Source organism: Nocardioides thalensis (assembly GCF_013410655.1).
Taxonomy (GTDB): domain Bacteria; phylum Actinomycetota; class Actinomycetes; order Propionibacteriales; family Nocardioidaceae; genus Nocardioides; species Nocardioides thalensis.
Genome location: NZ_JACCFP010000001.1, coordinates 507500 through 561977, shown reverse-complemented (window position 1 = coordinate 561977; position 54478 = coordinate 507500). Strand labels below are relative to the sequence as shown.

Genomic DNA, 54478 nt, shown 5'->3' with positions numbered 1-54478 from the left:
GCTCGAGACCGCGCTGTCGCGGATGAACAGCCAGTCGGCCTGGCTCACCAGCCAGCTCCAGTCCCTCTCGTCCGGTTCGGAGGAGTAGCGATGTACCCGACCAACGCGCGCGCCGCCTACATGGGCAACTCGGTGGGCACCGCCAGCCCCGCCCGCCTCCTCGTCATGCTCGTCGAGCGCCTGGTGCTCGACGTCGAGCGCGGCCTCCGCGCCCAGCGCGAGGAGGACTGGCAGGCGGCCCACCACCACCTGACCCACGCGCAGGACATCGTGATCGAGCTGGAGACGAGCCTCGACGTCGACGCGATGCCCGGCGGCCACGAGCTGGCCGGCCTCTACGACTTCCTGCGCCGCCGCCTGGTGACCGCGAACGTACGCCGCAACGCCGGCGTCACGCAGCAGGCCCTGGTCATCGCGCGCCACCTCTGCGACACCTGGCGGCAGGCCGCCATGGCCGCCGCGCGCTGACCGGCGCTGACCCGCGTCTGGCCCACCCGGGCCATCCCGACCAACCGTTCGCACGATCCGGCCGCCCGGCCACTTCGAGAAGCATGGAGCCATGACGGACGCCCCCACCTGGGAACAGGCCCTCGACGCCCTCGAGCACCACATCCGCGACGCGGAGGCGCTGCTCAACGGCGACACCGAGGAGCTGGACATCAGCGAGTGGACCAAGCCGCACGGCCTCGGGCCGATGCCCGCGCACCTGGTGGACCGGGCGATGGCGCTGCGCGCCCGCCAGGCGACCCTGATGGCCGTGATCCCCGTCGTGCTCGCCGAGAACCGCAAGCAGCGGCAGATGGCCGCCCGGATGGACACGGCTCCGGACCGGCGCCGGGCCGACGCGGTCTACGTCGACGTCTCCGCCTGAGCTGCCGACTCGGCTCGTCTTCACGCCTGGAAGACGCCGAGTCGGCGCATCTTCACGCTCCTCCGACACCGAGTCGGCGCGTGATCACCAGCCGACTCGGCACTTCCAACGCGTGAAGACCAGCCGACTCGGCGATCAGGACAGGGCGCGGGTGATCCGGGCGGGGAGCTCCTCGAGCGGCAGCACGTCCTGCGCCAGGCCGGCCATCGACACCGCGCCGGGCATGCCCCACACGACGGACGTGGCCTCGTCCTGGGCGAGCACGGTCGCACCGGCGGCCGAGAGGACGCGGGCGCCCTCCAACCCGTCCTGGCCCATGCCGGTCAGCACGGTCACCAGCGCGCGGCCGCCGTACACCTCCGCCGCGGAGCGGAACAGCACGTCGACGGCGGGCCGGCAGAAGTTCTCCTGGGGTCCCTGGTCGAGCGCGACCCGGACCTGGCCCGCCGACGAGCGCAGCCGCAGGTGGAAGTCGCCGGGAGCGATGAGCACCTCGCCCGCCCGCACCGCGTCGCCGTCCGCCGCTTCGCGCACGGTCAGCGCCGCATCGCGGTCGAGCCGTTCGGCGAGCATCGTCGTGAAGAGCGCGGGCATGTGCTGCACCACGAGCACGGGCACGCCCAGCGTCGCCGGCAGCCTCGGCAGCAGCCGCGCGAGCGCGTCGGGCCCGCCGGTCGAGCACCCGATCAGCAGCACGTCGGGCCTGCCCGCGGACGCGCGGGCGGGCGCGACGGTGACCGGCGGGCGCCGTACGGCGTCGCGGCCCCCGGCCGGCGCGAGCTTGCGCATGCCCACCAGGGCACGAATCCGAGGCACCAGCTGGTCGCGGATCGCCGCGATGCCGTCAGCGATCCGGCCGGTGTTGGACGGCTTGGTCACGTAGTCGGACGCGCCCCGCGACAGCGCATCGAGTGTCGCGGCAGCGCCGCGCTCGGTCAGCGTCGAGAACATGATGACCGGCAGCCGCGGGTGCGTGGCCCGGATCTCCGTCAGGGCACCCAGCCCGTCGAGCCGCGGCATCTCGATGTCCATCGTCACCACGTCGGGCGCCAGCGCCGCGACCTGCTCGACGGCCTCGACCCCGTCCTTGGCCACCCCGACGACCTCCAGGTCGCTCGCCTCAGCAAGCGCCGTCGTCACCAGCCGCCGCACGAGCGCGGAGTCATCCACCACGAGAACACGGATGCGCGTCGTCATACGCCCCCCATCGGCTCCCCCACCCCTCTCCTGAGAGGCCTCGGTTTCGAGGCTCGTCGCTAGCGCTCCTCCCACCTCAACCAGCGGCACGAGCGACAGGGGCCGGTGGCGCGGCACGAGCGGGCGGCCGGCTGGGACGGGCCGCCCTCCCGGCGATTTCGCGACGACGCGCCGACGCCCCGACCCCCGCGGCGCCGTACCGAAGAGCGTCGCGCGCGGCGGAGCGAGCAAGCCGGGAGGGCGGGCCGGCGCAGCCGGACGCCCCCAACCCCAGCAGGGTCCATCGACTCCTCAGGAGCGACATCCCCCATCCGAATACACGGACATGACCGCCGCCCCCGGAACCTACGAGTCGGTCTCCGCGCTCGTCCGGCGCGAGACCTCGATGGTGTACGACGCCGGCAAGGAGTACCTGGTGGAGGCCCGCCTCCGCCCGCTCGCCTCCGCCGTCGGCTGCACCGTCGACGAGTACGTCGCCCGCCTGCCGGTCGACCCGGCCGAGCGACGCAAGGCGGTCGACGCGCTCACCATCAACGAGACGAGCTGGTTCCGCGACCACGCGCCCTACCAGGCGTTCACCGAGTCGATGCTCCCCGCGCTGCTCGAGGAGCGAGCGATCACCCGGCGGCTGCGCATCTGGAGCGCCGCCTGCTCGAGCGGCCAGGAGGCCTACTCGATCGCGATGCTCCTCGACCAGCACCTGCCCGCCGGCTGGAGCTACGAGATCGTCGCCAGCGACGTGTCGACGGCGATGCTCGAGCGGGTCACCGCCGGCCGCTACAGCGCGGTCGAGGTCAACCGCGGCCTGCCCGCCACCCACCTGGTCCGCTACTTCGAGCGGGCGGGCAACGAGTGGCAGGTCGTGCCGCAGCTCCGCGAGCGGGTCTCCACCCGCCACCTCAACCTCGCTGCGCCGTTCCTCGGGCTCGGGACCTTCGACGTGGTGCTGCTGCGCAACGTCCTCATCTACTTCGACCACGCGACGAAGTACGACATCCTCCGCCGGATGCGGCCGACCGTCGGCACCAACGGCTACCTGCTGCTCGGGTCGTCGGAGACCACGCTCGACGCCCCGCCCGAGGTCGCGGACCTCTGGACCCGCGAGGCCATCGGCCGGGTCCAGGTGCTGCGCCCCGCCCCACCCACGAACGGAACAAGGAGCCTGACGTGAAGGCCTTGATCATCGACGACTCGCGCGCGATGCGGAGCATCCTGCGCCGGATCGTGACCTCGCTCGACTTCGACACCGTCGAGGCAGGCCACGGCCAGGAGGCGCTCGACACCATGCGCTCCGGCGACGTACCCGACGTCTGCCTCGTGGACTGGAACATGCCGGTGATGGACGGCTACACGTTCATCACCGAGGTCCGCGCCAACCCGGACTGGCGCAACGTGACGCTGATGATGGTCACCACCGAGAGCGAGCAGCGCCAGATCGTCAAGGCGCTCGCCGCGGGCGCGCACGAGTACGTCATCAAGCCGTTCACGCCCGACGCCATCGCCGAGAAGCTCGAGCTGCTCGGCCTCACCTCCGGCGGTGCCGCATGAACCTCGACCTCCGCACCGTGACCGGCGACTTCGGCCTGCCCGTCGACACCGGCGACGTGGTCGCCCCGGCAGCCGACGACGTCTACGAGCTCACCGCCGAGGTGTGGTCGAGCCTGCTCGGCAACGCGATCCCGCTGCTGTCGCGCCCGGTGCCGCCGGGCACCCCGTTCGACCCGGCCGGCGCCTGGTCGGCGTCGGTGTCGGTCAGCGGCGGCTGGCACGGCATGGTCACCGTCGAGCTCACCGAGTACGCCGCCCGCACGCTCACGCGGGCGATGCTGGCGCTGCCCGACGAGACCCCCGACGACGAGCTGGGCGACGCCGACGTCGCCGACGCGGTCGGCGAGCTGGTCAACATGGTCGGCGGCAACGTCAAGAGCCTGATGCCCGGTCCGAGCACGCTGTCCCTCCCCGCCGTCGCGGCGGGCCGGGCGGCCTTCCCGTCCGAGGTCCACGAGGTGGCCCGGGTCGACGTCACGTGGGCGGGCGAGCCCGTCCGCGTCGGCGTCCACGTCCCCACTGGAGAGAGCAACCGATGAAGATCCTGATCGCCGACGACAGCCGCGTGATGCGCCAGATCGTCGTCCGCACCCTGCGCCAGGCCGGCCACGGCGGCCACGACATCGTCGAGGCCGAGAACGGCAAGCAGGCCCTCGAGCTGGTGCAGTCCGAGCAGCCCGACCTCGTCCTCTCGGACTGGAACATGCCCGAGATGACCGGCATCGACTGCCTCTCCGCGCTCCGCGCGTCCGGCTCGACGGTGAAGTTCGGCTTCGTCACCTCGGAGGGCTCCGACGAGATGCGCGAGCGCGCCGCCGCCGCGGGCGCCGCGTTCCTCATCGCCAAGCCGTTCACGCCGGAGGCGTTCGACGACGCGCTCCGGTCGGTGATCTGACATGGCGATCCACCTCCCGCAGCCCAAGCAGCTCAAGGACCTGCTCACCGACCTGCTCGGGCGCGACGTGACGCTCTCGCCCAGCACGCCGTACGCCCCGGGCCTCGACGAGGCCACCTCCATCGCCCTGTACGTCGACGACCACCTCAACATCGTGGCCGTCATCGCCTGCGACCTGCCGTTCTCCGCCCACGCCGGCGCCGCCATCGGCCTCGTCCCGCCCGGCGGCGCCGAGGCGGCGATCGACGACGGCAAGCTGACCGACACCCTCGCCGAGAACCTCTACGAGGTGCTCAACATCGGCGCCTCGGTCTTCAACGTCGAGGGCGCCGACCACGTCAAGCTGCACGCCCTCCACCCCGCCGGCATGCCCACCGACCCCATGCTCCGCCTCCGCGTCCTCACCCTCGGCCGCCGCGAGGACCTCGCCGTCGACATCGCCGGCTACGGCGCCGGCCGCCTCAGCGTCGTCCTCACCTGACCCGACCCCCACCACAACACCACACGACGCCGCGGGCGGCGCCGCGGGATCGTCCGGATTCCGCAGCGCCGTCCGGGCGATTTCGCGACGACGCGCCGACGCCCCGACCACCGCGGCGAGGAAGCACAGAGCGTCGCAGCGCGGCGGAGCGAGCAAGCCCGGAGGGTGCTGCGGAATCAGGACGATCCCGCGGACCAGGATGGCCCGCGGACCGCAAGCGAAAACACCTCAGCTCCTCCCGCCCCCACCCGATCTACACCCCGAGCACGGATCGCTCACCCACCTGCCACGGATCGGCACCGCCTCGCCCCATCGACCCCGATGGGCGACCCGCACAGGGGGAACCGCACCCGTGTCCTACGCCGTGTCCGGCCTCATGGCCGACTCAGTCGGATTCGTGCTCCGCACCGCGATCAACGGATTGTCCCTGCGTCAGCAGGTGATCGCCGACAACATCGCGAACGTCGACACCCCGCACTTCCGGGCGCGCGCCGTGGACTTCGAGTCCGCGCTCTCCGCCGCCATCGACCGCGGGTCGGTCACCTCCGCCGGGCAGCTCACGCCCGCCGTCGAGGCGACCGAGACCCCCGTCGGTGCCAACGACAACAACGTCGACCTCCGCAAGGAGTCGATCGCGTCGATCCAGACGCAGTTCCAGTACCAGATCGTCGGCCGGGCGTTCAGCGACCGCCACAGCCTGATGACGACCGCGACGGCGAGCTTCTGATGAGCGCGTTCGAGACGCTCCGCATCGCCAACACCAGCCTGGGCGCCCACCAGGTGTGGCTCGACGCGATCGCCGGCAACATCGCCAACGTCAACACGGTCACGTCCACCGACGACGACGCGTTCCAGGCGACGTACGTCATCTTCGGCGCGCGGGAGGACGGCGGCGTCGACGTCGACGGCTTCGCGGGCTCCGACCCCGAGGGCCGCCTCGTGCACGATCCGGGCCACCCGCTCGCCGACGAGGACGGCTACGTCCGCGCGCCCGAGCTCGACATGTCCTCGCAGATGGGCCAGCTCGTCATGGCGCAGCGTGGGTTCCAGGCCTCGGTGCAGATGACCAAGACCGCGCAGGACACCTACACCGCCGCGCTCCAGATCGGCTCCAAGTGATGAGCGTGACGCCGGTCGAGTTCCCGTCCTTCCCGATGCCCGGGATGCCCACCGTCGGCGGTGTCGGCGAGGTCGCCGCGCCGTCGCTGAGCGAGTCCGTCGCCCCCGCGACCGCCGCCGACCCGGCCGCGGGCGCCGAGTTCGGCTCGATGGTCCTCGACGGCCTGGACCGGCTCGAGGGCCTGACCGACCGCGCCGACGGCCTGGCCGTCGAGGCGGCCACCGGGAAGCTCGACAACATCCACGACTACACGATCGCCGCCAGCGAGGCGTCGGTCGCCACCCAGCTCACCGTGGCGCTGCGCAACAAGGCCGTCGAGGCCTTCAACGAGATCATGCGGATGCAGGTCTGAGGGGCCTGACACATGCGAGACAAGATCACCTCCACGCTGGCGCGCGCCCGCGACACGTTCTCCACCTTCACCACCGGCCAGAAGGCCGTGGCCATCGTCGGTACGGCGGCCCTGCTCATCGCAGCGGTGATGGTGTTCCGCTGGGCCTCCACCCCCAGCTATGCGCCGCTCTACTCCGACCTGTCGGGCGCTGACGCCAGCGCCGTCATCGAGGAGCTCGAGGCGCAGGGCATCCCCTACGAGATCGCCGGCGGCGGCGGCACCGTGATGGTGCCGCGTTCCGAGGTCTACGAGACCCGGATCGCGCTGTCGGGCCAGGGCCTGCCGGCCAGCTCGGACGGCGGCTACTCGATCCTCGACGAGCAGGGTCTTTCCACCTCCGAGTTCAAGGAGACGACCGACTTCAAGCGCGCGATGGAGGGCGAGCTCGCCACCGCCATCGAGACGATCGAGGGCGTCGAGACCGCGGTCGTGACCCTGGCGATCCCGGAGAAGGAGGTCTTCGCCGACGAGCAGGAGCCCGCGAAGGCGTCGGTGCTGATCGACGCCGCCCACGGCACCACGCTCGGCGACGAGCAGGTCCAGGCGATCGTGCACCACGTGTCGTACGGCGTCGACGGCCTCGACGCCAAGAACGTCACCGTCAGCGACACCACCGGCGCGGTGCTGACGCAGCCGGGCGACGAGTCCGGCTCCGGCATCAGCGGCGAGCGCAGCGAGCAGGTGCAGGAGTTCCAGGACGCGATGCAGGCCGACATCCAGGCCGTGCTCGACCGCGTGCTCGGCCCGGGCAACTCGACCTCGACCGTCACCGCCGACCTCGACTTCGACAAGGCCGTCATCGAGAGCCGCGAGTACACCGTCAACGAGGACGTCCCGCCGCTGTCGGAGTCCAACTCCTCGGAGACCTACAACGGCCCCGCCGGCTCGGGCGCCAACCCCGGCGGCACCGTCGGCCCGGACGGCCAGATGGACCCCGGCGCCGGCACGACGGGCGAGGGGGCGTACGAGAACACCACCGAGACCCGCGACAACCCGGTCAACGAGACCGTCGAGCACCGCGAGACCGCGCCCGGCAGCGTCAACAGCATCCACGCGGGCGTCGTGCTCGACGAGACCGCCGCCGCCGCGATCGACCCCGACCAGGTCGAGGACTGGCTGCGCGCCGCCGTCGGCTTCGACCGGGAGCGCGGTGACACCTACGACGTCACCGTGATGCCGTTCGACAGGTCGGCCGAGGAGGCCGCCGCAGCCGAGATCGCCGCGGCGAAGGCCGAGGACGCGGCCGCCGCCGAGAAGCGGATGTGGCGCAACGTCGCGATCGGCGCGGGCATCGCACTGATGGTGCTGCTCGCCTGGTTCCAGTCCCGGCGCCGGGCGCGCGCCCGGCAGGAGGCGACGACGTACATCGTCGAGCAGCTCCGCGCCGACCAGGCGGCCCGCACGCCGATCGAGGCCCCGGCCCCGGCCGTCGCCGCCCTCGAGGCGGTCGAGGAGGCCGAGGACGACAAGGTCCGTGACGACCTCCTCGCCCTCGTGGAGAAGCAGCCCGAGGACGTCGCGGCGCTGCTGCGCGGCTGGCTGGTGGACCCGAAGTGAGCATCATGTCCCCCGGCGCCAGCGCGCTGGCCCAGCTCGGCGTCCGCAAGGCCGCCGTGCTCCTGATCCAGCTCGGCAAGGACAAGGCCGCCCAGGTGATGGCGCACCTCAGCGACGCCGAGGTCGAGAACATCTCCGCCGAGATCGCCAAGCTCGATGCCGTCACGTCCGCGGAGACGTCGTCGGTGCTCGAGGAGTTCCACGACCTGATGACCGCCCACGCCCACGTGACGCAGGGCGGCTTCGGGTTCGCGCAGGACATCCTCGAGCAGTCGCTCGGCGCCGAGCGCGCGAAGGAGATCATGGACCGGCTGCACGCGGCCGCGGTCCAGATGCCGTTCCAGTTCCTGCACCGCGCCGACCCGGCGCAGCTGCGCGGGTTCATCTCCGACGAGCACCCCCAGGTCATCGCGCTGGTGCTCGCGCACATGGCGCCGGACAAGGCGTCCCTCCTGCTCAGCGGCCTGCCGGCCCACCAGCAGGCGGTCGTCGCGCACCGGATCGCGGTCATGGACCGCACCTCGCCCGAGATCGTGCGCACGGTCGAGGCGATCCTCGAGCGGAAGCTGTCGTCGATGCTGCAGCCCGCCGAGGTCTCGCGCGTCGGCGGCGTCGACCCGCTCGTCAACATCATCAACCGGTCCGACCGGCCGACCGAGCGCCAGATCGTCGAGGGCCTCGAGGGCCTGGACCCGTCGCTCGCCGACGAGGTCAAGAGCCGGATGTTCATGTTCGAGGACATCGTCGGGCTCGACGACCGCTCCGTGCAGCAGGTGCTGCGCCAGGTCGACACCGCCGAGCTGGCCCTCGCGCTCAAGGGCGTGTCGGAGGCCGTGCGCTCGAAGATCACCACCAACCTGTCCGAGCGCGCCGCCGAGAACCTCATCGAGGAGGTCGAGCTGCTCGGTGCCGTCCGCCTCGCGCAGGTCGAGGAGGCGCAGCAGAGCATCATCCGCACGATCCGCCAGCTCGAGGAGCAGGGCGTGATCACCGTCCGACGGGGCAACGACGATGAGTTCGTCACCTGAGGCTGGGCTGGCCGCGCTGCCCGAGCTGCGCGTCGGCCGCTGGACCCGTCTGGGGGGCGGGTCCGTCCTCGGCGACGCCGTCACCGAGGGCATGCTCGACGGCCTCGCCGAGCGCACCCGGGCCGCAGCGCGCGCCCAGGGCTACGCGGTCGGCTGGGCCGAGGGACGCCGGGAGGCCGCCCGCCAGGCCGACGAGAAGGCGCAGGCGCTCGCCGACCAGCACGCCGCCGAAGAGGCCCGGCGCGACGCCGAGCACCGGGCCGCCGTGCAGGCGCTCGGGCAGGCCGCGGCCGGCGTACGAACACTGCTCGGAGAGCTGACCGCCGCCGTCGAGGAGCAGGCGACCGACCTGGCCTGGGCGCTCACCGAGGCGATCGTGGGGCTCGAGGTCGAGTCGCTGTCTGCCGCCGACGTGGTGCGCCGCGTGCTGCGGGTGCTGCCGGCCGCGCCCGTCGGGACCGTGCGCCTCCACCCCGCGGTCGCCGCTTCCGCCGACGCCGCCGAGCTCCGCGACCTCGGCCTCCAGGTCGCCGCCGACCCCTCGCTGGGCCCGGCCGACGCCCTCGTCGACGCCGACGGCGCCGTCACCGACCTCCGCATCTCCACCGCCCTCGACCGGGTCCGGGAGGTGCTGGCGTGAAGCCGAATCCGCCCTCATGGTCAGCCGAGTTGTGCCTCATGGCTCGGCCTGGGAACCATCGCGCCCAACTCGACGCGCCATCGCGGCGGATTCGGCGAGGTGGGGCATGAGCGCGTTGACCGCATCGGTGCGGGAGCGGGCGATGCTGGCCGCACAGCCGCTGCACCACGGGACCGTCACCGAGCTGGTGGGGCTGCACCTCGTCGTGCGGGGACTGCCCGCTGCCGCCGGTGACCTCGTGGAGGTCGTGGGTACGACGGGCCTGCTGCTCGCCGAGGTGGTGGCGCTGCGTCCGGGGGCGATGGTGTGCCTGCCGCTGGGCGGGACCGCCGGCGTCCGCGTCGGTGACCTAGTGCGCCACACCGGCGGCCCGCTGCGGATCCGGGTCGGCGACGCGCTGCTCGGCCGGGTGCTCGACGGGCTCGGCCGCCCGATGGACGACGGCGCGACGATCGACCACCTGCCGTCCGTGGACGTCGAGCTCGCCTCGCCGCCCGCGCTGTCACGGCCGCGGATCACCCAGCCACTCGGCCTCGGCGTCCGGGCCCTCGACGCACTCGTGCCGGCCGGGCGCGGCCAGCGGCTCGGCATCATGGCCGGCTCCGGCGTCGGCAAGTCCTCGCTGCTGTCGATGATCGCTCGCGGCTCCGACGCCGAGGTCACGGTCATCGCGCTCGTCGGCGAGCGCGGCCGCGAGGTGCGCGAGTTCATCGACGTCGACCTCGGCCCGGACGGGCTCGCCCGGTCCGTCGTGGTCGTCGCGACGTCCGACGCTCCCGCGATGGAGCGGCTGCGCGCGGCGTTCACCGCGACCCGGATCGCAGAGCACTTCCGCGACCAGGGCAAGGACGTCGTGCTGATGATGGACTCGCTCACGCGCGTCGCCATGGCGCAGCGCGAGATCGGCCTCTCCGCGGGCGAGCCGCCCGCCACCCGCGGCTACCCGCCCAGCGTCTTCGGCCTGATGCCGCGGCTGCTCGAGCGTGCGGGCACCTCCGCCGCCGGCTCGATCACCGGCCTCTACACCGTCCTCGTCGAGGGCGACGACCTCCAGGACCCGATCGGCGACACCGCCCGCTCGATCCTCGACGGGCACGTCGTGCTCTCGCGCGAGCTCGCGACCGCGGGCCACTTCCCCGCCATCGACGTGCTCGAGTCGATCTCCCGCGTGACCTCCGCGGTGACCAGCCGCGACCAGCAGGACACGGCCATCCGGCTGCGGCGGATGCTCGCGGCGCACCGCTCGGTGAAGGAGCTCGTCGAGATCGGCGCGTACGTCGCCGGGGCCGACGCCGACGCCGACGCAGCCCTGGCGCGACTCCCGCGGATCGAGCGGTTCCTGCGGCAGCGCATGGACGACCTCACGCCCGTCGACGAGACATGGCGGCGGCTCGAGGAGCTGGTGACGTCGTGAAGCGCGTGCACCCCGACGACCGGGGCCTCGCCGCGGTGGCGCGGGTGCGGGGCGTCCGCGAGCAGGACAGCCGGATCGGACTGCGGATCGCGGCCGCCGACGCCGCGGCCAAGGACGCCGAGTCGGCCCGCCTGCACACGCAGCTCGCGACCGCCGAGGTGCCCGCGCTCGCGACACCGGGACAGCTGGTCGCCCGCCGCACCTCGCTCGCGCTGCTGGGCGGGGACACGCAGGTCGCCCGCGAGCGCGCCGGCGCCGCCGCGCGCATCACCGCCGAGGCGCGCGCCCACTGGACCGCCGACCGGGCCCGCGAGGCCGCGGTCGAGCACCTGCTCGAACAGCGCGCCGAGCGGCGCCGTACCGAACGAGCCCGGAGGGCCGCGGCCGAGGCCGACGACCTCGCCGCGCAGGCCTGGCTGCGGCGCCGTACCGAGGGTCTCGTGACGGTCGCGGGGCGACCTCCTCGACCACCACAGAGCAAGGAAGACGAGTCATGAGCATCGAGCAGGTCACCGCGCGGATCACCGAGATCCAGACGCACCTGGCGCGGTTCGGCACCGTTCGGGCGACCACCGGGACCGGGTTCGCCGCGCAGCTGACCGAGGCCGCGGCGCCCAAGGACGCCAACGGCGTCACCGGCGCCGACGTGGTCAAGGAGGCGAAGGAGTACCTCGGCCTCCCCTATGTGTGGGGCGGCACCAGCAAGGAGACCGGCGTCGACTGCTCCGGGCTCGTGCAGTCGGTCTACAAGACGCTCGGCTACGACCTGCCGCGGGTCTCCGCCGACCAGGCGCGGGCGGGCACCGAGGTCAAGAGCATGGCCGAGGCGCAGCCCGGCGACCTGATCGCGTGGGACAACTCGAGCCGCAACGTCGGTGCCGACCACATCGCGATCTACATCGGCGACGGCAAGATGATCGAGGCGCCGCGCACCGGCCTGGACGTCCGGATCATCGACGTGCCGGAGGAGCCCGACTACATCCGCCGGATCATCGAGCCGGCCGCGGGCGGCGCGGCTCCGACGAGCAGCGTGCCCGGCGCGGACGCGCGGGTGCCGGCGTCGACGCCGTTCTCCGACCTGATCAACGGCGCGGCCGCGCGGACCGGCGTGCCCGGCGAGCTGATCGCCGCCGTGGCCCAGCAGGAGTCGGGCTTCAACCCGAAGGCCGTGAGCAGCGCCGGCGCGCAGGGTCTGATGCAGCTCATGCCCGGCACCGCCGACGGCCTCGGCGTCGCGAACCCGTTCGACCCCGCGCAGGCGATCGACGGCGGCGCGCGCCTGCTCCGCGACCTGCTGGACCGCTTCGGCAAGACCGACCTGGCGCTCGCGGCGTACAACGCCGGCCCGGGCGCCGTGCTCCGGTACGACGGCATCCCGCCCTACCCCGAGACGCAGAACTACGTCCGCAGCGTCATGGCGATCCTGGGAGCGGCCTGATGAGCGTCCTGCCCTTCGCCCCCGGCATGATGCCGGGGATGACGCCGGGGCCCACCGGGCCCACGGGCGCCGCCGGTACCCCCGCCGGCGGAACCGCCGCCTCCAGCGAGGGCGTCGTCGCCGAGCCCGGTGCCACCACCGTCGATCCCCCCGCCTTCCCCGACCCCGGCGCGGAGTTCGCCGCCGCCCTGACCGCTGCCCTCGCCGGCTCGACCCCGTCTACGACCCCTGCGCCCGCGGCCGCTGCCCCCGCGCCCGACGAACCGGCAGGGTTCGGGGTGCGAACGGGCACACTTCGGGGTGCGAGCTGGCAGCCATCGGTGCTCGAGCCGGCAGCGCGGGCCACGGCGACGGGCGCCGCGCCGGCGACGAAGGATGCGGGCGGCGTACCCCTGTCCGGCCCGGTCGGTACGACGACTCCGGCGACCGCGGCGGCTGCCGCACCCGCGCCCCTGCCCGGGGACGAGCCCGTGGCGGGTGTGCCGTCGGGGGCGACCTACCCAGCCTCGACCCCGCCGCGCGGCGCCGCCGTGCCGGGTGACGCAGCCCGCGCGGACGACCCTGCGACAGCGCTCGCGTCGACGGGCCGCACCGAGGCATCCGCGCCGGAATCCGGCCGGGACCCCGAACCTCGCCAGGTCGAACCCCCAACGCTGCCGGTTCGCACCCCGAACCCTGCCAGTTCGGCGATCACGATCAGCCCGAGCGGCGGGGCGGCGAAGGCCGCGCAGGACCCGGTCGTCCAGCACGTGCTGCCGGCGGTGATGCAGCTGGCGACCAAGGGCAACGGGACGCACCGGATCTCGGTGACGCTCCAGCCCGAGCACCTCGGCGAGGTGCGGGTGACGATGGTGGTGCGCGACGGCGAGGTGCGCGTCAGCCTCGCGGCCGACAGCCAGTCCGTGGCCAAGGACGTGCTGCTCCAGGGGGCACCGGAGCTGCGGCGGCTGCTCGAGGCCACTGGCGCGACCGACACCCGGGTGGTCGTCCGCGACCTCCCGTCCACGTCCAGCTCTCCGCCGACCTCCGCCTCGCCGTCGGGCTCCACGAACACCTCCACCGACCGTGGCTTCGGCGAACAGGCCCCGGGCGACCCGGACCGCCGCCAGCCCGGCGACCAGCGTCACGACGGCCGCGGCGCCGTACCCACCCCCTCCGTCCAGCGCGCGGCCGCAACCACCAGCACCGCCCACCCCGCCACCCCGACCCCCGGTCGCCTCGACCGGACCGTCTGAGAAGGAGCGACCATGTCCGTCACCCCGACCGAGGGAGTCGCGCCCGGCATGATGGCGCCGTTCGCGGCGTCCGCCGGCAGCGGGTCCAACGCGCTCGGCGACCAGCAGATGTTCCTCGAGCTGATGGTCGCCCAGCTGCGCTACCAGGATCCGATGAACCCGGCCGACTCCGGCGAGTTCCTCGCCCAGTCCGCGCAGTTCACCGCGCTGGAAAAGATGCAGGACGTCGCCGACCAGACGGCGATGCTGCTCACCACCCAGCTGTCGTTCGGCGCGAGCTCGCTGATCGGCAAGACCGTGAAGTGGATGGACGCCGACGGCGTCGAGCAGTCCGGCGTCGTGCAGGGCACCACGTTCCTCCCCGAGGGCCCGGTCCTCAGCGTCGACGGCGAGGAGGTCCCGCTCATCAATGTCGTCAGCGTCGGCGACGCCCCGACGATCCAGCCCGACCCGCCGTCCGAGGACGTCGACGGTCCCCCGACCGGCACGCCCAACGACTGACCCACCGCACCATCGCAGCCCACCGCACCCACAGCGCACCACCAACCCGAAAGGCACGACCATGCTTCGTTCACTCTTCGCCGGCATCAGCGGCCTGCGCGTCAACCAGACCATGCTCGACGTCACCGGCAACAACATCGCCAACGCCAACACCACCGGCTTCAAGTCCAGCAGCGCCGTCTTCTCCGACACCCTCAGCCAGATGCTCACCGCGGCCTCGGGCGAGAACGCCGAGCGTGGCGGCACCAACCCGATCCAGGTCGGCCTCGGCGTCCAGCTCGCCGCGACGATGACCAACCTCAACCAGGGCTCCGCCCAGACCACCGGCCGGGCGACCGACCTGATGATCCAGGGCGACGGGTTCTTCGTGGTCCAGGACGGCGAGGAGGAACTTTACACCCGCGCCGGCGCGTTCACGTTCGACGAGACCGGCACCCTCGTCACGCCCAGCGGCATGCGGGTCCAGGACGTCAACGGCAACGACATCACCATCGACATGGACAACCTGCAGTCCTACAGCATCGGCAAGGACGGCGTGATCCGCGGCGTCGACGTCAACGGCGACCCCTGGACCGGCCCGACCCTCGCGATCGCCGACTTCCCCAACCCGATGGGCCTCGAGCGCGCCGGCGACACCGCGTTCCGCGTCTCGGCGAACTCGGGCGACCCCGTCATCGGGTCCGCCGGCACCGGCGGCAACGGCACGATCATGTCCGGTGCCCTGGAGATGTCGAACGTCGACCTCGCGGCCGAGTTCACCAACCTGATCCTCGCCCAGCGCGGCTTCCAGGCGAGCTCCCGCGTGATCACCACGTCCGACCAGGTCCTCGAGGACCTCGTCAACATCAAGCGCTGACCGGCGCCTAAGGAGCGGCGCTCGGGCGCCGATAGGACGTGCGGTTGGCCACGGACGGCCGACCCGATTTCTCGCAGAGGTACGGCGGCGCCGTACTCCTGCCGCACACGGAGGTGCCGCGATGATCAGCCTGACCCGTCTCTCGGGATCGGTGTTCCTGCTGAACGCCGACCTGGTCGAGCGCGTCGACGAGACGCCGGACACCGTCGTCACGCTGGTCGACGGCACCAAGTACGTCGTGACCGAGTCGCTCCCGGAGATCCGCGACCGGGTCGTCAGCTACCGCGCCGAGATCGTCGCGCGCAGCAGCGTCTACGAGGCCGACGCCCGAGCCGGCGACCGCGGCCACCACCGGCCCGCGAGCGCGCCCGTCCGTCTCGCCGCCGTGCGCGGCACCGGACCCGACCAGGCAGAGCCCGGTCCCAGCCAGTCCCAGGGGGACGAGTCATGAAGGATCCCGCAGCCGCGATCGGCGTCGGCCTCGGCATCGTCGTCATCTGCGTCGCCAACATCCTCGAGGGCGGCAGCCCCACCAGCCTGCTGCTCGTCCCGCCGATGCTGCTGGTCTTCGGCACGACGATCCTCGTCTCGATCGCCGGCGGCACCATGACCGACGCCAAGCAGATCGTCCCGAGCCTGAAGCGCGCCTTCACCGGCCACGTGCCGCCCGCCGACGACCTGGTCCCACAGGTGGTGAAGCTCGCCGACAAGGCCCGCAAGGAGGGGCTGCTCTCGCTCGAGGACAGCCTCAAGGACATCCCCGACCCGTTCCTCGTCAAGGGCGTCACCATGGCGATCGACGGCACCGACCCCGACGACGTGCGCGACATCCTCGAGGCCGAGCTCTACGCGAAGAAGCGTCACGACAAGCACTCCGCCAAGTTCTTCGCCGACGCCGGCGCCTACGCGCCCACCATCGGGATCATCGGCACCGTCATGGGCCTGGTCCACGTGCTCGAGCAGCTCGCCGAGCCCGAGAAGCTCGGCCACCTGATCGCCGCGGCGTTCGTCGCGACGCTGTGGGGCGTGCTGTCGGCCAACGTGATCTTCCTGCCGATCGGCAACCGGCTCAAGCGCCTCAGCGAGCTGGAGTGCGGCCGGATGGAGGTCGCCATCGAGGGCATCGCCGCGATCCAGTCCGGCGCCAACCCGCGCCTGGTCGCGGAGAAGCTCCGCTCGCTGCTCCCGAGCGTCCCGACCGCCGAGAGCGAGGCGGCCTGATGTCCCACGCCAGCAGCAAGCGGCGCCACGAGGAGCACGAGGAGCACGAGAACCACGAGCGGTGGCTGGTGACCTACGCCGACATGGTCACTCTGCTGATGGTGCTGTTCATCGTCATGTTCGCGATGTCGACGGTCGACGACCAGAAGTACAAGGCGCTCAAGTCCGGCCTCTCCGACGGGTTCGGCCAGGCGGTCCCCATCCGCGGCGGCGCCGACCCCACGGTCGCCGAGAACGGCTCCACCGCGCAGGGCCAGACCGCGCCGTACGAGCTGCTCGTGCAGGAGCTCCCCGCCGGCGAGCAGGGTCGCGCCCGCGAGGTGCTCGAGACGGCCGACCGGCTCCGCACGCAGCGTCAGTACGACGAGGCGCGCGTCGAGGTCGAGCGCCTGCTCCGGATCTGGCACCAGGTCGACTCCGCCCTCCAGGAGCGGGGCCTGCGGGACGACGTGCGGGTCGACGTCGACGAGCGTGGCCTGGTGCTGAGCCTGGTGTCGGAGCACGTGATCTTCCGCCCCGACGTCGCCGTGCTGACCGAGCGCGGGCAGCGGGTCGTCGACACGATCGCACCGGTGCTGGCCGAGCTCACCGAGCCGATCGAGATCGACGGGCACACCAACCAGGAGCCGGTGAAGCCCCGGTACTTCCCGACCGACTGGGAGCTCTCCACGGCCCGCGCGATCCACGTGCTGCGCCGGCTCGACGAGCACGGCGGGCTGCCGGCCCGACGGCTGCGGGCCACCGGGTTCGGGCACACCCGCCCGCTGGTCGACCCGGACGAGCCCGGCTCGCAGCGCATCAACAAGCGCGTCGACATCGTCGTGCTGAGCAGCGCGTCCGCCGAGACCCGAGCCCGCTTCCGCGAGATCTACGAGGAGCTGACATGACCGCCACCCTGACCCCGCCCGACACCGCGGCGCCGGAGGAAGCCGAGAAGAAGGGCAAGAAGAAGCTCGTCGTCGTGCTGGTGCTCGTGGTCGCCATCGCCCTGGGCGCCGCGTGGTTCTTCCTGATCCGGCCCAGCGGCGACGCCGAGCCCAAGCCGGGCGAGGTCGCCCCGCTCGAGCCGATCCAGGTCAACCTCGCGGACGGCCACTACCTGCGCCTCGGCATCGCCCTCCAGCTCGTCGAGGGCGCGCACGAGGTCGACGGCAGCAAGGCGCTGGACGCCGCGATCGAGGTGTTCAGCGGCAAGGAGGTCGGCGAGGTGAACCGGCCCGCCGAGCGCGAGCACCTGCGCCACGACCTCGAGGAGCTGCTGCACGAGCGCTACCACGACGAGGTGCTCGACGTTTACTTCACGGAGTTCGTCACGCAGTAGGTCTCGTGACGGCCGTGGACGGCCTCCTCGACCACCGGGTCGAGCAACCCTCCAGAGACGTCTAGTCATTCCGGGCCATCCCGGACTGACCGGACGGTGCGACGCACACCCCTCAGGTCCCGGGACCCACCGACGATGAGTCCCTCGTGACCACGATCCCGCCTGCTCCCGGCGTTCGGCCGCGGCGGCGTACCCGCACGGCGGAGCCGACGCCGTACGACTTCCGGCGTCCGATCCAGCTCTCGCGCGAGCACCAGCGCACGCTCCAGCTCGGCTTCGACGGATTCGCGCGTACGGCGACGACCGTCTTCACCAGCTCGCTGCGCACCGTGTGCTCGTTCACCCTGGTCGACATCCAGCAGCGCAGCTACGGCGAGTACGTCGACAGCCTCGGCCCGTCGACGTTCATGACGCTCTTCTCCGCCGAGCCGATGCCCGGTCTCGGCGTGCTGGAGGTCCCGCTGGTCGCGACGATGTCGTGCGTCGACCACATGCTGGGTGGTCCCGGGTCCGACGAGCAGCCCGACCGGCCGCTCACCGAGATCGAGGACGGCGTGATCCGCGGCCTCGTCGAGCGGCTGCTCGGCGAGATGCGCTACGCGCTCGGACCGGTCGTCGACCTCGAGCCGACGGTGACCGGCGTCGAGTACAGCCCGCAGTTCGCCCAGGTCGCCAGCGCCGCCGACGTCATGGTCGTCGTCACCTTCGAGCTGCGGATCGGCGAGCGGGCGCACCAGGTCACCGTGTGCCTGCCGTTCACCGGCCTGCTCCCCCACCTGACCAACGCGACCGGCGCGGGCTCGGTCTCCGACCGCGAGCGCGTGCAGCGGGCGCAGTCGGCCGAGCTGCTCCAGGAGCAGTTCGCCCGCGTCCCCGTCTCGGTCGCGGTGCGCTTCCGGCCGATCACGCTCGACCCGGCGGCCATCTCCGGCCTGACCACCGGCTCCGTGCTGCGCCTGAGCCACCCCGCCTCGGCCCCGCTCGACGTGGCCGTCGCCGGCAACACCTTCGCCCATGCCACCCCCGGCACCCGCGGCCAGAGCCTGGCCGCACTCATCGTGGACACCCCCAAGGAGCACTCATGACCACCGGCGACACTGCTGACACCGCGGGCCCCGCCACGGCGCAGGACACCGCCGTCGCCGCGGCCGAGGCGGCAGCCGCCGCGCTGCCCGCCGTCACGCCGCTCACCGTCGGGCCGGCCCAGCCGGGCTCGGCGCACGTCGCCGACGCGTTCGCCGGCGGCGCCGTCGCCGCGCTCGACGGGGTGCCCGGCGCAATCGTCGTGCTGATCGGCGAGGAGCTCGTCGGAGCGCTCGCCGGCAGCCCGCTCGGCGAGCTCGACCTCTCCGCGGCCGTGCAGCCCGCGCTGGACGCGGCCGCCCGCGCCCTCGGCGCGCACGCCCGCACCGCCACGACCCTCGACCTCACCGCCGACGGCGGGCTCGCCGCCGCCGTCGGCGGTGACTTCACGACCGTGCCGCTCATCGGCGCCGGCATCGCGGCCGCCGTGCTCGTGCCGCAGGCGACGCTCGCCGGGGCCAAGGAGCCCCTCCGCGACGAGCCGGCGCCGGCCGCCGAGCCCGAGCCGGCCGGTCTCACGGACCAGCCGTTCGTGCCCGCGTTCGGCGCTGCCCCCGGCAGCCTTCCGCCGCAGCGCGGGCTGGAGATGCTGCACGGGGTCGACATGGAGGTGACGGTCGAGCTGGGTCGCACCCGGATGACCGTGCGCGACCTGCTCGCCCTGACGCCGGGCGCGGTGCTCGAGCTCGACCGCGCCGCCGGCAGCCCCGCCGACCTGCTCGTCAACGGTCGCCTGGTCGCCCGCGGGGAGGTCGTCGTCGTCGACGAGGACTTCGGCCTGCGGGTCACCGAGATCGTCGACGCCGCCGCGACGGCCTGAGGAGCGGGATCATGGGCGAGTCCTCCGGCATGGCCGAGCTCGGCATCCGGCTGGTCGGCTCGCTCGCCGTCGTCGTCGGGCTGCTGATCCTGATCGCGCGGCTGGTCAACCGGCGCTTCAAGCCTGCCGACGGCGCACCGGTACGGGTCGTGCACCGCCAGCCGCTCACCCGCGGCAGCGGCGTGGCCGTGGTCGCCGTCGGCACGCGCGTCCTGGTGCTCGGCACCACCGAGCAGCAGGTCACGCTGCTCGCCGAGGTGGAGCCGGACGAGATCGGCCTCGACGAGGAGTACGAGCATGACGAGGAGGTCTCGATACGGCCTCGCCTAGCGGCTCGGCCTACTCGACCAGCCTCGGCCGACGGAAGGCTCGCGGGCTCCCTTCTCTCCGCGGACACCTGGCGCCAGACGCTGGCGGCGTTCAGTGGGTCTCGTGACGGTCGCGGGGCGACCTCCTCGACCACCGGAGAGCCGGGCAGGGCGACCTCCTCGACCACCGGAGAGCCGGACATGGCGACCTCCTCGACCACCGGAGAGCCGGACATGGCGAGCTCCTCGACCACCGGAGAGCCGGGCAGGGTGACCTCCTCGACCACCGAGGACGAGGAGCAGCGGGCCTCATGACCCCGGCTTCCACGAGCAGGATGCGACGCATCGTCGTCCTCCTGCTGGCTCTCGGTGCCGCGATCGCGGCGATGGTGGTCGCGCCCGGCGCGGCGTACGCCGACCCGGTCGGCCCCGACGGCCCCAAGGGGCCGCGCGGCCAGGGCGGCGGCAGCGTCGAGATCGACCTCGGCGGGCTGACGGACAAGCCGTCCAACAGCCTGGTCACGATCCTCGCGCTGACGCTGATCAGCCTGCTCCCGGCGATCCTGCTGACCTGCACGAGCTTCACGAAGGTGCTGGTCGTTCTGGGCCTGACCCGCAACGCGCTCGGCCTCCAGCAGACGCCCAACAACCAGGTGCTCGCCGGCCTCGCGCTGTTCCTGAGCCTCTTCATCATGGGACCGGTGCTGTCGGAGATCAACGACGCCGGCGTGCAGCCCTATCTCGACGGCGAGAAGTCCACGTCGCAGGCGTTCACCGACGGCCTGGACCCGTTGCGCGACTTCATGCTCGACAACACCGGCGACTCCGAGCTGGAGCTGCTGACCAACGTCGCCGACCGCGACCTTCCCGACTCCCGGGAGGACGTGCCGACCACGACCCTGATCCCGGCCTTCGTGCTCTCGGAGCTCAAGGACGCCTTCATCATCGGGTTCATCGTCTTCATCCCGTTCCTGGTGATCGACATCGTCGTCAGCGGCGCCCTGATGAGCCTCGGCATGATGATGATGCCGCCGGTGATGGTGTCGCTCCCGTTCAAGCTGTTGCTCTTCGTGATGGTCGACGGCTGGGCCCTGCTCATCGAGTCGCTCGTCGCGTCGTACGGCGGAGGGAGCGGCTAGTGCACGCCCTCGTGACCGACACCAACATCATCGAGATCGCCCTCCAGACGATGCTCGTGGCGCTCAAGCTCTCGGCGCCGATCCTCGTCACCGCGCTCGTCATCGGCTTCGCGATCTCGCTGTTCCAGTCGATGACGCAGATCCAGGAGTTCACGCTCTCGTTCGTGCCGAAGCTCGTCGGGGTCGGCGTCGCCCTGCTCTTCAGCGGCAACTGGATGCTGCACACGCTGATGAGCTTCACCCGCGACCTGTTCGACCAGATCCCGACGCTCCTCGGCTAGACCATGACCCTGTCCGTCGACGGCGCCTCCTACCTCGCGCTGCTCCTCGCCTCGGTGCGGGTGATCGCGTGGCTGGCCGTGGTGCCACCGTTCGCCTCCCGCGGCATCCCGGCGATGGCGAAGGTCGTGCTCGCGCTCGGCCTGTCGATGGCGATGGCGCCGACGCTGGCCGAGCAGCCGCTGCCGGACGACGCGATCGCGCTCGGGGTGTCGGTGCTCGCGCAGGCGATCATCGGGCTCGGCATGGGCTACGTGACCATGCTCCTGTTCTCGGTCATCGGCGCCGCGGGCGCCTTGATCGACGTGTTCGGCGGCTTCGCCCTGGCGCAGGCGTTCGACCCGCTCGGCATGAACATGAACACCGTCTTCGGTCGCTTCCACCAGATGCTCGCCACCGCGCTGCTGCTCGTCACCGGCGGTCACCTGCTCGTGATCGGCGGCCTGCTGAGCACGTTCCGCTACCTGCCCCTGACCGGGATGCCCGACGTCGACGGCTGGCCCGACGTGCTCGTCACCGCGTTCTCGATGTTCTTCACGATCGCCGTGCAGATCGCGCTGCCGATGATCGCGGTCCTGTTCGTGGCCGACCTCGCGCTCGCGCTGCTGACCAAGGTCGCGCCGCACCTCAACGCCTTCAACGTGATGTTCCCGGCCAAGGTCGGGCTCACCCTGCTGCTGCTCGGGCTCTCCTTCCCGATGCTCCCCGACACGACCGAGCGGATCGTCGAGCTCGCCAACGAGGCGATGGCCCAGATGGCGGGCGCGGCATGAGCGGCGGCGGTGGTGAGAAGACCGAGAAGCCCACCCCCAAGCGCAAGAAGCAGGCACGCAAGGACGGCCAGGTCCCCCGCACCCCCGACCTCGGCGGCTGGCTCGGCCTGCTCGTCGTGTCACTGGCGCTCGGCCCGCTGCTCGACCGCGAGCTCGACGGCCTGATGACCACGATGGCCACCCACCTGCGCGCCGTCGAGGACCCGTCCCCCGCGCTCGCCCTCGAGCTGCTCGGCGCCGGGGCGCGGCACGCGTTCCTGGCACTCGTCGTCCTCGGCTCGATGATCCTCGTCATCGGCGTGCTCTCCGCCCTCGCCCAGGGCGGGTTCTACCTCTCCCCCAAGCTCGCCAAGCCCGATGCCAAGAAGCTCAACCCGGTCAGCGGCGCCAAGCGCCTCTTCGGCCCCCAGGCCTGGTGGGAGGCCGCGAAGGTCCTCATCAAGAGCTCCGTCGTCGCCTTCCTGGCGTACGGCGCGGTCCGCGCCATGATGCCGTTGGTCGGAGGCGTGATGCCGATCGGCGTCGTGCTGGAGAAGGTCCAGGGCGAGGTCTCCCGCCTGCTCCTCACCGTCGGCGTCGCCGGCCTGGTAATGGCGGCCGCCGACTACGCCATGCAACGGCGCCGGATCGGCAAGCAGATCAGGATGAGCCGCGAGGAGATCAAGCAGGAGCACAAGCAGGCCGAGGGCGACCCGATGGTCAAGGGCGCCATCCGTGCCCGCCAGCTCGCTGCGGCCCGCAACCGGATGATCGCCGACGTCGCCGAGGCCGACGTCCTCCTCGTCAACCCGACGCACGTCGCGGTCGCGCTGCGCTACGACCCCGAGCGCGGCGCCCCCCGCGTCGTCGCCCGCGGCGCCGGCGCCATCGCCACCCGCATCCGCGAGCAGGCCAACGAGGCCCGCGTCCCCCTGGTCCGCGACGTCCCCCTCGCCCGCGCCCTCTACCGCTCCTGCGAGGTCGGCTCCGAGATCCCCCGCGAGCTCTGGGCCGCCGTCGCCCAGGTCCTCGCCTTCGTCATCAGCCGCCGCGCCCACGGCCACCACGGCGGCGAGCACCGCACCCCCCGCACCCTCGACGAGCTCCCCTCGGTCGTCAAGGCGGGCCGCCGCCGGGTGCGCATCGACACGTAAGCCGTGCACAGGCGGGCGCCGACCCCGAGGCCGCGCCCACCCGACCGACGGCCGCGAGCGGCCGTCCTCGCGGCGATTTCGCGACGACGCGCCGGCGCCCCGGGCCCCGCGGCGAAGTACCGGAGTGCGCCGTCGCGCGGCGGAGCGACCAAGCCGCGAGGGCGGCCGCTCGCGGCCGGCGGCACAGGCGCGGGGTCGGGGTCGGCGCCGACCGACAGCAACCCCTCAACTGAGTCGATGGGCAGCCGATGGGAGCCCACGACGCCAGGACGGCGCCACCCCGATCCACCTCCTGCCACGGACGGCCAGCACCCAGTCGACCCCGAGAGGCTGACCCGTCCTGATGAAGTCGCTGACCAAGCTCGGCGTCCCGATCGGCATCGTCGCCGTCGTCGCGATGCTCGTCGTGCCGCTGCCCGCCGTGGTGCTGGACCTCCTGATCGCCCTCAACATCACCGGCGCGCTGCTGATCCTGATGGTGGCGATGTTCATCCACAAGCCGCTGGAGTTCGCCGCGTTCCCGTCGGTGATCCTCGTGATGACGCTGTTCCGGCTCGCGCTCAACGTGAGCGCCACCCGGCTCGTGCTCCTCGACGGCTACGCCGGCAAGGTGATCGACACGTTCGGCCACTTCGTCGTCGGCGGCTCGCTGATCGTCGGCCTGATCGTGTTCGCGATCCTACTCGTCATCCAGTTCGTCGTCATCACCAACGGCGCCGGCCGGGTCGCCGAGGTCGGTGCCCGCTTCACCCTCGACGCGATGCCCGGCAAGCAGATGGCGATCGACGCCGACCTCAACTCCGGCCTCATCGACGAGGAGGAGGCCCGTCGCCGGCGCGCCGAGGTGCACGCCGAGGCCGACTTCCACGGCGCGATGGACGGTGCGTCGAAGTTCGTGAAGGGCGACGCGATCGCCGCGATCATCATCACGCTGGTCAACCTGCTCGGCGGCTTCGCCATCGGCGTCGCGCAGCTCGGGATGCCGTTCGGCGACGCGATCCAGACCTACTCGCTGCTCTCGATCGGCGACGGCCTGGTCTCCCAGATCCCCGCCCTGCTGCTCTCCGTCGCCACCGGCCTCGTCGTCACCCGCTCGGTCGCCGACTCCGACATGGGCTCGGACATCATGAACCAGGTCTTCGCCCGGCAGACGCCGCTGCGTGTCGCCGGCTTCGGCGCCCTGGTGCTCTGCCTGATCCCCGGCCTGCCGAAGCTGCCGTTCATCATCGCCGGCGGCGCGATGCTGCTCGCCTCGAGCCGGGTCAAGCAAATCGAGCAGGAGGCGACCGCGGAGGTCGCGACGGCCACCGAGGTCGCCATCCCGGACTCCCCCGAGCAGCTCGCGGCGGAGATCCGGGTGGACCCGCTCGGCCTCGAGCTGTCCGCGGACCTCATCGATCTCGTCGACACCCGCGTGGGCGGCGACCTCCTCGACCGGGTCAAGGCGCTGCGGCGCAAGGTCGCCGGTGAGCTCGGCATCGTGATCCCGCCGGTCCGCACCCGCGACAACCTCGAGCTGCCGCTCCACACCTACGCGATCACGCTGTACGGCGCCGAGGTCGCGCGCGGCGAGGCCCCCCGCGGCACCGTGCTCGCGATCGGCGACTTCCTCGGCTCGTTGCCGGGGACCCCCACCCGTGAGCCCGTGTTCGGCCTGGACGCGAAGTGGATCCCCGCCGAGCTGCGCCACCAGGCCGAGGTCGGCGGCGCGACGGTGGTCGACCGGGCATCTGTCGTGACCACGCACCTCGCCGAGGTCGTGCACCAGCACGCCAGCCGCCTGCTCGGCCGGGAGGACGTGCGGCTGCTCACCGACGTCGTCAAGCGCAGCCACCCGGTCGTGATCGAGGAGCTGACGCCCACCCAGCTCTCGCTCGGCGAGATCCAGGCGGTCCTCCGCTCGCTGCTCGACGAGAGCGTCCCGATCCGCGACCTGGTGCGGATCTTCGAGGCGCTGTCGGTGCGCGCCGCGGTCTCCAAGGACCTGGACGGGCTGGTCGAGGCCGCGCGGGCAGCCCTCGACCCGTCGCTCGCCGTCACCTACCTGTCCGACGGCACCCTGCACGCCATCAGCTTCGAGCCGATGCTCGAGCAGCGGATGCTCGAGGCGGTGCGCCAGACCGAGTCCGGCGCCGTCCTCGCCCTCGACCCGGAGCTCGCCCAGCGCCTGCTCATCACCGTGACCCAGCTGGCCACCGCGTCCGAGAACGAGGGCCACCGCCCCGTGCTCGTGTGCGCGCCCCAGCTGCGGCCCGCCGTACGGCGCTTCGTCGCTCCTGCGGCGGCGCGGCTGCCCGTGCTGTCCTACACCGAGCTCGGCGCGGCGCAGCAGGTGCGCTCGGCCGGCGTCATCGGTGACCTGCCCGACCCGGCTCTCGGCGTCGGCGCGGCGATCGGGGCCACGGCATGACCCGCCGGCACCGTCACCTCGACGGCACCGAGCACGCCGCCGGACAGCCGGGGCCCACCCTGGTCCGGGTGCCGCGGCTCCCGCGGCAGGGGCTCGTCGACACCCGGCTGCTGGTGGTCGCGCTCGCCGTGTCGTCGCCGGCGATCTATCGCCTGGCGCAGGGCATGGTCTCGATGACCGAGGTGCTCACCCGCTACCTGCTCGTGGCGCTCGGATGCGTCGCCACCGGTGCCCTGGTGCGCTGGGTGTGGCCGCTCCTGTCGGGCGATCGCCCCGATCCGGTCGACCCGCTGCGGGACGCGATCGCGGCAGGACTGGCGGCGCCGCCGGCCGACCGGGACCGCTTGGACGGCATGGCCGGCGACCTCGACGCCACCGCACCGCTCGACCTGGACGCCGGCTTCGACCCGCTTCCCGACGACGCGCTGACGGGTGGGTTCGACGACGGCGCGGCCACCGCACTGCTGGGGCTCGACGCAGCCGACGACCTGCTCGAGCTGTCCGACAGCCGCCCCGCGTAGGACTACCGGTCGACCGGCACGATCCACTCGACGGTCGTGCCGCCGGAGCCGCTCGTCACCCTGAGCTCGCCACCCAGCGACTCCGCGCGGTGGCGGAGGTTCCCCAGCCCGCGGCCCGCGGCCACGTCGTCGGCGTCGAACCCGCGCCCGTCGTCGGTCACCTTCAGGCTGAGCCAGGCCGCGCCCGCCGACAGCTCCACGGTCGTCGACGACGCCTGCGCGTGCCGTGCGACGTTGGAGAGGATCTCCCGCAGGGCGAGCAGCAGCTGGTCGGCCGTCACCGGTTGCACGGCGAGGTCCACCGGCCCCGACGACCGCAGCAGCGGGACGAACCCGAGCACCGCTGAGTAGTCACGCAACAGTGCCCGCGCACTGTCGAGGAGGGCGCCGGAGCCCCCGCGGCCCAGCTCGAAGATGGTCGACCGGAGGTCCCTGATCGCGACGTCGAGCTCGGAGACGGCGTCACCCACCCGCGATCGCAGCTCGTCGAGATCGAGCTTCACCGCGCCCTGGAGCTGCATGCCCGTCGCGAAGATCCGCTGGATGACGAGGTCGTGGAGATCACGGGCGATCCGGTCGCGGTCCTTGGCGAGGAGCAGCTCGTGGCGCTCCCGGAACGCGGCGGCCCGGTCGAGGGCGACGCCGAGCTGGTCTGCCAGTGCGCGGACCAGCTCGAGCTCGTCCGCGCGGGGGGCGCGAGGTCCGTGGGGATGGTCGCCGATCAGCACGCCGCCGCGGGCGAGCTGGGTGCGCATCGGCACGACGATGATGACGCGGTCGGCGCCCCGTTCGAGCCGGAACACCTCGCCGGTCTCCTTCGCCTGCCGGACCTCGTCCGACACGGCATCGAGAAGCTCCTCCAGACCGTCGGCGGCCGCCCCGGCGACCGCGTCGACCTCGAGCACGCCCTCGTCGTCGCGCACCACCGCTACGGTGCGGGCCCGGCTCACCCGCTGGAGGCTCGCGACCATGTGCTGCACCGCGTCCTCGGCCGTGACGGCGGGCGACAGGCCGGCCGACACCTGCTGGGCGGCGAGGAGCCAGGTACGCCGCCGCTCGCTCTCCTCGTAGGCACGGGCGTTCGCGATCGTGACGCCGGCCGCGCGGGCGAGCGCCTCGACCAGGGCCTGGTCGGTCGGCGTGAACGGAGCGTCGTCCGCTCCCTTGCCGAGGTACAGATGTCCGAACGCCTGGCCCCCGACGGGCACGGGCGCGCCGAGGAACCGGTCGATCGGCGGGTGGTAGGAGGGATAGCCGACCGACTCCGGGTGCTCGGCGACGTGGTCGACGCGCATCGGGGTGCGCTGCTGCGGGACCGCGCCGATCAGCCCGTGACCGGCCGGCATCTTCCCCATCCGCGCGATCTCCTCCTCGGAGACGCCGAACGTGATCAGGTCGACGAACGCGCCCCGCTCGTCGTCGGCCTCGAACGGGCGCGACGCGTCGACGGTGCCGAGCACGCCGTACTCCGCGCCGGTCAGCCGGCAGGACGTCTCGACGATGCGGCGGAGCACGCCGCGGAGGTCGAGGTCGGACCCGATCGCGACGACGGCGTCGAGGAGCGCGCGTGCCTCCGCTGGCAGCTCCAGCTCCATGGTGGTCGTTCCTCCGGACAGGATGCGATGCCCCCCAGCGTCGTGGTCACGACTCTAGACCTCAATTCCTTTACCTTCGCGGGACGCCACGCGCCGCCGCGAAGCCGGTCGCAAAAACGCCGACGGCGCCCGGTCACGGTCCCGGGTGGGACCGCGACCGGACGCCGGCCGGCGGCTAGCTCACTTCAGGTCGAACCGGTCGTTCTCCATGACCTTGACCCACGCGGCGACGAAGTCGTGGACGAACTTCTCGGTCGCGTCGTCGCTGGCGTAGACCTCGGCCAGGGCGCGCAGCTGCGAGTTGGAGCCGAAGACCAGGTCGGCCGGCGTCGCCGTCCACCTGACCTCGTCGCTGCCGAGGTCGCGGATCTCGTAGACGTTCTCCTCCGCGCCCGCCTTCCACTCCCTGCCCGGGGCGAGGAGGTTGACGAAGAAGTCGGTCGTCAGCGCGCCCGGCCGGTCGGTGAACACGCCGTGCGCGGTGCCGCCGACGTTGGTGCCGAGCGCCCGCATCCCGCCGACGAGCACGGTCATCTCCGGCGCCGACAGGCCCAGCATGTAGGCACGGTCGACGAGGAGCTTCTCGACCTCGAGCTTCTCGCCCGGTCGCACGTAGCTGCGGAACCCGTCGGCACGCGGCTCGAGGAAGCGGAACGTGTCGACGTCGGTCTGCTCCTGGGTCGCGTCGGTGCGGCCGGGGTGGAACGGCACGGTGACGTCGACGCCCGCGTCCTTCGCGGCCTTCTCGACCGCGGCGGAGCCGCCGAGGACGATCAGGTCGGCGAGCGAGATCTTCTTCGCGCCGCTATTGAACTCGGCCTGGATCTCCTCGAGCTTGGCGAGGACGGTCGCGAGCTGCTCGGGCTGGTTGACCTCCCAGCTGCGCTGCGGCTCGAGCCGGATCCGCGCACCGTTGGCACCGCCGCGCTTGTCGGTCGCGCGGTACGACGCCGCCGAGGCCCACGCCGTGCTGGCCAGCTGGCTGACGGTCAGGCCGGAGTCGAGCAGCTTCGCCTTGAGCGCGGCGATGTCGGCGTCGTCCACCAGCTCGTGGTCGACGGCCGGCACCGGGTCCTGCCACGGCTGCGGCTCGGGCACCCACGGGCCGAGGTAGCGCGACACCGGACCCATGTCGCGGTGCAGCAGCTTGTACCAGGCCTTCGCGAAGGCGTCGGCGAACTGGTCGGGGTTCTCGAGGAAGCGGCGCGAGATCTTCTCGTACTCCGGGTCCATCCGCAGCGCGAGGTCGCTCGTGAGCATCGTCGGCTTGCGCTTCGGCGAGTCCGGGGTCGGGCCCGGGATGATCGCCTCGGCGTCCTTGGCCACCCACTGGTGGGCGCCGGCGGGGCTCTTGGTGAGCTCCCACTCGTAGCCGAAGAGGATCTCGAAGAACCGGTTGCTCCACTGGGTCGGCCTGTCGGTCCAGGTGACCTCGAGGCCGGAGGTGATCGCGTCGGCGCCCTTGCCGCTGGCGTGGGCCGACTTCCAGCCCAGGCCCTGCTCCTCGAGCGGGGCGGCCTCGGGCTCGGGACCGACCAGCTCGGCGTCGCCCGCGCCGTGGGTCTTGCCGAACGTGTGGCCGCCGGCGATGAGCGCGACCGTCTCCTCGTCGTTCATCGCCATCCGGCCGAACGTCTCACGGATGTCGCGGGCCGAGGCCAGGGGGTCGGGGTTGCCGTTGGGACCCTCGGGGTTGACGTAGATGAGGCCCATCTGGACGGCGCCGAGCGGGTCGGACAGCTCGCGGTCGCCGCTGTAGCGCTCGTCGCCGAGCCAGGTGTCCTCGGGACCCCAGAAGATCTCCTCCGGCTCCCAGACGTCCTCGCGACCGAAGCCGAAGCCGAACGTCTTGAAGCCCATGTCCTCGAGCGCGACGTTGCCGGCGAGGACGAGCAGGTCGGCCCACGAGATCTTCTGGCCGTACTTCTTCTTGACCGGCCACAGCAGGCGGCGCGCCTTGTCGAGGTTGCCGTTGTCGGGCCAGCTGTTGAGCGGGGCGAACCGCTGGCCGCCGTCGCCGGCGCCGCCGCGGCCGTCGTGCTGGCGGTAGGTGCCCGCCGCGTGCCAGCTGAGGCGGATCATCAGGCCGCCGTAGTGGCCGAAGTCGGCGGGCCACCAGTCCTGGGAGTCGTGGAGCACGTCGACGATGTCGGCCTTGACGGCCTCGACGTCGAGCTCCTTGAACTTCTCCGCGTAGTCGAAGTCCGCGCCCAGCGGGTTGCCGTTGGGGTGGTGGGCGTGCAGCACCGAGAGGTCCAGCTGGTTGGGCCACCAGTCCTTGTTGCTCCGCGGCCGACCACCCGTCTGCGGCGTCGGGGAGTCGAGGGCGGGGTTCTCGCTCTCGCTGCCGTGCTCCGTCGCGCCGTCGTGCATGACCGGGCAGCCGCCGGCGGCCTTGCGCTCGACGCCCTGCGGGCTCTCGTCAGTGGGGTTGGTCAATGTTCTTCCTTCCGGGGGACCGTTAGCTGGCAGAACTCGATGCGGAGCAGTCGGGGCAGGTGCCCCAGTAGATGACCTCGGCCTCGTCGATCGCGAAGCCGTGGTCGTCGGCGGCGTGCAGGCAGGGAGCCTCGCCGACGGAGCAGTCCACGTCGGCGATGGTCCCGCAGGACCGGCACACGACGTGGTGGTGGTTGTCGCCGACGCGGGTCTCGTAGCGCGCCACCGAGTTGCTCGGCTGGATCCTGCGGATCAGGCCGGCCGTGGTGAGCGCGCGCAGCACGTCGTAGACCGCCTGGTGCGAGACGTCGCCCAGGTCGGCGCGCACGACGCTGATGATCGAGTCGGTGTCGGCGTGGGGGTGGGCGTGCACGGCGTGGAGGACCGCGAGCCGGGGCTTGGTGACGCGCAGCGACGCGTTGCGCAGCTGCTGCTCGTAGTCCGTCCCGGTCGGCACGTCTCTCAGACTGCACCCTTTTCTTGAATAAATCAAGAACTGAGTTTTCGGGCGGGTATGGGACTTCGCCTGCTCATCCCCCGCAACGGACCGGCTCTGGAGGGGCGGCTTCCCGGCTTGCTCGCTCCGCCGCGCTACGGCGCTCGGTGGTACGGCGCCGCGGTGGTCGGGGCGCCGGCGCGTCGTCGCGAAATCGCCGGGAAGCCGTCCCTCCGCCGCCGGTCCGTTCCGGGGGTTGCGCCGCTCGCCGTCGTCGGGGCGGGGGTTGGCCGCGCGCCGTGGTCCGGGCGGGGTGTCAGCCGACGGGGAGGTCGGCGGTGAGGCGGCCGAAGCCGCTGCGGTGGAAGACCAGGGGCTCGTGGGAGTCGACGTGGTCGACGGCGTGGAGCTCGAGGAGGACGAGGACGTGGTCGCCGGCCTCGACCTCGCGGTAGATGGTCGTGGCGAAGCGGGCGAGGCCGTCGTCGACGAGGATCGCGCCCTCGGGCGTGATCGTGAGGTCGACGCCGTCGAAGCGCTGGTCGACGGGGCCGGCGAGCTGGCGGCACAGGGGGCCGTGGTGGGCGGCCAGCACGGTGAGGCCGAGCCGCTCGGCGCGCCGCAGGTCGGGCCACGTCTTGGAGGTCGTGGCGAGGTTGATCGAGACCAGGGGCGGATCGAGGCTGACACTGGTGAAGCTGCTGGCGGCGAGGCCGATGCGTTGGCCGTCGACCTCGGCGGCCACCGCGACCACGCCGGTCGGGAACGTGCCGAACGCCTGGCGCAGCCGCACCGGGTCGAGGTCCTGGTTGGTCGGGAACGTGATCGTCATGCGGCTCCTCCCAGCACGGCGCGCACGACCGGACGGGTCGCGTCGAGCCAGGCCGTGTAGGCGGCGGGGTCGTCGTGCTGCTTGTCGATGACGTAGAGCGCGCGCCCCGGCACGGTGGCGCCGAGCTCGGTCAGCACCGGGCGGAGCGTGAGCTCGGGCGCGAGGGCGTGGGCGGGCGACCCGCCAAGGAGCAGTGGCACGGCGAGGCCGGTGAGACCAGAGCCGCCGTCGAAGCGGTCGAGGAACAGCTTCAGCAGACCCGTGTAGGCGCCCTTGTAGGTCGGCGAGGCGGCCACGACCAGGTCCGCCTTGCCGACCTGCGCGACGAGCTCGGCGACGTCGGGCGCAGCCCAGTCGAGGAGTGCGGGCCCCAGGGTCGCTAGATCCACGACGACGTCCGGCTCCCGACCGGCGAGCTCGCGGGCGACGTACGTCGCGGCCGCCAGCGTGCGTGACGCCGGCTTCGGGTTGCCGACCACGACCGCGACGGTGCCTCCGAGGGGCTCATGCGGGCTGGACAACCTGCGCTCCTTCCGCCTCGAACTGGTTGGCCGGGCGCGGGAGGCCGTAGTGCTCGCGCAGGGTGGTGCCGGCGTACTCGCTGCGGAACAGGCCGCGCTCGCGCAGCAGGGGTACGACGGTCTCGACGAACGTGACGAGCCCGGAGGGCAGCGCCGCGCCCATGACGTTGAACCCGTCGGCAGCGCCCTGGGTGAACCAGGCTTCGATCGTGTCGGCGACCTGCTCGGGCGTGCCGATCACGACGTTGTGGCCACGGCCGCCCCCCAGCCGGCCGAGCAGCTGGCGGACCGTCAGGCCCTCCCGCTCCGCGAGGTCGATGACCAGGCGGGAGCGGGAGTCGAAGCCCTCCCGCCGGGTCTGCTCGACCACGGCCCGCGGCAGCGGGGCGTCGAGCTCGAGGTCGCCCTCGTCCACCTCGAGGATCGTCGCCAGCTGCCGCAGGCCGTACTCCGGGATCCGCAGGTCGTCGAGCTCGCGGGCCTTGGCGGTGGCCTCGGCCTCGGTCGAGCCGATGATCGGGACGATGCCGGGCAGGACCAGCACGTGGGCGGGGTCGCGCCCCTCGGCGGCCGCACGCGCCTTCATGTCCGCGTAGAACGCCTGGCCCTGCTCGAGGGTCTGGTGCGCCACGAAGATCGCCTCGGCGTACCGCGCGGCGAACGCCTTGCCCTGCTCCGACGCCCCGGCCTGGACCAGCAGGGGGTAGCCCTGCACCGGTCGCGGGACGTTCAGCGGCCCGGCCACCTGGAAGTGCTTGCCCCGGTGGTCGATCCGGCGCAGTCGTGAGGGATCGCCCCAGCGTGCGCCGGCCTTGTCGCCGACGAAGTGGTCGTCGCCCCACGAGTCCCACAGCTTGAGGGCGACCTGGAGGAACTCGTCGGCGCGCTCGTAGCGGGTCGCCTGGAGCGGCCGCTCCTCCAGCGAGAAGTTCACCGCCTCCTCGCTGGTGGCGGAGGTGACGATGTTCCAGCCCGCGCGGCCGTTGGAGGCGTGGTCCACGCTCGCGAACCGGCGCGCCAGGCCGTAGGGGTCGTTGTAGGTCGTGGACGCCGTCGCGATCAGGCCGATCCGGCTCGTCGCCCCGGCCACCGCGGTCAGCAGCGTCAGCGGCTCGATCTGCCCGGGGACCCGGAACTCCCCGGTGCCCTGCGCGACGGACCCGTCGGCGAAGAAGATCGAGTCGAACTTCGCAGCCTCGGCGATCTGGGCCAGCGCGATGTAGTGCTGGACGTCGATGCCCGCTCCGGGGATCGACTCCGGCAGCCGCCAGGCCGCCTCGTGGTGGCCGGCCTCCATCAGGAAGGCGTTGAGGTGGAGCTCTCGGGTCATGGGTTCTCTCCTCAGGCGGTCGTCGCCGCGGCGGTGGCGGCGTAGAGGCTGTCGGGACGGGGCAGGCCGTAGTGGTCGCGCAGGGTGCTGCCGGCGTACTCGGTGCGGAACAGGCCGCGCTCCTGGAGGATCGGTACGACGCCCGCGGTGAACGCGTCGAGCAGCTGCGGGTACAGCGGCGGCATCACGTTGAACCCGTCGGCGGCGCCGTTCTCGAACCACTCGGTGATGATGTCGGCGACCTGGAGCGGCGTACCGGCGACAACGTTGTGCCCGCGCCCGCCGGCGAGGCGGTGCAGCAGCTGGCGCAGCGTGGGCCGGTCGCGCTCGACGATGTTGGCGACCACCTGGAGGCGGCTGCGGTTGTTGTCGAGCACGTCGCCGGATCCCGCGAACAGCTCGACCGGCACCCGCTCGTCGAGCTCGAGGTGCCCGAGCGAGATGCCCGCGAGGCTCTCGAGCTGGCCGATGCCGTAGGCCGGCACGGTGAGCTCGTTGAAGTACTGCTGGAGCTCCTTCGCCTCCTGCTCGGTGTCGCCGAGGAACGGGCTGATGCCGGGAAGGATCTTGACGTGGCCGGGGTCGCGCCCGAACCTCGCGGCCCGGGACTTGATGTCGTCGTAGAACGCCTGCGCGTCGCCGAGCGTCTGGTGCGCGGTGAAGATCGCCTCGGCGTTGCGCGCCGCGAAGGCACGGCCCTCGTTGGAGGAGCCCGCCTGCACGTAGACCGGGCGCCCCTGCGGCGAGCGGGGCGCCGCGAGCGCCCCCTCGACCTGGAAGAACCGGCCGACGTGGTTGATCGCGTGCACCTTGTCCGGGTCGAAGTAGCGACCCGAGTCACGGTCGGCGAGGACCGCGTCGTCCTCCCACGAGTCCCACAGCTTCGTGACGACGTCGATGAACTCCTGCGCGCGTGCGTAACGCTCCGCCGGGTCCGGCATCGTCGCCAGGCTGAAGTTGCGCGCCACCGCCTCGGACTGCGTGGTGACGATGTTCCAGCCGGCCCGGCCCCCCGAGATGATGTCGAGGGAGGAGAACAGCCGGGCGAGGTTGTAGGGCTCGTGGAAGGTGGTCGACGCGGTCGCGATCAGGCCGATCTTCTCGGTCCTGGCCGCCATCGCGGAGAGCCGGGTGATCGGCTCCAGGTGCGCGGTCGGGCGGTACGGCGTGGCGGCCCACAGGCCGGGAATGTCGGCGAAGAAGACGCCGTCGAGCTTGGCGGCCTCGGCCTTCTGGGCCTGCTCGACGTAGAACTCGATGTCGTGGGCCCGTTCGGCGGACGACTCCGGGTGCCGCCACGAGGCCTCGTGGTGACCGGTGTCGTGCAGGAACGCGTTGAGGCTGAGCTGCCGGGGCTGATGGGGCTGTCGGGGATTCGTCATGTCGATCTGCTCCTGGGATCAGGCGGGGCGCCAGCGGGAGAACCGCCGCTCGAGCGCCACGAGGCCGTAGTTGACGCCGAGGCCGATGGCCGAGGTCGTGATGATCGCGGCGTACATCTTGGGGATGAGGAAGTTGAACTGCGCGTAGTTGATGAGGAAGCCCAGGCCCGCGGTGGCGCCGATCATCTCGGCCGCGATGAGCACGAGGATCGCCGCGGCGCCGGAGATCCGGACGCCGGTGAAGATCGTCGGGATGGCGGCCGGGAAGACGACCTTGCGGAAGGTCGTGACCGGCGAGAGCCCGAGCACCCTCGCCGATCGCAACAGCTGCGGGTCCACCGTGGCGACCCCGGTGATGGTCGACAGGAGGATCGGGAAGAAGCAGGCGTAGGTGACGATCGCGATCTTCGAGGTCTCGCCGATGCCGAGGATCAGCACGAACACCGGGAGGATCGCGAGGGCGGCGGTGTTGCGGAAGATCTCCAGCACCGGCTGGAAGAACTCGCGCACCGGGCGGTACCACGCGATCGACGCGCCGAGCGGGATCGCGATGGCGATCGCCAGGCCGAACCCGACGGCCGACCGGACCAGGCTGGCGCGGACGTGCTCGACCAGCTCACCGCTCGCCGCCATGTCCCACCACGCCTCGAGCACCGTGCTCAGCGGCGGGATGAAGTAGGGGTCGAGGATCTCGAACCGCGGCGCGAGCTCCCAGATCAGGGCGAGCGTGATGAAACCGGCGAGGCCGCGGGCCAGGGTGACCACCCGCTGCTTGCCGGGCGAGGCGGCCTTGGCCTTGGCGACCTCCTCCTGCCGCGGGTTGGGCCGGGCCTCGGTCTTCTCCGCGAGGAGGCTAGACATGCGTGAGCTCCTTCGTGTCCGTCGGTACGGCGGCCGCGTGCTGCTCCCGCAGCAGGGCCCAGATGCGGTGGCGGTACTCCGCGAACTCCCGCGTCGCGCGGATGTCGGTGTCGCTGGCCGCGTCGCGGTCGAGGTCGATGCCGATGACCTCCTTGATCCGGCCCGGTCGCGAGCTCATCACCGCGACCCGCTGGCCGAGGAAGACGGCCTCGTCGATGTCGTGGGTGATGAAGATGGCGGTGGTGCCGGCCCGCTTCCAGATCCCGACGAGCTCCTCCTGGAGTCGCTCGCGGGTCTGGGCGTCGAGCGCGCCGAACGGCTCGTCCATGAGCAACACCTGCGGCTCGTAGGACAGGCTGCGGGCGATCGCGACTCGTTGCTTCATGCCGCCGGAGAGCTCGTGCGGGTAGCGGTTGGCGAACTCGGAGAGCCCCACCAGGTCCAGGTAGGTGCGCGCCCGCTCGGCCCGCTCCTTCTTGCTCATCCCGCCGCCCCGCTTGCTGGCGGCCTCGAGCGCGAACTCGATGTTGGCGGCCGCGGTGCGCCAGGGCAGCAGCGTGTACTGCTGGAACACCACGCTGCGGTCGAGGCCCGGTCCGGTGATCGGGCGGCCGTCGATGGTCAGCCGGCCCGAGCTGGGCTTGGCGAGCCCCGCGATCAGGTCCAGGACGGTGGACTTGCCGCACCCCGACGGGCCGACCAGGGTCAGGAACTCCCCGGCGCCGACCTCGAGGTTGAGGTCGTCGAGCGCGACGAACTCGCGCAGCTGCTTGTCGTCGTCACCGCGGACCCAGAAGGTCTGCCCGACGTGGCTCAGCTCGATTCGTGAACTCATGTGTCGCTCCCTGCTCAGGGCCTGTCTGGCCGGTCGGGTCAGGCGTTCGGGTTGAACTCGTTGGTGTAGACGTCGGACACGTCCAGCTCGCCCTGCATCTCGCCCCGGGACTCGAGCCAGTCGACCCAGCGCTCGATGTCCTCGTCCGCGATCACCGCGTCGGCGGGCAGACCCGTCGTGCCGGGGAAGTTCGCCTCGATCGCAGGGATGTAGTCGGCGTACCCCTCCTCCTCGAGGTAGGGGAAGTAGACGTCGAAGATCTCCTGCTTCTCGTGGGTCTCGATGAACTCGATCGCGGTGGCGACACCCTCGACCACCTGCTGGCTGGTGTTCGGGTTCTGCTCGATGAACTCGGTGCGCATGGTGTACGCGCCGCCGATGTACGGCGCGCCCACGACGTCGACGTCGTTGACCAGCTCGGTCACGCCGAACTGGGACTTCATCGTCTGGTAGCTGAGGAAGCCCACGACGGCCGCGTCGACCTGCCCCTTCTCCAGAGCCTCGGGGGTGTTGAGCGGCGGCAGCGGCACCAGGGTGACCTGGTCCTGCTCCTCCTCGCTGAGGCCCTCCTGGTCGAACCAGGTGTCGAGCACGGCCTCGGCGTTGGCACCGAGGGTGTTGACGGCGATCTTCTTCCCGACCAGGTCCGCGGCCGAGCTGATCCCGGAGTCCTCCAGCACGACCAGCTTCTGGTTGCTGTCGGCGTTCGAGCCGTAGGACGGGACGACGGCCTTGATCGGCGCACCCGTCGACACCAGCTGCGCGATCGCGCCGTAGAACGCGGAGCCGCCGATGTCGGTCTGGTTGGACACCAGCGCCTGGAGGGCCTGCGGCCCGCCCGTGATGTCGCCGACCCGCTCGAGGGTCAGCCCCTCGAACTCGCCGAGGGCGTCGGCGAGCAGGAACGGGTCGATGGCTCCCGCATAGCTCTGGTAGCGGATGGTGGTCTCTTCCTCGCCGTCGTTGCCGCCGCCCACGGCGGCTCCGCAGGCGGTGAGACCGGCGACGACGGCGACGAGGACGGCGGCGATGGCAGCAAGTCGGCGCAGGCCGACACGTTCGTGGGTCATGCGAAAGACATTAAGGTCACTAGAGTTACTCCGGAAAGGTTCGGATCGCCGTGATCCGAAGGGGGTGGCGTTGCTCACGCGAACACCGCCTCGCTGGCGGGGTTGCGCGCCACCCAGCGCCGCCCGAGGGCGAAGACCGCGGCCGCCAGCACGGCGAGCGTCAGCATCACGAGCGCCATCGGCACCGCCGAGTCGACCCCGCCCAGCAGGCCGGCCACCGGGGTCGCGGCGGCGCTGACGCCGAACATGAAGAGCCCCAGCAGCGCCGAGCCCGCGCCCGGCAGGTCCCGCACCTGTTCCATCGCCAGGCCCATGCAGTTGCCCATCACCAGGTTGGCGAAGAACCCGTTGGCGAACACCGGCACGACCAGCAGCACCGGCCACGGCGACTGGGCTGCCAGCACCACCAGGAGACAGCTGACGACGCTGCCCGGCAGCGCCACCGCCACGGTCCGCGCCGGGTGGCGGCGGGCGCGGGCCAGGCGCGCCGACAGGAGGCCGGCGGCGGTCATGCCGAGCGCGTTGACCGCGAAGCTCAGCCCGTAGGCGAGCGGCGAGAAGCCCAGCACGTCCTGGTAGACGAACGAGCTGCTCGCGATGTAGGCCATCACCGAGGCGACGCCGAGCCCGAGCGTCGTGGCGTAGGTGACGTACGCCGGCCGCGCCAGCACGCGCAGCAGGTCGCGGTAGTCGACGCGCACGGTGCGCCGTACGGGCGGAAGCGTCTCGGGCACGAGGAAGATCGCGGCGGCCAGCTGGAGGGCGGCGATGAGCGTCAGCACCGCCAGCACGCCGCGCCACGGCACGAACGTCGCGAGCGCTCCCCCGAGCGCCGGCGCGATCACCGGCGTGAGGCCGTGGATCGTCATCATCAGCGCCAGCGCGCGGACCCCGGCGTACCCCTGGGCGAGGTCGGCGACCATCGCCCGGGCGATCACCATGCCCGACGACGCGGACAGCGCCTGCACGAACCGGGCGACGATCAACACCTCGATCGTCGGCGCGAGCACGACCGCGAACGAGGACACCACCGTGATCGAGTTGCTGACCAGCAGCGGCGCGCGGCGCCCGAACCGGTCGGAGATCGGGCCCCAGATCGGCTGCCCGACGGACACCCCGACGAGATAGGCGGTCAGTGTCAGCTGCACCATGGCCGGGGTCGTGCCCAGCCCGTCCTGGATCTCCGGGAAGCTCGCGAGGTAGAGGTCGACCGCCAGCGGCGAGAGCGCCGCGATGAACGCCAGCAGCAGGAGCAGGCGGAGCCGGAGCGGCCGTTCCGCGTGCGGCGCGGGGTCGGGAAGGACGGTGTCAGGGCCGGGGAGCTGCCCGGCGTCGAGGGTCGCCACGGCCGGAGAAGCCGCGGCGACCCTCGCTTGTTTCAGTTCCGCGCAGCGTGCGTCGTTTCGGCGTGCCCGCTCTTCTCACGCTCCGGCTCGTCGAGCTCGGAGGCCGCGGAGACGACGAGGCCGCCGACCATGAAGGCGATGATCACCGCGACCAGCGCACCCGCGCCGAAGCTCGGGATGAAGCGACGCGCCCCCTGCGGCTCGGCCTCGCTGCCGTGATGCGCGTGGGTCAGGGCGTGGCCCTTGCCGCGCTGGAGCAGGTAGCGGTTGACGGGGTACGCCGCCAGGAACGCCGCCGTCAGCGCGATCATCATGCCGACCCAGAACACGACGTTGACCAGGCCCGCGTCCATCGCACCCGGGATGACCGCCATCACCGCGTTGTCGACCAGCTCCATCGTCGCGATCGAGAGCGTGTCGGCCGCGAACACCAGCGCCAGGGCCGCGCCGACGCCCAGGCCGGCCTTGACCAGCGGGAGCATCGAGAGGGTGTAGCCGAACAGGAACGCGAGCCCGACCGCCAGCGCGATCGTCCAGCCGGCACTGAGGCCGACCGCGGTGCCGATCATCAGGCCGAGGATCTCACCGATGGCGCAGCCGGTGAGGCAGTGCAGGGTCGCGCTCAGCGCCATCGCGTTGACGTTGCCGTGGGGGTCGTGACCGTGGTGGTGGGTTGCGTGGTCCATGACACCGGAACATATACCCCCCAGGGGTATATTCCAAGAGGCGGCGAGAACTTCTTCCTAGAGTTGTCCCATGACCTCGGACTCGCACCGGATCCCCCGCCTGGCCGCTGCTCTCGCGGCGGTCCTGCTGCTCGTGCCCACCCTGTCGGCCTGCGGCGGCGACGACCCGGCGGACGACCGACCCGCGCTGTCGTCGACCGCGCACAACGACGCCGACGTCGAGTTCGCGACGGCGATGATCCAGCACCACGCGCAGGCGATGTCGATGGTCGACCTCGCCGCGGAGCGCGACCTGGACCCGAAGGTGCAGCGGCTCGCGGAGGCCATCCGGGCCGCCCAGGGACCCGAGATCGAGACCATGGTCGACTGGCTCCAGGAGTGGGGCGAGGACATCCCCGAGACCATGCGCGACCACGTCAACATGGGCCACCACGGCGACATCGGCGAGGCCATGGAGGGCATGGACACCGACATGCCCGGGATGATGAGCGCGGAGGACATGACCGCGCTCCAGGACGCGACCGACGCGGAGTTCCAGGACCTGTGGCTCACGATGATGGTCGAGCACCACGAGGGTGCCGTCGAGATGGCCGAGACCGAGCAGGACGCCGGTCAGTACCGCCCGGCGGTCGAGCTGGCCGACCGCATCGTCACGACGCAGACCGCCGAGATCGAGCAGATGGAGCGGCTGCGCTGAGGAGCGCGGTGCGGTCGGTCAGCTTGACCCGCGGCCGTCGGTACGGCGCTCCGGCCTCCCGCTCGCGGGCGTCGATGGCGCGCCACCCGGCGAGGTCGACCGGGGCGGTCGGACGAGGTGCGACCGGCGGCGCGAGGCGGCCGGCGTCGATGTCCTCGAAGACGCGCGCCGCGGTCTCCTCCGCGCAGGAGCGGTTGGTGCCGATGAAGCCGCGCGGGCCGCGCTTGACCCAGCCCGCGACGTAGACGCCCGGCTCGACCCGGCCGCCGTCGCTGGGGACCCGCCCCGCGACCTCGTCGAACGGCAGCCCGGCGACCGGTCGCGCGCGGTAGCCGATCGCCGCGACCACCGCGCCTGCCACCATGTCCTCGCACTCCCCCGCGCGCTCCACCCGGATGCCGTCGACGCGCGCGTCGCCGAGCACCTCGACGGGGGTCGTGCCGAACCGGAGCACGATGCGACGACGGTGGCCGCGCGGCGGCCGCGCCGCGAGCTCGGCGAGGACCCTGGTCTTCTCGCTGGTCACGGTGACGGGCCCATCGACCACGACGTCGACCCCGTCAAGCCCGCGGAGCCCGATCAGCTCGGGCAGCGTGAACGCGGCGTGCTCGGGGCCGCGGCGCCCGAGGACCACCACCTCGCGCACGGCGCTACCGCGCAGCGCGGCGAGCGCGTGGTCGGCGATGTCGGTGCCCGCCAGGACGTCGGGATCGGCGGTGAGTACCCGGGCGACGTCGAGGGCGACGTTGCCGTTGCCAACCACGACGACGCGCTCGGTGTCGAGCGCGAGCGGCGGCCCGAGGTGGTCGGGGTGGCCGTTGTACCAGGCGACGACGTCGGTCGCGGTGACCGACTGGACGAGCCCGCTGCCGGGCACGTCGAGGGTCCGGCCGGTGCCGGAGCCGGTCGCGTAGACGACGGCGTCGTACGCCGAGCGCAGCTGCTCGTGGGTGACGTCGGTGCCGACCTCCACCCCGAGCAGGTAGCGGAAGCCGGGCTGGTCCTCGATGCGTGCGAACAGCCGGGTGACGTCCTTGGTGCGGGCGTGGTCGGGTGCGACCCCGGCCCGCACGAGGCCGTACGGCGTGGGGAGCCGGTCGAGCACGTCGACCTCGACGGTCGGCTGGCGCAGCAGCTCGTCGGCCGTGAACAGCCCCGCCGGCCCGGCCCCGACGACCGCGACCCGGACCGGTCGCCGCTCCCCCAGCACGGGCAGCACCTCGACCGGCGCGAGCGGCCGGCGGTCGGCGTGGGGGTGCTCGCGGTAATACGAGGCGTTCAGCTCGAGGAACGGCAGCTGGTCGTCGGTGAGCGCGGTGTGCGGCACGACCGCCCCCACCGGGCAGGCCGTGGTGCAGGCGCCGCAGTCCATGCAGGTCGCCGGGTCGACGTACAGCATCTCGGCCTCGGCGAAGCCGGGCTCGCCGGGCGCCGGGTGGATGCAGTTGACCGGGCAGGCGGTGACGCACGAGGCGTCGCTGCAACAGGACTGGGTGACGACGTACGTCACGGGCTCACTCTTCCTTCGGGGTACGGCGGTCAGGCGGCTTCGCGCGCCGGTTCGCTGCGGTAGCGCGAGGGCTGGCCGGCGATGCCGAGCAGCTTCCACACGCGCCGGGAGACGGGGTTCATCAGGCCGGTGTCCTCGGCGAGCGCCCGGACGTCGCCGAACAGGTCGCGCAGCATCCGGCGGCCCTGGTCGCTGCGCCAGAACACCTCCTTCACGACCGACCTCGGGACGCCGACCTCGGTCGTGATCTCCTTGCCGGGCACCACGATCAGGTCGCAGGCGATCCGCATCGTCAGCGGGTAGAGCACCGAGAGCAGGCCCTTGCGGACCGGGCCCAGCTCGGGGACGCGCTCGAGCAGGTACTCGTGAGCGAAGGAGATGTGGCGGGCCTCCTCGGCGACGTGGATCTGCATGATCCGCTCGAGCAGCGGGTGCAGGTCGTCGCTGGAGCGAAGGATCGCCTTCTGGATGTGGTCGATCGGCTCCTCGCCGGCGAGCACCATCGTGAAGAACCACTCGGGGAAGATCGAGGCCACCCAGGGGATGATCGGGCTCGCCACCCGGATCACCCGCCGCATCCCCGGCACCTCCACGCCCGCGCGATTGACGAACTCTTGGAACATCTGGGTGTGGTGGGTCTCCTCCGTCGCCTCGTGGGTGAGGTAGCGGAACTCGGGCGACCCGTTGGGCACGGTGAAGACGTACTGCATGATGCCGCGGATCAAGATGTTCTCGAACTGGAGGCCGACCTTGCAGACGTTGGCCTGGCGCCAGAGCCCGATCGCGATCCGGCGCTCCTCGGACTGCTCCTGGTACCACGGGTGCGCCCCGAGGGCGTCGACGGCGGGCAGCGACCAGCGTGGGTCCGTGAGGTCGATCGCGAAGTCGGGGTCGTCCCACGGGATGTCCCGGAAGGCGTCGAAGCTGCGGTTCGCGGAACCCTCGGACAGGGTCTCCACGATGTCCTCGTAGCGCTGCGCGGGCGAGGCGGTCATGGCTCCTCCTGGTGCGGTTGCGGTTTGGTTATCTGTACAGCGTGTGCAAGGTATTCGGTCGTGCGTGGGCGCGCCGCCGGGGCGGGGTGCGCTAGGGCGCCGAGGTGGTCCCGGTCAGCTGCTCGACGGGGACGGTCGGGTCGATGACGACACCGAGCTCCCTGGCCTCGCCGTCGATCTGGAACCAGACCCACCGGCTGAGGGTCGCCGTGAGCTCGGCCGCGCTGACGGTGCGGTCGGGCATCCTGATCCACTGCTTGACACTGCCGCGGACCTGGCCGATGAGCCCGACGACGAGCAGGTCCAGGACGGCGAGGTGCTCGTCGTCGAGCGGGCTGCCGAGCAGGGTCGCGCCGGTCTGCACGAGGGTGGCCAGCTCGGTGCCCAGGTCGTCGATCGCCCGCTCGAGCTCGCCGGGCTCGCCGTCGCCGAGCTCGCGCTCGGACATCTCGTGGAGGCTCGGGTGGGCGGCCACCCACTCGACGTACGCGCCGACGATGCTGCCGATGATCGACTCCGCGCTCCCCTCCAGCCGGAGGTGCGCGCCGAGGACCTCGCGGATCTGGGCGACCACGTGGCGCTGGACGGCGCGGTTGAGCTCGGCGCGGCCGTTGAACAGCCGGTAGACGACCGTGCGAACCAGGCCGGCCTGCTCGGCGATCTGCTGCACGTGGATCTCGGCGCCGGGCGGCTGCTGCTCGATCAGCTCGACGGCGGCATTGAGCACCAGCTCCCGCCGCTCGGCGTTGTGGCTCTCCCAGCGCAGCTGACGGCCGTCGACCCGGGGGACGCGCGGCAGCTGCGGCATGGGCCGCACTCTAGTCGCGCGGGCGCCGGCGGAGACCGCGCCCGCGAGGGCGCGGGGCACGGTGCCGATGTCAGCCGACACGGTCGCGCACCCTGCTGGGACCGTGGCCGAGCGCCGGCACGGGGACCGCGGCGTCGAAGACGAGACCCTCGTCGTCGATCCGCCCCCGTCGCAGCGTGATGCTGTCGCGGAGGTAGTCGTTGCGGATCCGCCACGGCCCGGACCGGCCCTGGCGCGGCATGACGGCGTCGCCGCGCTGGATGTAGCCCGATCGCATGGAGTCGCCCATCACCGAGACATCGCTGTGCTCCGCCGGGCCGGCGACCGGGACCACGGTCCGGTGACCACGCTTGTCCATGTGCTTGACCAGGCGGCACAGGTAGGTGCTGGCGAGGTCGGCCTTGAGCGTCCAGGATGCGTTGGTGTAGCCGATGACGAACGTCGCGTTCGGCACGCCCTCCATCATCACGCCCTTGTGGAGCAGCCGCTCCCGGGTGTCGACGACCTCGCCGTCGACCTCGAGGACGGCGCCGCCCATCAGCTGGATCTTCAGGCCGGTGGCCGCGACGACGATGTCGGCACGGAGCTCCTCGCCGGAGCGGGTGCGGATGCCGTCGGGCGTGAACGTCTCGATGTGGTCGGTGAGGATCGACGCCTCGCCGCGGCGCAGCGCGCGGAACAGGTCGCCGTTGGGGACGACGCAGAGCCGCTCGTCCCACGGGTCGTACGACGGCGTGAAGTGCCGCATGTCCACGTTGGGCCCCACCTGCGCGCGCACCGCCGCCAGCAGCACCTTGCGGGCGAGGGCCGGCTGGGCGCGGCACAGCTTGTAGATCGCCTGCTGGAGCACGATGTTGCGGAGCCGGCCGCTGAGGTAGGCGGCCGAGGCGGGGAGCACCCGCGACAGCGGTGACGCCAGCGGGTCCTCGGACGGCACGGGCATCACATAGCTCGGGGAGCGCTGCAGCATCGTGACGCTGGCGGCGTCGGGCGCCATCGCGGGCACCAGCGTGATCGCGGTGGCACCGCTGCCGATGACCACGACGTCCTTGCCGGTGTGGTCGAGGTCCTCCGGCCAGTGCTGCGGATGCACGATCCGGCCGGCGAACCGGTCCTCACCGGGGAACTCCGGACGGTGGCCGTCGTCGTAGTCGTAGTAGCCGGTCGCTCCGACGACGAACCGGCTCGTGTACCTCACCGGCCGGCCGGCGACGACGGCCTCGACCGTCCAGCGCGCGTCCTCCGTCGACCAGGAGGCGCGGGTGACGCGGTGGCCGAAGCGGATGTGGCGGGTGACGTCGTGCGCGTCGGCGGTCTCGGCGACGTACTGCTTGATGCTGGGGCCGTCGGCCAGCACCTTGGTGCCGATCCACGGGCGGAAGCCGAAGCCGAACGTGAGCATGTCGGAGTCGGACCGGATCCCGGGGTAACGGAAGAGGTCCCACGTGCCGCCGACCGCGTCGCGGCGCTCCAGGATCGCGAACGACTTACCGGTGCCTTCGCGGACGAGGTGGCACGCGGTCCCGATGCCGGAGATGCCGGCGCCGATGATGAGGACGTCGAAGTCGCAGGTGTCGGTCATCGGGCTTCCTCAGGCGACGTCGGCGACGGACGCGCGCAGGCCGTGGCTCGAGCCGCGCAACAGCACGTCGACGACCCGGTCGACGTCGTCGGACATCGGGACGTGGCCGCTGCCCGGCAGCCAGACGTGCTCGGCGTGCGGCAGCTGCTGGCGGGCGCGGGCGGCCTGGTAGGGCAGCAGGACGCGGTCCTTGGTGCCCCACGCGATCGTGACGGGCACGTCGGCGGCGATCTCGGCGTCGAACGGGAAGCCGCTCCGGATGATGGTGCGCAACGCCTTGCGCGCGGCGACCATGCTGCCGAGGTCACCGAGCACGCGCTCCGCCTCGAGGCGGTCGCCGTACCGCATGATCGACGCGAGCATCGCGCGGCGTGCGACGGCCGACGTCGCGAGCGACGGGGCGAACGGAGCGGTCACGCGCGCGGCCGTCATGAGTACGGCGAAGTGGGCGCGGATGTAGGCGAAGTCGCGGTCGTCGCGCCAGAACCCGGCAGGGGCCAGCGCGGTCGCACTGCTGACCAGCCCGTCCGCCGCGGCCTCCAGGGCGATCCGGCCTCCGAGCGAGTTGCCGGCGATGTGCGGCCGGTCGATGCCGAGCTCTCCGAAGAACTCGATCAACTGCTCCTGGAGCACCTCCTTGATCGGTCGGCCGTTGGTCACGAGCGCGGGCGACTCGCCATGCCCCGGCAGGTCGAACAGGACCACCTCGCGATGCTCGGCCAGCTGCTCGGCGACGGGGTACCAGGCCTGCCGGCGGTGCCCGATGCCGTGCACCAGCACGAGAGTCTCGCCCGAGCCGAACCGTTCGTGAGCCAGCATGCCGACCTCCAGATCGCGCGAGCGACGCTGCCCGCAGTTAGCTGCACACTCTGTACAGGTAACGCGGCCACTCTGGACAACCGATGGCAACTTGTAAATACCCCGACCAGCGTGTTCAGCGGTGGATGTGACGCAGGCCACGCGGGCGGTCGCTCCGCGTCATGGCACCGTCCCGAGCGACGAGAGATCGCCCGCGCAACGGTCAGCAGATACGTGCGTACGCACGTAACTGTTATCGTTGTCCCATGCCGGACGACGACATCCGCGCCTGGGCGGCGCTGCTCCGCACCCACGCCGCCGTCCTCCCCAAGCTCGAACGCGCCCTTGTGAAGACAGGCCTGCCGCTGACCTGGTACGACGTCCTGCTCGTCGTCAACGCCGCTCCCGATCGCAGGCTGCGCATGACGGAGCTGGGTCGACAGGCGGTCGTCAGCCGGGAGCGCGTGAGCCGGGTCGTGTCGGAACTCGAGCGCGAGGGCCTGATGGAGCGCCAGCCCAACCCCGACGACAAGCGCTCCTCGTTCGCCGCCATCACTCCCGAAGGTCGCAAGCGCCTGAAGTCGGCCGCTCCCACCTACCTGGCTGCCGTAGCCCGCCACTACCTTGCCCACCTCGATCCCGACGAGATCGCCGTCATCGCGACCGCGCTGTCCCGCGTGGTGGAGGCGGAGGAGGCGGCCACAGCAGGCCAGTGAACGGTCGGCGGTCGCATGACCAGCGCCAACCGATATGTGCCTGCGCACACACTTGACACGAACCCCGTCGCGAGGCACATTTATGTGCGTGCAACCGCACTTCTTTCGGAAGGGTACGCCGCCCGGTTCCTCCGGGTGACCACACCGACCGTCTCCCCACTTCTCTTCGACCAAGGAACGCTCATGACCACCACCCCGACCTCCGCCACCCCCACCCGGACCATCGACGGCACCACCGTGCCCGCCGTCGGCACCTGGGAGATCGACCCGGGCCACACCGACCTCGCCTTCATCGGCCGCCACTTCATGGTGACGAAGGTCCGCGGCCGGTTCACCGGCGTCGAGGGCGCCGTCACCATCGCCGAGAACATGGCGGACTCCAGGGTCGACGTCACCATCGACATGGCGTCGGTCGAGTCCGGCAGCGACGTCCGTGACGAGCACATCCGCTCCGCCGAGCTCTTCGACGTCGCCACCTACCCCACCGCCACGTTCCGCTCCACCCACGTCGACTGGCGCGGCGACCGCGGCACCGTCACCGGCGACCTGACCATCCACGGCGTCACCCGCCAGGTCCCCCTCGACGTCTCGTTCGAGGGCTACGTCCGCGACCCCTGGGGCGGCGACCGCGCCATGTTCGCTGCGCGCACCAGGATCAACCGCGAAGACTTCGGCATCACCTGGAACGTCGCCCTCGAGGCCGGCGGCCTCCTCGTCAGCAAGGAGGTCAACATCGAGATCGACCTCGAGACCGTCCTCGCCCGCGCCTGACCCACGGCGAACGAAGGCCGGAAAGCCAGCAGGCCGGACCCAGATCCTGGGTCCGGCCTGTTCGGTATCTCCTGAGAGATCAGGTGGTGGAGCTGAGGGGATTCGAACCCCTGACCTTCTCATTGCGAACGAGACGCGCTACCAACTGCGCCACAGCCCCAAGCGAGGGGAAACGGTAGCACCCGGGTCACCCGGGCTCCGAATCGAGGTGGGGGGTCGCCGGCGACCTCAGGCGCCGGACGCGCGGCGGCGCTCGGACTCGCCCTCGGCCTCGCGTGCGGTGGCCTGCGCCTCGCGCGCCAGCTGGGAGTCGGCCGCGTTGCGACCCGAGCTCCACACGCCCGTGGAGTCGAGGTCGATGGTGCGGACCGTGCGGCCCGCGGCGGCCTTGGCGACGTACGTCGGCAGGGTCATCGGCACCGGGTCCCAACCACCGGGCGTCGGGTCGGGTTGGGCGTCGACGGCCGCGACCTCGGAGGTCTCGTCACCCTCCGCCTCGGCGGTGGCATCGTCGACCGCATCCTCCTCGGCGATCACGACGTCAGCGAGGGTACGGCGCCGCTTCTTGACGCGGACGGGCGCGACCACGCGGGCCGCCTGCTCCTTGCGGACCATCAGCCGGCACGCCACGAGCCACGCGACGATGACCGCGGCCGGAATGGCGACGTAGACCCACGGGATGACGGCCGCAGCGGCGAGGCCGACGACGACCAGGGTCGAGACGACCAGCGTGCCGAGCACCCGGCGACGGCGGCGGGCTGCACGAGCGGCGGCGGCGCGGCGGAGGCGGGCCTGGAGCGGCGTCAGCGGAGCGGGCGCGGCGTGGGCCTGAGCGATCTCGACCTCGACCGCGGCTTGGGTCTCGACGACCTCGGTGGACGTCTTCGACTTCTGCGAGCCGACGACCAGCTCGGCCTTCGACGCGGTCACGGCCTCCCGACGGGCGAGCACCCGCATCCGGTCGGAGAAGCTGTCGACCGAGCGACGGGCGGCGTCCTCCTCGTGATGACGGAGCGCCTTCGGGATGAGGTAGACGGCCCAGGCGACTGCCAGGGCGACGAAGATCAGTGCGCTCAGGTCCACAGACGAGAGGCTAGGTCCGTTAGCGCAGGCCGGGACGCATGTGTACCGGTGTGTCACAGATTGAGTCCTGTGACTGGTGTGATTCCCCGCGATGGCGGTCAGCCTCCAGCCGTTTCCGACACGTCCCCGCCGGACTCGATGAGCCGCGCCAGCACGCCGCGCGGCACCTCCTCCTTGGTGATCGCGAAGATCCGGTGGTCGCGCCAGTCGCCGTCGATGTGCAGGAACCGCGGCGCGTAGCCGATCTCGCGGATGCCGAGCTTCTCGACGACCCGCAGCGAGTTGGTGTTCTCGGGACGGATGCAGACCTCGATCCGGTGCAGCCCCGCAGCGAAGAAGCAGTGGTCGATCGCCATCGCGACCGCGCGCGGCATCACGCCGCGGCCGGCGAAGTCCTGGTCGATCCAGTAGCCCACCGAGGCGAACTGCGCCGACCCGCGCACGATGTTGTTGATGCTCACCTGGCCGGCGAAGCGGCCGTCGACCTCGATCACGAACGGCAGGTTGGTGCCGCGCCGGGCCGCCTTCGACAGCCGTTTCACCAGCGCTCGGAACGACGTCGGCCGCGCCTCACCGCCGGGCGGGACGGTGGCGTCCCACGGACCGAGCCAGTGGGCGTTGCGCTGGCGCGCGGAGCGCCAGGCGCGGGCATCCGAGCGCCGGATGGGGCGCAGCGTGACCGTGGGGTCCACACCGGAGGTCAGCACGTTGGGCCAGGTGCGGCCGGGGACCGAGGTGATCATCCGGTCGGCCGGCGCGCGGCGCGGGTGCGTGTCGCTCAATGGTCGCTCCCCCGCACCTGCTCGACGGCGTGGACCACGACCGGCCGCAGCACCTCGAGCGCGTCCTTCACTCCCCCGCGCGACCCGGGCAGGTTCACCACCAGGCAGTCGCCGCTCACGCCCGCCAGGCCGCGGGACAGGGCGGCGGTGGGCACGCCCTTCGCGATGCCGGCGGCACGGATCGCCTCGGCGAGCCCCGGCACCTCGCGGTCGAGCAGCGGCCGCGTCACCTCGGGGGTCAGGTCGGTCGGCGTCAGGCCGGTCCCGCCGGTCGTGAGCACGACGCGCGCGCCCTCGGCGACGGCGGCCGAGATCGCCGTACCGACCGGGTCGCCGTCGGCGCACACGACGGGGTCGCCGACCTCGAACCCGAGGTCGCGCAGGGCGTCGACGATCAGCGGACCCGTGGTGTCCTCGTAGACGCCGGCGGCCGCGCGGTTGGACGCCACCACCACGACCGCCCTCACCGTCGCCACTCCCCCGACTTGCCGCCTGTCTTGGACTCCACGCGTACGTCGGTGATCACCGCGCCCTTGTCGACGGCCTTGACCATGTCGACGACCGTGAGCGCGGCGACGGAGACCGCGGTGAGCGCCTCCATCTCGACGCCGGTGCGGTCCGAGGTGCGCACGGTCGCCGAGATCTCGACCGCGTCGTCGGCCACCTCGAGGTCGAGGACGACGCCCGAGATCGCGAGCGGGTGGCAGAGAGGGACCAGGTCGGGGGTGCGCTTGGCGCCCATGATCCCGGCAATGCGAGCGACCGCGAGAGCGTCGCCCTTCGGCACGCCCTCGCCGCGCAGCAGCGCCACGACCTCGGCGGACACGAGCACCCGACCGGACGCCGTCGCGGCCCGCGCGGTGACGGCCTTCTCCGAGACGTCGACCATCCGGGCGGCGCCGGACTCGTCGACGTGGGTCAGCCCGCGGGGTGCCTCACTCATGGCGCCAGTCTCCCACCCGTCCAGCAGGAGTACGGCGACCCGCCGTCAGGCCTTGTGCTCGCCGGTGATGACCTCGCCCGCGGGCACCCGCTCGGCGGCGCTGCTGTCGAGCTTCACGTCGCCGACGAACTGGACGCCGTGGCCGAAGGTCCAGTCGCCGTCGATCGTCAGCGACGAGGCCTTGGCGAGCGAGGGGGCGCCCTCCGGGAAGCGCTTGTCGAACTCCCCGACCAGCTTGTAGAAGTCGTCGTCGAGGTCGATGTAGGGGATGTCGGCGGCGATCTGGGTCAGCGCGAAGTCGTCGCCGATCTCGTAGACGTCGGAGCGCAGCACCAGCAGGTCGTTGGTGGTCTTCACCGGCACGAACCGGTCACGGCCGACCTCGATCAGCTGGGAGCCCTCGAACACCTCGATCGCCGCGCCCATGGCGGTCTCGATCTGGATCACCTCCGGGGTCGACTTGTCGCCGGGGTCGACGTTCTTGACGTTCTTGATCAGCGGCAGCCCGAGGATGCCGTCGCGCGCGTCGAGCGTGTCGCGCATCGCCACCAGGTCGAACCACAGGTTGTTGGTCGAGCAGTAGCGGTGCCGGCTGAGGTCGGCCAGCGCCTCCTTGTCCTCCGCCGGCGTCTGCGCGGTCTCGCGCAGCACGATCCGGCCGTCGGCCTTGCGGCGCGCGAAGTGGCCGCCCTTGCGGTCGCTCGGTGTGCGGACCACGGCCTCGATCGCGAACGGCGCGCCGCTGGCGGCGAACCAGCCGGCGACCTTCGCGTCGGGCACGGCGCCGAGGTTGTCGGAGTTGGAGACGAACGCGTAGCGGTAGCCCTGCTCGATCAGCTGGTCGAGCGTGCCGGAGCCGCGCAGCGCGGTGTAGATGTCGCCGTGGCCCGGCGGGCACCACTCGAGGTCGGGCTCCTTCGGCCAGCTGACCGGCGACAGGTCGTCGACGAGGAGCTTGGGCTCCTTGTTCTGGAGGAACTCCAGGGGCAGGCCGTCGACCTGCAGGTCCTCGTAGCGCGCGAGCGCGGCGAGCGTGTCGGCCGACGTGCGGAAGCTGTTCATGAAGATCAGCGGCAGCGTCGCGTCGTACTCCTTGCGCAGGTGCAGCACCTGCCGCGCGATGATGTCGAGGAACGACAGCCCGCGGCGCACACAGAGCAGCGACTTCGCGCGGTCCATGCCCATCGAGGTGCCGAGGCCGCCGTTGAGCTTGATCACCGCGGTCTTGCGTACGGCGTCGGCCGCGACCGCGTCGTCGACGTCCGCGCCGGCGAGGGACTCGATGTCGACCGGGTCGATGCTGGCCTCGGGGATCATCCCCGTCTCACCGTGCTCGAGCAGCCGGTAGTAGTGCGCGAAGTTGTCGATCGCGACGGGGTCGACCCCCGCTGCTGCCATCTTCTCCCGTGCTTTTTCGAGCCCGACGCTCCGTCCGGTTCCACCCATACCTTCGATCGTAGGCTGGTCCGGTGCCGACCTCGCAACTTCCCGAGGAATGGCCGTCGCCCGGAGGGGGTACGGCGGCCGCCAAGCTCGCGCTCCGCGACCGGCTGGTGACCACCCGCCGCCGGCGCTCGCTCGCCGAGATCGGGGAGTCGGCCGGCGCGATCGCCGACCACCTGCTCGCCTCCGACGAGGTGCGACGCAGCGCCACCGTCGCCGCCTACGTCTCCATCGGCACCGAGCCGGGCACGACCCGCCTCCTCGACGACCTGCTCGCCGTCGGCAAGCGGGTGGTGCTGCCCGTGCTGCTGCCCGACAACGACCTCGACTGGGCGGTGTACTCCGGTCCGACGTCCCTCACCCGGGCGGGTCGCGGGCTGCTCCAGCCGCTCGGGACGACCCTCGGCGTCGAGGCCGTCGCCACCGCCGACGCCGTGCTGGTGCCGGGCCTGGCCGTGTCGCCCACCGGGATGCGGCTCGGCCGCGGCGGCGGCTCCTACGACCGGACGCTCGCCCGGGTGCCCGTGGGCACGTTCACGTGCGTGCTGCTCTACGACGACGAGGTCGGCGTCGACGTACCTGCCGAGGCGCACGACCGGCGGGTCGCGGCCGCGTGCTCGCCCGCGGGGATCCGGCGGTTCTAGCTACTCCTCCGGGAGCAGGGACAGCACGTCCTCGCCGGCGTCCTCGACCGCCTCTCGCGAGAACACCCACGGCAGCGTGTCGCCGCGCGCCCAGAGGTCGGTCTGGTCGGTGTAGTGCGGGTGGAACGCGTGGCCCGAGACACCGGTGAGCGAGACCCAGCGCGCGGCGTCGAGGTCGTCCATCGGTACGACCATCCGCATCGACGGGGCGGTCGCGACCTCGAACCCCTCGCGGGCGTCCCACCCGGTCGCGTTGACCAAGGAGCCGCCGGCGGGCAGCTCCCAGGGTCCGCGGTTGAACAGCCGCTCGACCGCGCCGATGCCGGACTCGCCGAGGGTCGACGACCGCAGCCAGAGGCGGTGCAGCCTGCCCCACTCCCACTCCTCGGCGTTCGGCGACTGGAGCGCGGTGAGCTTGTCGCGGGCCGCGCGCAGTGCCGCCACCAGGATGTCGTCGCGGCGCTCCACCTCGTCGGTCTCGACGTCGTCCCACCACGGGTCGCCGGGACGCCCGAGCAGGCCGGTCACCGCGGCGAACCAGCGGTCGCCGCCGTCGGGCTCGGCCACCTCGGGCAGCTCGTCGTCGAAGGCGCGGTGCAGCAGCTGGTCCCAGACGACGTTGAAGTACGCCGCCGCGGCGCTGTCGGCCTGCTGGCGGAAGTCCCATCCCTCGAGCAGGGCGAGCCCGTCGTCGTAGTAGCCGTCGCCGGGATCGACGCCGAGGAGGTAGGGGACGAGCACCTCGGCCATCGGGCTGCGGTCGTCGTACTGCATCCGGGACATGTCCTCGACGGTCAGCGACTCCTGCCCGGCGAGCAGGTCGCCGATGCGCGAGGACCGGTAGCCGTAGTCGCTGTCGTCGGTGAGGAAGTACGGATAGCCGCCGGAGGCGTCGATCACCGACTGGTTGGCGGTCACCACCATGCCCGACTCCGGGTCGAGGACGCTCGGCAGCGCGTCGTAGGGGACGTACTCGCCCGTCCAGTCGTTCTCCGGCCGCCAGCCGGCCGCCGGGACCTTGCCGTCGTTGCCGGACCCGCGGATCGGCACCAGCCCGGTGGCCTGGTAGCCGATGTGGCCCTCGACGTCGGCGTAGACGACGTTCTGGCCGGGGGCCGCGAAGTCGGCCATCGCGGCACGGAAGGACTCCCAGTCGTCGGCGAGGTTGAGCGCGACCAGGGCGTCCGCGGTCGGGCGCGGCTCCAGCGCCGTCCACGCCAGGGCGACCTCGTGGTCCCACCGGTCCCCGTCCCGGACGGCCAGCCCGGCGTCGGCGACCTGCTCCCCCAGCAGGCCGTCGATGTCGGAGAGGATCGGACCGTGGGCGGTCGACCGCACCACGAGCTCGACGTCCTCGCCGTCGCGCACCTCGATCGTCTCGATCCGCTCGCGCAGCGGCAGCATTCGCCCGTCGTACTGCCAGCGGTCGCCCTCGACGCGCTCCACGAAGAGGTCCGTGGTGTCCGGCGCCAGGTTGGTGAAGCCCCACGCGATGTCGGCGTTGTGGCCGATGACGACGCCCGGCACGCCGGAGAAGCTGAAGCCCGCCGCGTCGAGAGGGCAGGCCGAGCTGACCTCCCGGCAGTGCAGGCCGACCTGCATCCAGACACCCGGCAGCGAGACGCCCAGGTGCGGGTCGTTGGCGAGGATCGGCGCGCCGCTCTCGGTGCGCGACCCGTCGACCACCCACGCGTTGCTGCCGATGCCGTCGCCCTTGCCGAGAAGCGCCGGTACGGCGTCCAGCACCCGGTCGACCGCGGCGAGCTCGTCACTCCCCAGGTCTCGTGACGGTCGCTGGGCGACCTCCTCGACCACCGGGCCGGGTGCCGGCCGCTGCGGCAGCCGGGTGTCACCGGTCGCGGCGTCCTGCTCGAAGACCTCGTCGACCACCGCGCCGCTGGTGACGATCGGCGGGTGCGCGTCGTAGGGATAGTCCGGGTACAGCGCGGCCGCGCGGTCCTCGCCGACCGCCGATGCGCTGACCGCCCGCCCGATCTCCTCCTCGAGGTTGCCGCGGAGGTCCCAGGCCATCGCCTTGAGCCAGGCGACGGAGTCGGCGGCGGTCCAGTCGGCGGGCTGGTAGTCGAGCCCGGTCACGCCGAGCAAGGCGTACTCCAGCGAGATCTCCGACGCCGAGCGGTCGGACAGGTACGCGTTGACGCCCTGCGCGTAGGCGTCGAGCAGGTCGCG

Annotated in this window: 61 protein-coding genes and 1 tRNA gene (2 of these 62 cut by a window edge); 37 read left to right on the top strand and 25 right to left on the bottom strand. The window is 72.0% G+C overall.

From position 1 onward, the window contains the following. The 3 genes from fliD to HNR19_RS02735 all read left to right on the top strand — a co-directional run. On the top strand, positions 1-88 hold the 3' portion of the coding sequence (gene fliD / locus HNR19_RS02745) for a flagellar filament capping protein FliD (RefSeq protein ID WP_179666448.1). The gene continues 1241 nt to the left of window position 1, outside the view; the window shows 88 of its 1329 coding nt (coding positions 1242-1329); its start codon lies off the left edge, out of view; its stop codon occupies positions 86-88. 2 nt (positions 89-90) lie between these two features. Next, positions 91-468 carry a flagellar export chaperone FliS gene (gene fliS, locus HNR19_RS02740; RefSeq protein WP_179666446.1) on the top strand — a complete coding sequence of 126 codons (378 nt, stop codon included), beginning with the start codon at positions 91-93 and terminating at the stop codon, positions 466-468. Positions 469-559: 91 nt separating this feature from the next. Next, a complete protein-coding gene (locus tag HNR19_RS02735) occupies positions 560-871 on the top strand; it encodes a hypothetical protein (protein ID WP_179666445.1) in 312 nt (103 codons plus the stop codon). 135 nt (positions 872-1006) lie between these two features. Here the strand turns inward: HNR19_RS02735 and HNR19_RS02730 are convergent, their stop codons facing one another. Continuing rightward, positions 1007-2068: a protein-glutamate methylesterase/protein-glutamine glutaminase gene (locus HNR19_RS02730; RefSeq protein WP_179666443.1), complete on the bottom strand. Its 1062-nt coding sequence runs from the start codon at positions 2066-2068 to the stop codon at positions 1007-1009. Between the two features lie 325 nt (positions 2069-2393). Here HNR19_RS02730 and HNR19_RS02725 point away from each other — a divergent pair, with 325 nt between their 5' ends. The 30 genes from HNR19_RS02725 (at position 2394) to HNR19_RS02580 (ending at position 26183) form a co-directional block, all read left to right on the top strand. After that, positions 2394-3239, top strand: coding sequence for a CheR family methyltransferase (locus HNR19_RS02725; RefSeq protein WP_179666442.1), 846 nt, complete (start codon positions 2394-2396; stop codon positions 3237-3239). Continuing rightward, positions 3236-3616 (top strand): response regulator, encoded by a 381-nt coding sequence (locus tag HNR19_RS02720; protein ID WP_179666441.1) that lies wholly within the window; start codon positions 3236-3238, stop codon positions 3614-3616. Before HNR19_RS02725 ends, HNR19_RS02720 begins: the two co-directional genes overlap by 4 nt. Continuing rightward, positions 3613-4155, top strand: a complete 543-nt coding sequence (locus HNR19_RS02715) for a chemotaxis protein CheX (RefSeq protein WP_179666440.1) — start codon at positions 3613-3615, stop codon at positions 4153-4155. Before HNR19_RS02720 ends, HNR19_RS02715 begins: the two co-directional genes overlap by 4 nt. After that, the gene (locus tag HNR19_RS02710) at positions 4152-4511 is read left to right on the top strand and encodes a response regulator (RefSeq protein ID WP_179666438.1); all 360 of its coding nucleotides are present in this window, start codon (positions 4152-4154) and stop codon (positions 4509-4511) included. Before HNR19_RS02715 ends, HNR19_RS02710 begins: the two co-directional genes overlap by 4 nt. 1 nt (position 4512) lies before the next feature. Beyond that, positions 4513-4992: a hypothetical protein gene (locus tag HNR19_RS02705; protein WP_179666436.1), complete on the top strand. Its 480-nt coding sequence runs from the start codon at positions 4513-4515 to the stop codon at positions 4990-4992. Between the two features lie 352 nt (positions 4993-5344). After that, positions 5345-5719 carry a flagellar basal body rod protein FlgB gene (flgB, locus tag HNR19_RS02700; RefSeq protein WP_343047017.1) on the top strand — a complete coding sequence of 125 codons (375 nt, stop codon included), beginning with the start codon at positions 5345-5347 and terminating at the stop codon, positions 5717-5719. Continuing rightward, entirely contained in the window at positions 5719-6111 is a 393-nt protein-coding gene (locus HNR19_RS02695) for a flagellar basal body rod protein FlgC (RefSeq protein ID WP_179666435.1), read from the top strand. The genes flgB and HNR19_RS02695 overlap by 1 nt, the downstream gene beginning before the upstream one ends. After that, positions 6111-6464 carry a flagellar hook-basal body complex protein FliE gene (fliE, locus tag HNR19_RS02690; RefSeq protein WP_246303466.1) on the top strand — a complete coding sequence of 118 codons (354 nt, stop codon included), beginning with the start codon at positions 6111-6113 and terminating at the stop codon, positions 6462-6464. The genes HNR19_RS02695 and fliE overlap by 1 nt, the downstream gene beginning before the upstream one ends. 12 nt (positions 6465-6476) lie before the next feature. Continuing rightward, entirely contained in the window at positions 6477-8063 is a 1587-nt protein-coding gene (fliF, locus tag HNR19_RS02685; RefSeq protein WP_179666434.1) for a flagellar basal-body MS-ring/collar protein FliF, read from the top strand. A 5-nt stretch (positions 8064-8068) separates the two neighbouring features. Next, entirely contained in the window at positions 8069-9091 is a 1023-nt protein-coding gene (gene fliG, locus HNR19_RS02680; protein ID WP_179670044.1) for a flagellar motor switch protein FliG, read from the top strand. Continuing rightward, positions 9075-9731, top strand: coding sequence for a FliH/SctL family protein (locus HNR19_RS02675; protein WP_179666433.1), 657 nt, complete (start codon positions 9075-9077; stop codon positions 9729-9731). The genes fliG and HNR19_RS02675 overlap by 17 nt, the downstream gene beginning before the upstream one ends. A gap of 106 nt (positions 9732-9837) precedes the next feature. Further along, entirely contained in the window at positions 9838-11145 is a 1308-nt protein-coding gene (locus HNR19_RS02670; RefSeq protein ID WP_179666432.1) for a FliI/YscN family ATPase, read from the top strand. Next, entirely contained in the window at positions 11142-11642 is a 501-nt protein-coding gene (locus HNR19_RS02665) for a hypothetical protein (RefSeq protein WP_179666431.1), read from the top strand. The genes HNR19_RS02670 and HNR19_RS02665 overlap by 4 nt, the downstream gene beginning before the upstream one ends. Then, positions 11639-12583 carry a transglycosylase SLT domain-containing protein gene (locus HNR19_RS02660; RefSeq protein ID WP_179666430.1) on the top strand — a complete coding sequence of 315 codons (945 nt, stop codon included), beginning with the start codon at positions 11639-11641 and terminating at the stop codon, positions 12581-12583. Before HNR19_RS02665 ends, HNR19_RS02660 begins: the two co-directional genes overlap by 4 nt. Beyond that, positions 12583-13818, top strand: coding sequence for a flagellar hook-length control protein FliK (locus HNR19_RS02655; RefSeq protein ID WP_179666429.1), 1236 nt, complete (start codon positions 12583-12585; stop codon positions 13816-13818). Before HNR19_RS02660 ends, HNR19_RS02655 begins: the two co-directional genes overlap by 1 nt. Before the next feature lie 12 nt (positions 13819-13830). Next, on the top strand, positions 13831-14319 hold the full coding sequence (locus tag HNR19_RS02650) for a flagellar hook capping FlgD N-terminal domain-containing protein (RefSeq protein ID WP_179666428.1): 489 nt from the start codon (positions 13831-13833) through the stop codon (positions 14317-14319). Between the two features lie 61 nt (positions 14320-14380). Next, positions 14381-15175: a flagellar basal-body rod protein FlgF gene (gene flgF, locus HNR19_RS02645; protein WP_179666427.1), complete on the top strand. Its 795-nt coding sequence runs from the start codon at positions 14381-14383 to the stop codon at positions 15173-15175. 121 nt (positions 15176-15296) lie between these two features. Then, complete coding sequence (locus HNR19_RS02640) at positions 15297-15626, top strand: flagellar FlbD family protein (RefSeq protein ID WP_179666426.1); 330 nt, start codon at positions 15297-15299, stop codon at positions 15624-15626. Beyond that, positions 15623-16396 carry a motility protein A gene (locus tag HNR19_RS02635; protein ID WP_179666425.1) on the top strand — a complete coding sequence of 258 codons (774 nt, stop codon included), beginning with the start codon at positions 15623-15625 and terminating at the stop codon, positions 16394-16396. The genes HNR19_RS02640 and HNR19_RS02635 overlap by 4 nt, the downstream gene beginning before the upstream one ends. After that, complete coding sequence (locus HNR19_RS02630) at positions 16396-17283, top strand: OmpA/MotB family protein (RefSeq protein ID WP_179666424.1); 888 nt, start codon at positions 16396-16398, stop codon at positions 17281-17283. The genes HNR19_RS02635 and HNR19_RS02630 overlap by 1 nt, the downstream gene beginning before the upstream one ends. Further along, complete coding sequence (locus HNR19_RS02625; RefSeq protein WP_179666423.1) at positions 17280-17717, top strand: flagellar basal body-associated FliL family protein; 438 nt, start codon at positions 17280-17282, stop codon at positions 17715-17717. Before HNR19_RS02630 ends, HNR19_RS02625 begins: the two co-directional genes overlap by 4 nt. Positions 17718-17863: 146 nt before the next feature. Beyond that, positions 17864-18802, top strand: a complete 939-nt coding sequence (locus HNR19_RS23375) for a FliM/FliN family flagellar motor switch protein (protein WP_179666422.1) — start codon at positions 17864-17866, stop codon at positions 18800-18802. Further along, positions 18799-19620 carry a flagellar motor switch protein FliN gene (gene fliN / locus HNR19_RS02615; protein WP_179666421.1) on the top strand — a complete coding sequence of 274 codons (822 nt, stop codon included), beginning with the start codon at positions 18799-18801 and terminating at the stop codon, positions 19618-19620. The genes HNR19_RS23375 and fliN overlap by 4 nt, the downstream gene beginning before the upstream one ends. Before the next feature lie 11 nt (positions 19621-19631). Further along, positions 19632-20243 (top strand): FliO/MopB family protein, encoded by a 612-nt coding sequence (locus HNR19_RS02610; protein WP_179666420.1) that lies wholly within the window; start codon positions 19632-19634, stop codon positions 20241-20243. Then, positions 20240-21067 (top strand): flagellar type III secretion system pore protein FliP, encoded by an 828-nt coding sequence (gene fliP, locus HNR19_RS02605; RefSeq protein WP_246303465.1) that lies wholly within the window; start codon positions 20240-20242, stop codon positions 21065-21067. The genes HNR19_RS02610 and fliP overlap by 4 nt, the downstream gene beginning before the upstream one ends. Then, positions 21067-21348 (top strand): flagellar biosynthesis protein FliQ, encoded by a 282-nt coding sequence (fliQ, locus tag HNR19_RS02600; protein WP_343047016.1) that lies wholly within the window; start codon positions 21067-21069, stop codon positions 21346-21348. Before fliP ends, fliQ begins: the two co-directional genes overlap by 1 nt. Positions 21349-21351: 3 nt before the next feature. After that, positions 21352-22119, top strand: coding sequence for a flagellar biosynthetic protein FliR (locus HNR19_RS02595; protein WP_179666419.1), 768 nt, complete (start codon positions 21352-21354; stop codon positions 22117-22119). Continuing rightward, positions 22116-23252, top strand: a complete 1137-nt coding sequence (locus tag HNR19_RS02590; RefSeq protein WP_179666418.1) for an EscU/YscU/HrcU family type III secretion system export apparatus switch protein — start codon at positions 22116-22118, stop codon at positions 23250-23252. Before HNR19_RS02595 ends, HNR19_RS02590 begins: the two co-directional genes overlap by 4 nt. Before the next feature lie 343 nt (positions 23253-23595). Further along, on the top strand, positions 23596-25662 hold the full coding sequence (gene flhA / locus HNR19_RS02585; RefSeq protein ID WP_179666417.1) for a flagellar biosynthesis protein FlhA: 2067 nt from the start codon (positions 23596-23598) through the stop codon (positions 25660-25662). Then, on the top strand, positions 25659-26183 hold the full coding sequence (locus tag HNR19_RS02580; protein WP_179666416.1) for a hypothetical protein: 525 nt from the start codon (positions 25659-25661) through the stop codon (positions 26181-26183). Before flhA ends, HNR19_RS02580 begins: the two co-directional genes overlap by 4 nt. A gap of 2 nt (positions 26184-26185) precedes the next feature. Here the strand turns inward: HNR19_RS02580 and HNR19_RS02575 are convergent, their stop codons facing one another. The 12 genes from HNR19_RS02575 to HNR19_RS02520 all read right to left on the bottom strand — a co-directional run bounded on the left by HNR19_RS02575 (position 26186) and on the right by HNR19_RS02520 (position 39516). After that, the gene (locus HNR19_RS02575; protein WP_179666415.1) at positions 26186-27778 is read right to left on the bottom strand and encodes a sensor histidine kinase; all 1593 of its coding nucleotides are present in this window, start codon (positions 27776-27778) and stop codon (positions 26186-26188) included. A gap of 180 nt (positions 27779-27958) precedes the next feature. After that, positions 27959-30151: a catalase/peroxidase HPI gene (gene katG / locus HNR19_RS02570; RefSeq protein ID WP_179670041.1), complete on the bottom strand. Its 2193-nt coding sequence runs from the start codon at positions 30149-30151 to the stop codon at positions 27959-27961. 88 nt (positions 30152-30239) lie between these two features. Continuing rightward, positions 30240-30674 carry a transcriptional repressor gene (locus HNR19_RS02565; RefSeq protein ID WP_179666414.1) on the bottom strand — a complete coding sequence of 145 codons (435 nt, stop codon included), beginning with the start codon at positions 30672-30674 and terminating at the stop codon, positions 30240-30242. Between the two features lie 295 nt (positions 30675-30969). Beyond that, the gene (locus HNR19_RS02560) at positions 30970-31485 is read right to left on the bottom strand and encodes a flavin reductase family protein (RefSeq protein ID WP_179666413.1); all 516 of its coding nucleotides are present in this window, start codon (positions 31483-31485) and stop codon (positions 30970-30972) included. After that, positions 31482-32006: an NADPH-dependent FMN reductase gene (locus HNR19_RS02555; RefSeq protein WP_179666412.1), complete on the bottom strand. Its 525-nt coding sequence runs from the start codon at positions 32004-32006 to the stop codon at positions 31482-31484. The genes HNR19_RS02560 and HNR19_RS02555 overlap by 4 nt, the downstream gene beginning before the upstream one ends. Continuing rightward, the gene (locus HNR19_RS02550; RefSeq protein ID WP_179666411.1) at positions 31990-33336 is read right to left on the bottom strand and encodes an LLM class flavin-dependent oxidoreductase; all 1347 of its coding nucleotides are present in this window, start codon (positions 33334-33336) and stop codon (positions 31990-31992) included. The genes HNR19_RS02555 and HNR19_RS02550 overlap by 17 nt, the downstream gene beginning before the upstream one ends. An 11-nt stretch (positions 33337-33347) precedes the next feature. After that, a complete protein-coding gene (locus HNR19_RS02545) occupies positions 33348-34718 on the bottom strand; it encodes an LLM class flavin-dependent oxidoreductase (RefSeq protein ID WP_179666410.1) in 1371 nt (456 codons plus the stop codon). A gap of 18 nt (positions 34719-34736) precedes the next feature. After that, the gene (locus HNR19_RS02540; RefSeq protein WP_179666409.1) at positions 34737-35579 is read right to left on the bottom strand and encodes an ABC transporter permease; all 843 of its coding nucleotides are present in this window, start codon (positions 35577-35579) and stop codon (positions 34737-34739) included. Then, positions 35572-36414 (bottom strand): ABC transporter ATP-binding protein, encoded by an 843-nt coding sequence (locus HNR19_RS02535; RefSeq protein ID WP_179666408.1) that lies wholly within the window; start codon positions 36412-36414, stop codon positions 35572-35574. The genes HNR19_RS02540 and HNR19_RS02535 overlap by 8 nt, the downstream gene beginning before the upstream one ends. A 38-nt stretch (positions 36415-36452) precedes the next feature. Next, a complete protein-coding gene (locus tag HNR19_RS02530) occupies positions 36453-37484 on the bottom strand; it encodes an ABC transporter substrate-binding protein (protein WP_179666407.1) in 1032 nt (343 codons plus the stop codon). A 74-nt stretch (positions 37485-37558) separates the two neighbouring features. Then, entirely contained in the window at positions 37559-38830 is a 1272-nt protein-coding gene (locus HNR19_RS02525; protein WP_179666406.1) for a Bcr/CflA family efflux MFS transporter, read from the bottom strand. A gap of 32 nt (positions 38831-38862) precedes the next feature. Continuing rightward, positions 38863-39516 carry a DUF4396 domain-containing protein gene (locus HNR19_RS02520; protein WP_246303464.1) on the bottom strand — a complete coding sequence of 218 codons (654 nt, stop codon included), beginning with the start codon at positions 39514-39516 and terminating at the stop codon, positions 38863-38865. Positions 39517-39586: 70 nt separating this feature from the next. Between HNR19_RS02520 and HNR19_RS02515 the strand changes: the two genes are divergently transcribed. Then, positions 39587-40213: a DUF305 domain-containing protein gene (locus HNR19_RS02515; protein WP_179666405.1), complete on the top strand. Its 627-nt coding sequence runs from the start codon at positions 39587-39589 to the stop codon at positions 40211-40213. Here HNR19_RS02515 and HNR19_RS02510 read toward each other — a convergent pair. The 5 genes from HNR19_RS02510 to HNR19_RS02490 all read right to left on the bottom strand — a co-directional run bounded on the left by HNR19_RS02510 (position 40167) and on the right by HNR19_RS02490 (position 45927). Then, a complete protein-coding gene (locus HNR19_RS02510) occupies positions 40167-41723 on the bottom strand; it encodes an FAD-dependent oxidoreductase (protein WP_179666404.1) in 1557 nt (518 codons plus the stop codon). The two genes, HNR19_RS02515 and HNR19_RS02510, sit on opposite strands and share 47 nt — an antisense overlap. 29 nt (positions 41724-41752) lie before the next feature. After that, on the bottom strand, positions 41753-42718 hold the full coding sequence (locus HNR19_RS02505) for an AurF N-oxygenase family protein (protein ID WP_179666403.1): 966 nt from the start codon (positions 42716-42718) through the stop codon (positions 41753-41755). Between the two features lie 91 nt (positions 42719-42809). Beyond that, a complete protein-coding gene (locus HNR19_RS02500) occupies positions 42810-43526 on the bottom strand; it encodes a TetR/AcrR family transcriptional regulator (RefSeq protein ID WP_179666402.1) in 717 nt (238 codons plus the stop codon). Positions 43527-43596: 70 nt separating this feature from the next. Next, the gene (locus HNR19_RS02495; RefSeq protein ID WP_179666401.1) at positions 43597-45108 is read right to left on the bottom strand and encodes a flavin-containing monooxygenase; all 1512 of its coding nucleotides are present in this window, start codon (positions 45106-45108) and stop codon (positions 43597-43599) included. A 9-nt stretch (positions 45109-45117) separates the two neighbouring features. Further along, complete coding sequence (locus HNR19_RS02490) at positions 45118-45927, bottom strand: alpha/beta fold hydrolase (protein WP_179666400.1); 810 nt, start codon at positions 45925-45927, stop codon at positions 45118-45120. Positions 45928-46172: 245 nt separating this feature from the next. Between HNR19_RS02490 and HNR19_RS02485 the strand changes: the two genes are divergently transcribed. Then, positions 46173-46622, top strand: coding sequence for a MarR family winged helix-turn-helix transcriptional regulator (locus HNR19_RS02485; RefSeq protein WP_179666399.1), 450 nt, complete (start codon positions 46173-46175; stop codon positions 46620-46622). 183 nt (positions 46623-46805) lie between these two features. Then, entirely contained in the window at positions 46806-47393 is a 588-nt protein-coding gene (locus HNR19_RS02480) for a YceI family protein (protein WP_179666398.1), read from the top strand. A gap of 84 nt (positions 47394-47477) precedes the next feature. On the opposite strand, the gene HNR19_RS02475 is transcribed toward HNR19_RS02480, so the two are convergent. The 6 genes from HNR19_RS02475 to HNR19_RS02450 all read right to left on the bottom strand — a co-directional run bounded on the left by HNR19_RS02475 (position 47478) and on the right by HNR19_RS02450 (position 51647). Continuing rightward, positions 47478-47553 (bottom strand) — tRNA-Ala (locus HNR19_RS02475). 68 nt (positions 47554-47621) lie between these two features. Next, positions 47622-48476, bottom strand: coding sequence for a divisome protein SepX/GlpR (gene sepX, locus HNR19_RS02470; protein WP_179666397.1), 855 nt, complete (start codon positions 48474-48476; stop codon positions 47622-47624). A 98-nt stretch (positions 48477-48574) separates the two neighbouring features. After that, on the bottom strand, positions 48575-49258 hold the full coding sequence (locus tag HNR19_RS02465; RefSeq protein ID WP_246303463.1) for a GNAT family N-acetyltransferase: 684 nt from the start codon (positions 49256-49258) through the stop codon (positions 48575-48577). Beyond that, positions 49255-49725 carry a molybdenum cofactor synthesis domain-containing protein gene (locus HNR19_RS02460; protein WP_179666396.1) on the bottom strand — a complete coding sequence of 157 codons (471 nt, stop codon included), beginning with the start codon at positions 49723-49725 and terminating at the stop codon, positions 49255-49257. Before HNR19_RS02460 ends, HNR19_RS02465 begins: the two co-directional genes overlap by 4 nt. Further along, on the bottom strand, positions 49722-50201 hold the full coding sequence (gene moaC, locus HNR19_RS02455) for a cyclic pyranopterin monophosphate synthase MoaC (protein WP_179666395.1): 480 nt from the start codon (positions 50199-50201) through the stop codon (positions 49722-49724). The genes HNR19_RS02460 and moaC overlap by 4 nt, the downstream gene beginning before the upstream one ends. 45 nt (positions 50202-50246) lie before the next feature. Beyond that, positions 50247-51647: a UTP--glucose-1-phosphate uridylyltransferase gene (locus HNR19_RS02450; protein WP_179666394.1), complete on the bottom strand. Its 1401-nt coding sequence runs from the start codon at positions 51645-51647 to the stop codon at positions 50247-50249. 23 nt (positions 51648-51670) lie between these two features. On the opposite strand from HNR19_RS02450, the gene HNR19_RS02445 reads away from it, so the two are divergent. After that, positions 51671-52288 (top strand): 5-formyltetrahydrofolate cyclo-ligase, encoded by a 618-nt coding sequence (locus HNR19_RS02445; protein ID WP_179666393.1) that lies wholly within the window; start codon positions 51671-51673, stop codon positions 52286-52288. Here the strand turns inward: HNR19_RS02445 and HNR19_RS02440 are convergent, their stop codons facing one another. Then, positions 52289-54478, bottom strand: partial view of a penicillin acylase family protein gene (locus HNR19_RS02440; RefSeq protein WP_179666392.1) — the 3' portion only. Its footprint extends 495 nt past the window's final position; 2190 of the gene's 2685 nt are visible here — the last part of the coding sequence; its start codon lies off the right edge, out of view; it ends in the stop codon at positions 52289-52291. It abuts the gene before it with no gap.

Excerpts from the sequence above, each read along its gene's own strand:
- fliE (WP_246303466.1), top strand. The coding sequence starts at position 6,111 with ATGAGCGTGACGCCGGTCGAGTTCCCGTCCTTCCCGATGCCCGGGATG.
- HNR19_RS02535 (WP_179666408.1), bottom strand. The coding sequence starts at position 36,414 with ATGAGTTCACGAATCGAGCTGAGCCACGTCGGGCAGACCTTCTGGGTC.
- HNR19_RS02630 (WP_179666424.1), top strand. The coding sequence starts at position 16,396 with ATGTCCCACGCCAGCAGCAAGCGGCGCCACGAGGAGCACGAGGAGCAC.
- HNR19_RS02485 (WP_179666399.1), top strand. The coding sequence starts at position 46,173 with ATGCCGGACGACGACATCCGCGCCTGGGCGGCGCTGCTCCGCACCCAC.
- HNR19_RS02675 (WP_179666433.1), top strand. The coding sequence starts at position 9,075 with ATGAGTTCGTCACCTGAGGCTGGGCTGGCCGCGCTGCCCGAGCTGCGC.
- HNR19_RS02450 (WP_179666394.1), bottom strand. The coding sequence starts at position 51,647 with ATGGGTGGAACCGGACGGAGCGTCGGGCTCGAAAAAGCACGGGAGAAG.
- HNR19_RS02520 (WP_246303464.1), bottom strand. The coding sequence starts at position 39,516 with ATGGACCACGCAACCCACCACCACGGTCACGACCCCCACGGCAACGTC.
- HNR19_RS02650 (WP_179666428.1), top strand. The coding sequence starts at position 13,831 with ATGTCCGTCACCCCGACCGAGGGAGTCGCGCCCGGCATGATGGCGCCG.
- HNR19_RS02480 (WP_179666398.1), top strand. The coding sequence starts at position 46,806 with ATGACCACCACCCCGACCTCCGCCACCCCCACCCGGACCATCGACGGC.
- moaC (WP_179666395.1), bottom strand. The coding sequence starts at position 50,201 with ATGAGTGAGGCACCCCGCGGGCTGACCCACGTCGACGAGTCCGGCGCC.
- flhA (WP_179666417.1), top strand. The coding sequence starts at position 23,596 with ATGAAGTCGCTGACCAAGCTCGGCGTCCCGATCGGCATCGTCGCCGTC.
- HNR19_RS02705 (WP_179666436.1), top strand. The coding sequence starts at position 4,513 with ATGGCGATCCACCTCCCGCAGCCCAAGCAGCTCAAGGACCTGCTCACC.
- HNR19_RS02635 (WP_179666425.1), top strand. The coding sequence starts at position 15,623 with ATGAAGGATCCCGCAGCCGCGATCGGCGTCGGCCTCGGCATCGTCGTC.
- HNR19_RS02490 (WP_179666400.1), bottom strand. The coding sequence starts at position 45,927 with ATGCTGGCTCACGAACGGTTCGGCTCGGGCGAGACTCTCGTGCTGGTG.
- fliF (WP_179666434.1), top strand. The coding sequence starts at position 6,477 with ATGCGAGACAAGATCACCTCCACGCTGGCGCGCGCCCGCGACACGTTC.
- HNR19_RS02625 (WP_179666423.1), top strand. The coding sequence starts at position 17,280 with ATGACCGCCACCCTGACCCCGCCCGACACCGCGGCGCCGGAGGAAGCC.
- HNR19_RS02655 (WP_179666429.1), top strand. The coding sequence starts at position 12,583 with ATGAGCGTCCTGCCCTTCGCCCCCGGCATGATGCCGGGGATGACGCCG.
- HNR19_RS02530 (WP_179666407.1), bottom strand. The coding sequence starts at position 37,484 with ATGACCCACGAACGTGTCGGCCTGCGCCGACTTGCTGCCATCGCCGCC.
- HNR19_RS02500 (WP_179666402.1), bottom strand. The coding sequence starts at position 43,526 with ATGCCGCAGCTGCCGCGCGTCCCCCGGGTCGACGGCCGTCAGCTGCGC.
- HNR19_RS02730 (WP_179666443.1), bottom strand. The coding sequence starts at position 2,068 with ATGACGACGCGCATCCGTGTTCTCGTGGTGGATGACTCCGCGCTCGTG.
- fliN (WP_179666421.1), top strand. The coding sequence starts at position 18,799 with ATGACCACCGGCGACACTGCTGACACCGCGGGCCCCGCCACGGCGCAG.
- HNR19_RS02640 (WP_179666426.1), top strand. The coding sequence starts at position 15,297 with ATGATCAGCCTGACCCGTCTCTCGGGATCGGTGTTCCTGCTGAACGCC.
- HNR19_RS02550 (WP_179666411.1), bottom strand. The coding sequence starts at position 33,336 with ATGACCCGAGAGCTCCACCTCAACGCCTTCCTGATGGAGGCCGGCCAC.
- HNR19_RS02580 (WP_179666416.1), top strand. The coding sequence starts at position 25,659 with ATGACCCGCCGGCACCGTCACCTCGACGGCACCGAGCACGCCGCCGGA.
- fliP (WP_246303465.1), top strand. The coding sequence starts at position 20,240 with ATGACCCCGGCTTCCACGAGCAGGATGCGACGCATCGTCGTCCTCCTG.
- HNR19_RS02590 (WP_179666418.1), top strand. The coding sequence starts at position 22,116 with ATGAGCGGCGGCGGTGGTGAGAAGACCGAGAAGCCCACCCCCAAGCGC.
- HNR19_RS02515 (WP_179666405.1), top strand. The coding sequence starts at position 39,587 with ATGACCTCGGACTCGCACCGGATCCCCCGCCTGGCCGCTGCTCTCGCG.
- HNR19_RS02715 (WP_179666440.1), top strand. The coding sequence starts at position 3,613 with ATGAACCTCGACCTCCGCACCGTGACCGGCGACTTCGGCCTGCCCGTC.
- HNR19_RS02610 (WP_179666420.1), top strand. The coding sequence starts at position 19,632 with ATGGGCGAGTCCTCCGGCATGGCCGAGCTCGGCATCCGGCTGGTCGGC.
- fliS (WP_179666446.1), top strand. The coding sequence starts at position 91 with ATGTACCCGACCAACGCGCGCGCCGCCTACATGGGCAACTCGGTGGGC.
- HNR19_RS02495 (WP_179666401.1), bottom strand. The coding sequence starts at position 45,108 with ATGACCGACACCTGCGACTTCGACGTCCTCATCATCGGCGCCGGCATC.
- katG (WP_179670041.1), bottom strand. The coding sequence starts at position 30,151 with ATGCACGACGGCGCGACGGAGCACGGCAGCGAGAGCGAGAACCCCGCC.
- HNR19_RS02695 (WP_179666435.1), top strand. The coding sequence starts at position 5,719 with ATGAGCGCGTTCGAGACGCTCCGCATCGCCAACACCAGCCTGGGCGCC.
- HNR19_RS02735 (WP_179666445.1), top strand. The coding sequence starts at position 560 with ATGACGGACGCCCCCACCTGGGAACAGGCCCTCGACGCCCTCGAGCAC.
- flgF (WP_179666427.1), top strand. The coding sequence starts at position 14,381 with ATGCTTCGTTCACTCTTCGCCGGCATCAGCGGCCTGCGCGTCAACCAG.
- HNR19_RS02540 (WP_179666409.1), bottom strand. The coding sequence starts at position 35,579 with ATGTCTAGCCTCCTCGCGGAGAAGACCGAGGCCCGGCCCAACCCGCGG.
- HNR19_RS02725 (WP_179666442.1), top strand. The coding sequence starts at position 2,394 with ATGACCGCCGCCCCCGGAACCTACGAGTCGGTCTCCGCGCTCGTCCGG.
- HNR19_RS02595 (WP_179666419.1), top strand. The coding sequence starts at position 21,352 with ATGACCCTGTCCGTCGACGGCGCCTCCTACCTCGCGCTGCTCCTCGCC.
- HNR19_RS02560 (WP_179666413.1), bottom strand. The coding sequence starts at position 31,485 with ATGACGATCACGTTCCCGACCAACCAGGACCTCGACCCGGTGCGGCTG.
- fliG (WP_179670044.1), top strand. The coding sequence starts at position 8,069 with ATGTCCCCCGGCGCCAGCGCGCTGGCCCAGCTCGGCGTCCGCAAGGCC.
- HNR19_RS02710 (WP_179666438.1), top strand. The coding sequence starts at position 4,152 with ATGAAGATCCTGATCGCCGACGACAGCCGCGTGATGCGCCAGATCGTC.
- HNR19_RS02505 (WP_179666403.1), bottom strand. The coding sequence starts at position 42,718 with ATGACCGCCTCGCCCGCGCAGCGCTACGAGGACATCGTGGAGACCCTG.
- HNR19_RS02545 (WP_179666410.1), bottom strand. The coding sequence starts at position 34,718 with ATGACGAATCCCCGACAGCCCCATCAGCCCCGGCAGCTCAGCCTCAAC.
- HNR19_RS02660 (WP_179666430.1), top strand. The coding sequence starts at position 11,639 with ATGAGCATCGAGCAGGTCACCGCGCGGATCACCGAGATCCAGACGCAC.
- HNR19_RS02670 (WP_179666432.1), top strand. The coding sequence starts at position 9,838 with ATGAGCGCGTTGACCGCATCGGTGCGGGAGCGGGCGATGCTGGCCGCA.
- HNR19_RS02575 (WP_179666415.1), bottom strand. The coding sequence starts at position 27,778 with ATGGAGCTGGAGCTGCCAGCGGAGGCACGCGCGCTCCTCGACGCCGTC.